General features: G+C 58.1%; 49 protein-coding genes and 2 tRNA genes (2 of these 51 only partly in view). 27 read left to right on the top strand and 24 right to left on the bottom strand.

Annotation, left to right across the window (positions count from 1 at the left end; genetic code table 11):
• From E8L03_RS13135 to E8L03_RS13095, 9 genes are all read right to left on the bottom strand, one after another.
• On the bottom strand, positions 1–1,351 hold the 5' portion of the coding sequence (locus tag E8L03_RS13135) for a glycosyltransferase (RefSeq protein ID WP_171267599.1). The gene continues 962 nt to the left of window position 1, outside the view; 1,351 of the gene's 2,313 nt are visible here — the first part of the coding sequence; the start codon lies at positions 1,349–1,351; its stop codon lies off the left edge, out of view.
• Positions 1,351–2,124 (bottom strand): ABC transporter permease, encoded by a 774-nt coding sequence (locus E8L03_RS13130; RefSeq protein ID WP_171267598.1) that lies wholly within the window; start codon positions 2,122–2,124, stop codon positions 1,351–1,353. The genes E8L03_RS13135 and E8L03_RS13130 overlap by 1 nt, the downstream gene beginning before the upstream one ends.
• Positions 2,114–3,436, bottom strand: coding sequence for a phenylacetate--CoA ligase family protein (locus tag E8L03_RS13125; protein ID WP_171267597.1), 1,323 nt, complete (start codon positions 3,434–3,436; stop codon positions 2,114–2,116). Before E8L03_RS13125 ends, E8L03_RS13130 begins: the two co-directional genes overlap by 11 nt.
• Positions 3,437–3,506: 70 nt before the next feature.
• Entirely contained in the window at positions 3,507–4,472 is a 966-nt protein-coding gene (locus E8L03_RS13120) for a glycosyltransferase family 4 protein (RefSeq protein WP_171267596.1), read from the bottom strand.
• Between the two features lie 45 nt (positions 4,473–4,517).
• A complete protein-coding gene (locus E8L03_RS13115) occupies positions 4,518–6,068 on the bottom strand; it encodes a polysaccharide deacetylase family protein (RefSeq protein ID WP_171267595.1) in 1,551 nt (516 codons plus the stop codon).
• 1 nt (position 6,069) lies between these two features.
• Positions 6,070–7,272: a glycosyltransferase gene (locus E8L03_RS13110; protein WP_171267594.1), complete on the bottom strand. Its 1,203-nt coding sequence runs from the start codon at positions 7,270–7,272 to the stop codon at positions 6,070–6,072.
• On the bottom strand, positions 7,265–8,446 hold the full coding sequence (gene wecB / locus E8L03_RS13105; protein ID WP_235896527.1) for a non-hydrolyzing UDP-N-acetylglucosamine 2-epimerase: 1,182 nt from the start codon (positions 8,444–8,446) through the stop codon (positions 7,265–7,267). The genes E8L03_RS13110 and wecB overlap by 8 nt, the downstream gene beginning before the upstream one ends.
• A 405-nt stretch (positions 8,447–8,851) precedes the next feature.
• Positions 8,852–9,817, bottom strand: coding sequence for a glycosyltransferase family 2 protein (locus E8L03_RS13100; RefSeq protein WP_171267593.1), 966 nt, complete (start codon positions 9,815–9,817; stop codon positions 8,852–8,854).
• Between the two features lie 90 nt (positions 9,818–9,907).
• Positions 9,908–11,473, bottom strand: coding sequence for a glucosyltransferase domain-containing protein (locus tag E8L03_RS13095; protein ID WP_171267592.1), 1,566 nt, complete (start codon positions 11,471–11,473; stop codon positions 9,908–9,910).
• Positions 11,474–11,915: 442 nt separating this feature from the next.
• On the opposite strand from E8L03_RS13095, the gene E8L03_RS13090 reads away from it, so the two are divergent.
• On the top strand, positions 11,916–13,073 hold the full coding sequence (locus tag E8L03_RS13090; RefSeq protein ID WP_171267591.1) for a glycosyltransferase family 4 protein: 1,158 nt from the start codon (positions 11,916–11,918) through the stop codon (positions 13,071–13,073).
• 6 nt (positions 13,074–13,079) lie between these two features.
• On the opposite strand, the gene E8L03_RS13085 is transcribed toward E8L03_RS13090, so the two are convergent.
• The 3 genes from E8L03_RS13085 to E8L03_RS13075 are packed head-to-tail and all read right to left on the bottom strand — an operon-like array spanning position 13,080 to position 17,256.
• Positions 13,080–14,243, bottom strand: a complete 1,164-nt coding sequence (locus E8L03_RS13085) for a glycosyltransferase family protein (RefSeq protein ID WP_144234414.1) — start codon at positions 14,241–14,243, stop codon at positions 13,080–13,082.
• 25 nt (positions 14,244–14,268) lie between these two features.
• Positions 14,269–16,041, bottom strand: coding sequence for a glycosyltransferase family 4 protein (locus E8L03_RS13080; RefSeq protein WP_171267590.1), 1,773 nt, complete (start codon positions 16,039–16,041; stop codon positions 14,269–14,271).
• A 15-nt stretch (positions 16,042–16,056) separates the two neighbouring features.
• The gene (locus tag E8L03_RS13075) at positions 16,057–17,256 is read right to left on the bottom strand and encodes a glycosyltransferase family A protein (protein ID WP_171267589.1); all 1,200 of its coding nucleotides are present in this window, start codon (positions 17,254–17,256) and stop codon (positions 16,057–16,059) included.
• Between the two features lie 486 nt (positions 17,257–17,742).
• Here E8L03_RS13075 and E8L03_RS13070 point away from each other — a divergent pair, with 486 nt between their 5' ends.
• The 12 genes from E8L03_RS13070 to E8L03_RS21105 all read left to right on the top strand — a co-directional run bounded on the left by E8L03_RS13070 (position 17,743) and on the right by E8L03_RS21105 (position 30,812).
• Positions 17,743–18,723, top strand: a complete 981-nt coding sequence (locus E8L03_RS13070) for a glycosyltransferase family protein (protein ID WP_171267588.1) — start codon at positions 17,743–17,745, stop codon at positions 18,721–18,723.
• Between the two features lie 113 nt (positions 18,724–18,836).
• Entirely contained in the window at positions 18,837–19,868 is a 1,032-nt protein-coding gene (locus tag E8L03_RS13065) for a glycosyltransferase (RefSeq protein WP_144234418.1), read from the top strand.
• Positions 19,869–19,971: 103 nt separating this feature from the next.
• Complete coding sequence (locus E8L03_RS13060) at positions 19,972–20,535, top strand: histidine phosphatase family protein (RefSeq protein WP_167512356.1); 564 nt, start codon at positions 19,972–19,974, stop codon at positions 20,533–20,535.
• A 285-nt stretch (positions 20,536–20,820) separates the two neighbouring features.
• The gene (locus E8L03_RS13055; RefSeq protein ID WP_144234420.1) at positions 20,821–21,927 is read left to right on the top strand and encodes a glycosyltransferase family 4 protein; all 1,107 of its coding nucleotides are present in this window, start codon (positions 20,821–20,823) and stop codon (positions 21,925–21,927) included.
• Positions 21,928–22,330: 403 nt separating this feature from the next.
• Positions 22,331–23,683 carry a phosphohexomutase domain-containing protein gene (locus tag E8L03_RS13050; RefSeq protein ID WP_171267587.1) on the top strand — a complete coding sequence of 451 codons (1,353 nt, stop codon included), beginning with the start codon at positions 22,331–22,333 and terminating at the stop codon, positions 23,681–23,683.
• Between the two features lie 8 nt (positions 23,684–23,691).
• Positions 23,692–25,101: a mannose-1-phosphate guanylyltransferase/mannose-6-phosphate isomerase gene (locus tag E8L03_RS13045; protein ID WP_171267586.1), complete on the top strand. Its 1,410-nt coding sequence runs from the start codon at positions 23,692–23,694 to the stop codon at positions 25,099–25,101.
• Complete coding sequence (gene gmd / locus E8L03_RS13040) at positions 25,098–26,186, top strand: GDP-mannose 4,6-dehydratase (protein ID WP_144234423.1); 1,089 nt, start codon at positions 25,098–25,100, stop codon at positions 26,184–26,186. The genes E8L03_RS13045 and gmd overlap by 4 nt, the downstream gene beginning before the upstream one ends.
• 17 nt (positions 26,187–26,203) lie before the next feature.
• Positions 26,204–27,136: a GDP-L-fucose synthase gene (gene fcl, locus E8L03_RS13035; protein ID WP_171267585.1), complete on the top strand. Its 933-nt coding sequence runs from the start codon at positions 26,204–26,206 to the stop codon at positions 27,134–27,136.
• Positions 27,137–28,171: 1,035 nt separating this feature from the next.
• Positions 28,172–28,831, top strand: a complete 660-nt coding sequence (locus E8L03_RS13030) for a class I SAM-dependent methyltransferase (protein ID WP_144234425.1) — start codon at positions 28,172–28,174, stop codon at positions 28,829–28,831.
• Positions 28,831–29,214, top strand: coding sequence for a GtrA family protein (locus E8L03_RS21200; RefSeq protein WP_171267584.1), 384 nt, complete (start codon positions 28,831–28,833; stop codon positions 29,212–29,214). Before E8L03_RS13030 ends, E8L03_RS21200 begins: the two co-directional genes overlap by 1 nt.
• 136 nt (positions 29,215–29,350) lie before the next feature.
• Positions 29,351–30,588 (top strand): IS3 family transposase gene (locus E8L03_RS13020; RefSeq protein ID WP_171266763.1). Its coding sequence is split into 2 segments (ribosomal slippage): positions 29,351–29,696 and positions 29,696–30,588, totalling 1,239 coding nucleotides; the frame shifts between segments, so codons are not numbered across the junction.
• Between the two features lie 101 nt (positions 30,589–30,689).
• Positions 30,690–30,812, top strand: a complete 123-nt coding sequence (locus tag E8L03_RS21105) for a hypothetical protein (protein WP_280530774.1) — start codon at positions 30,690–30,692, stop codon at positions 30,810–30,812.
• 75 nt (positions 30,813–30,887) lie between these two features.
• On the opposite strand, the gene E8L03_RS13015 is transcribed toward E8L03_RS21105, so the two are convergent.
• From E8L03_RS13015 to malQ, 7 genes are all read right to left on the bottom strand, one after another.
• Positions 30,888–30,964 (bottom strand) — tRNA-Pro (locus tag E8L03_RS13015).
• 269 nt (positions 30,965–31,233) lie between these two features.
• Complete coding sequence (locus E8L03_RS13010; RefSeq protein WP_171267583.1) at positions 31,234–32,634, bottom strand: FAD-binding protein; 1,401 nt, start codon at positions 32,632–32,634, stop codon at positions 31,234–31,236.
• 19 nt (positions 32,635–32,653) lie between these two features.
• The gene (locus E8L03_RS13005; protein ID WP_171267582.1) at positions 32,654–33,457 is read right to left on the bottom strand and encodes a tetratricopeptide repeat protein; all 804 of its coding nucleotides are present in this window, start codon (positions 33,455–33,457) and stop codon (positions 32,654–32,656) included.
• 53 nt (positions 33,458–33,510) lie between these two features.
• Positions 33,511–34,671: a glutamine-hydrolyzing carbamoyl-phosphate synthase small subunit gene (carA, locus tag E8L03_RS13000; RefSeq protein ID WP_171267581.1), complete on the bottom strand. Its 1,161-nt coding sequence runs from the start codon at positions 34,669–34,671 to the stop codon at positions 33,511–33,513.
• Between the two features lie 85 nt (positions 34,672–34,756).
• Positions 34,757–35,662 carry a D-alanine--D-alanine ligase family protein gene (locus tag E8L03_RS12995; protein ID WP_171267580.1) on the bottom strand — a complete coding sequence of 302 codons (906 nt, stop codon included), beginning with the start codon at positions 35,660–35,662 and terminating at the stop codon, positions 34,757–34,759.
• The gene (locus tag E8L03_RS12990) at positions 35,628–36,329 is read right to left on the bottom strand and encodes a YfbR-like 5'-deoxynucleotidase (protein ID WP_244963527.1); all 702 of its coding nucleotides are present in this window, start codon (positions 36,327–36,329) and stop codon (positions 35,628–35,630) included. Before E8L03_RS12990 ends, E8L03_RS12995 begins: the two co-directional genes overlap by 35 nt.
• 140 nt (positions 36,330–36,469) lie before the next feature.
• Positions 36,470–37,984, bottom strand: a complete 1,515-nt coding sequence (gene malQ / locus E8L03_RS12985) for a 4-alpha-glucanotransferase (protein WP_171267579.1) — start codon at positions 37,982–37,984, stop codon at positions 36,470–36,472.
• Positions 37,985–38,147: 163 nt separating this feature from the next.
• Between malQ and E8L03_RS12980 the strand changes: the two genes are divergently transcribed.
• From E8L03_RS12980 to E8L03_RS12970, 3 genes are all read left to right on the top strand, one after another.
• Positions 38,148–38,651 carry a chemotaxis protein CheD gene (locus E8L03_RS12980; protein WP_208738278.1) on the top strand — a complete coding sequence of 168 codons (504 nt, stop codon included), beginning with the start codon at positions 38,148–38,150 and terminating at the stop codon, positions 38,649–38,651.
• 51 nt (positions 38,652–38,702) lie between these two features.
• Complete coding sequence (locus E8L03_RS12975; protein ID WP_171267578.1) at positions 38,703–39,554, top strand: HDOD domain-containing protein; 852 nt, start codon at positions 38,703–38,705, stop codon at positions 39,552–39,554.
• A 90-nt stretch (positions 39,555–39,644) separates the two neighbouring features.
• Positions 39,645–39,956 carry a hypothetical protein gene (locus tag E8L03_RS12970; protein ID WP_144306826.1) on the top strand — a complete coding sequence of 104 codons (312 nt, stop codon included), beginning with the start codon at positions 39,645–39,647 and terminating at the stop codon, positions 39,954–39,956.
• 156 nt (positions 39,957–40,112) lie between these two features.
• Here the strand turns inward: E8L03_RS12970 and acs are convergent, their stop codons facing one another.
• From acs to E8L03_RS12950, 4 genes are all read right to left on the bottom strand, one after another.
• The gene (acs, locus tag E8L03_RS12965; protein ID WP_171267577.1) at positions 40,113–42,083 is read right to left on the bottom strand and encodes an acetate--CoA ligase; all 1,971 of its coding nucleotides are present in this window, start codon (positions 42,081–42,083) and stop codon (positions 40,113–40,115) included.
• A 184-nt stretch (positions 42,084–42,267) separates the two neighbouring features.
• Positions 42,268–43,146: a LytR/AlgR family response regulator transcription factor gene (locus E8L03_RS12960; RefSeq protein WP_144306824.1), complete on the bottom strand. Its 879-nt coding sequence runs from the start codon at positions 43,144–43,146 to the stop codon at positions 42,268–42,270.
• Between the two features lie 226 nt (positions 43,147–43,372).
• The gene (locus E8L03_RS12955; RefSeq protein ID WP_171267576.1) at positions 43,373–43,921 is read right to left on the bottom strand and encodes a hypothetical protein; all 549 of its coding nucleotides are present in this window, start codon (positions 43,919–43,921) and stop codon (positions 43,373–43,375) included.
• A 265-nt stretch (positions 43,922–44,186) separates the two neighbouring features.
• Positions 44,187–44,723: a hypothetical protein gene (locus tag E8L03_RS12950; protein WP_171267575.1), complete on the bottom strand. Its 537-nt coding sequence runs from the start codon at positions 44,721–44,723 to the stop codon at positions 44,187–44,189.
• A gap of 215 nt (positions 44,724–44,938) precedes the next feature.
• On the opposite strand from E8L03_RS12950, the gene lepA reads away from it, so the two are divergent.
• From lepA to E8L03_RS12925, 5 genes are all read left to right on the top strand, one after another.
• Complete coding sequence (lepA, locus tag E8L03_RS12945; RefSeq protein ID WP_144306821.1) at positions 44,939–46,744, top strand: translation elongation factor 4; 1,806 nt, start codon at positions 44,939–44,941, stop codon at positions 46,742–46,744.
• A gap of 45 nt (positions 46,745–46,789) precedes the next feature.
• Positions 46,790–47,392: a signal peptidase I gene (gene lepB / locus E8L03_RS12940; protein WP_144306820.1), complete on the top strand. Its 603-nt coding sequence runs from the start codon at positions 46,790–46,792 to the stop codon at positions 47,390–47,392.
• A 332-nt stretch (positions 47,393–47,724) separates the two neighbouring features.
• Positions 47,725–48,324, top strand: a complete 600-nt coding sequence (lepB, locus tag E8L03_RS12935) for a signal peptidase I (RefSeq protein WP_144306819.1) — start codon at positions 47,725–47,727, stop codon at positions 48,322–48,324.
• Positions 48,325–48,367: 43 nt separating this feature from the next.
• A complete protein-coding gene (locus E8L03_RS12930; RefSeq protein ID WP_171267574.1) occupies positions 48,368–49,912 on the top strand; it encodes a YifB family Mg chelatase-like AAA ATPase in 1,545 nt (514 codons plus the stop codon).
• A gap of 304 nt (positions 49,913–50,216) precedes the next feature.
• A tRNA-Phe gene (locus E8L03_RS12925) sits at positions 50,217–50,292 on the top strand.
• 362 nt (positions 50,293–50,654) lie between these two features.
• On the opposite strand, the gene E8L03_RS12920 is transcribed toward E8L03_RS12925, so the two are convergent.
• Positions 50,655–51,434 carry a DeoR/GlpR family DNA-binding transcription regulator gene (locus E8L03_RS12920; protein WP_167512615.1) on the bottom strand — a complete coding sequence of 260 codons (780 nt, stop codon included), beginning with the start codon at positions 51,432–51,434 and terminating at the stop codon, positions 50,655–50,657.
• 422 nt (positions 51,435–51,856) lie between these two features.
• Between E8L03_RS12920 and E8L03_RS12915 the strand changes: the two genes are divergently transcribed.
• The 6 genes from E8L03_RS12915 to E8L03_RS12890 form a co-directional block, all read left to right on the top strand.
• Positions 51,857–52,696, top strand: coding sequence for a class II fructose-bisphosphate aldolase (locus E8L03_RS12915; RefSeq protein WP_167512614.1), 840 nt, complete (start codon positions 51,857–51,859; stop codon positions 52,694–52,696).
• A gap of 13 nt (positions 52,697–52,709) precedes the next feature.
• Positions 52,710–53,603 carry a PfkB family carbohydrate kinase gene (locus E8L03_RS12910; protein ID WP_171267573.1) on the top strand — a complete coding sequence of 298 codons (894 nt, stop codon included), beginning with the start codon at positions 52,710–52,712 and terminating at the stop codon, positions 53,601–53,603.
• Between the two features lie 75 nt (positions 53,604–53,678).
• The gene (locus E8L03_RS12905) at positions 53,679–54,170 is read left to right on the top strand and encodes a TRAP transporter small permease (protein ID WP_144306814.1); all 492 of its coding nucleotides are present in this window, start codon (positions 53,679–53,681) and stop codon (positions 54,168–54,170) included.
• Between the two features lie 19 nt (positions 54,171–54,189).
• On the top strand, positions 54,190–55,473 hold the full coding sequence (locus E8L03_RS12900; protein WP_171267572.1) for a TRAP transporter large permease: 1,284 nt from the start codon (positions 54,190–54,192) through the stop codon (positions 55,471–55,473).
• Positions 55,470–56,531 (top strand): TRAP transporter substrate-binding protein DctP, encoded by a 1,062-nt coding sequence (gene dctP, locus E8L03_RS12895; RefSeq protein ID WP_171267571.1) that lies wholly within the window; start codon positions 55,470–55,472, stop codon positions 56,529–56,531. Before E8L03_RS12900 ends, dctP begins: the two co-directional genes overlap by 4 nt.
• A 90-nt stretch (positions 56,532–56,621) precedes the next feature.
• Positions 56,622–57,671: the 5' portion of a glycerol dehydrogenase gene (locus E8L03_RS12890; RefSeq protein WP_144306811.1), read on the top strand. It continues 57 nt past the right edge of the window; the window shows 1,050 of its 1,107 coding nt (coding positions 1–1,050); the start codon lies at positions 56,622–56,624; its stop codon lies off the right edge, out of view.

The following is a 57,671-nucleotide window of genomic DNA, read 5'->3' as shown; positions in this document are numbered from 1 at the left end:
CGAATACATAGGCATATAGCTGAACACGCAAGCCCGCCGAAGTCAAAAGCCCGGCCAGACCCAGGACAAACGCGCCAATACCATCCTTACAGAACAGATTGCGCGCTACTATCCGGATTGCCATACCGGCAGGCCAGGCCGGCACTCGTTCGCACCCGTTCGCCCCGTAATGGAACAATATGCGACCACGCTCTGTTTCCAGGGCAGTGCGCGAGGTCTGGTCAAGGACCACCGCTGTATGGATGGGCGGCGTAATCTTCCGTCCATCCTTTTCGGCCCAAACGCGCATGAGCGCATAATCATCTTCTTCATCCGCTCTGTTCCCTGCATTTGGAGCGATTGGAACCGGCTCGAACCTATCTGTAAAGCGCGGCGTCAGCAGCCAGCCGTCTTCTTCGTGCGATAGAGCCATTGGCTGCGGCGCCGTTGTCCAATCGCGGATAACGGCGCCGTCAGACCGCCGCAGCAAAGATATACGAATCGTCGGCTCCTCCACTTCGCTGACAATGCGGGGCTTGAACACAGCTCCGGAGCTTGCATCCAGAGAGCACACGCCCAGGCTGACATGGGCGGGCTGCGCGGTGATCGTCGCCGGCGTGTCGACTTTGGGCATCATGGCCGTCATATACTCTGAAACTACATCGGCGGAGGGGCCCAGCGCCCTCACTTTCTTGTGATGAATCCATGCGGCTCGGTCGCATGTCTCGGCCACCATGGGCAGGGAATGCGAAACCAGAACCATGGTTACGTTCTTGTCGCTGCGGAACGCATCGAATGATTTCTTGCACTTTTCAACAAAAGCAACATCGCCGACCGCCAGGACCTCATCAAGCAGCAGAATCTCCGGATCCAGTATGGTCACCACAGAGAAGCCGAGCTTGCTGTACATGCCAGAGGAGTACGTTCGCACAGGTTGGTCGATAAAAGCCTCCAGCTCTGAAAAAGCGATGATCTCATCAATACGACTAAGCACTTTCTCTCGGGAGAGCCCCAAAAGCACTCCGTTAAGCAGAATGTTCTCGCGGCCAGTCAGCTCCGGGTGGAAACCTGCGCCCAGGGACAGCAAGGGCGAGATCCTGCCGTGAACGGATATCTCACCCGAATCTGGCTTCAGTACCCCGGCCATGAGACCGAGCAGCGTGCTCTTCCCTGCGCCGTTGCGACCAATAAAGGCGAAGTTCTCTCCGCGTTTGATATCAAGGCTCAGCCCGTTGATGGCCAGGAAGCGCTTGCGCATCTCCTTGATGTTCGAATGGAGATGGAAAATAAAATTTTTTATACCGCCATTGAACTGGTGGTACGAGGGGTACGTCTTCACTACGTCACGGAATGAAATAACGATATCGCCCATTACAGTGCTTCCGCGAATTTCCAATGGAGCTTGTGGTACGTGAATAGCCCGATGGAGAAGAGAATAAATGCATACAGTATGGCGTATGGTAAATAATACAAATCTATTGAGTTCTCATATAGGGCACTGCGCCAGCAGATCATCATGGGAGCCAGCGGGTTAAGCAGAAAAACGAAATGAAATTTGTCAGGGACATGACTCAATGGGTAGATAATGGGACAACCAAAGAACAATGCGTGCATGGCGATGCTGACGATGTAGCCCAGGTCTCGGAAGAAGATATTGATACTCCCAGTGAACAGGCAAATGCCATACACCGTGCCCAGGGTTATCAGGACCATCAACGGAACGCTCCAGAGCCAGTTGATTCCTGGGTAGAGACCATAGGCGAACATGAACGCAATATATACAGGCAGCGAGATCAGAAAGTGCACCATGTCCTGCAGATTAGTCACAAATGGAATGGTGAGACGTGGGAACGCCACTTTTTTCACCAGTGGCTTGTTGTTGATGAAGCAGTTGGCCCCAAATCCTATAGAGCTGGAAACCCACTGCCAGGGAAAGAGGGCGGCCAGCAACATGATCAGGTAGTTCGGCTGATTGAAGCGAGAAATAAGTCCGAACACCACGTAATAAATCCCGGCCGTTGCCAACGGATTCATGACAGACCATAGATAGCCGAAAAAGCTGCCTTTATAGCGTACAAGCAGCTCCTTTTTCAGTAGCACTCTGATGAGATCGAGTCGCCAGCTCCATGTCGCGCTAAGAGACATACTCCTCCTTGTCCGGCTCGTGCGCATCGACGTTGCATATATAGCGGAATTTTCCGCGCCAGCCCTGGAACAGCAGTTCGTCTGCCCGTATTCGACGCAAGGCTACATCCGGAAAGTTCTGCCGCACTTTCGTCGCTATGGGCTCCCAATCCTTCTCCGCCACCACCAGGCGCAGTTCCTCCACCTCGCCCTGGCGTACAGCGATCTGAAAGTCCTGGATGTGACCGCAGCGATCCAGGATGTCCTGGACGTAATGTGTGGGATAAACATCGCCATTGATGCTGACCTTGTCGTGAACGCGGCCGGTGATATCCGTGATCCACCAACCGTCGTCGTGCTCCTCAAGCCGGCCCATGTCTCCCATGCGGTAGCGGATCAGGGGCATGGATGGATTGCGTAAATTCGTGAAGGCCAGCTCCCCATATCCGTCGTTGTCCGGATCCGCTACATCCGGCCATACCATGAAGTCGGCCACCAGCATTTCGTTTCCCGGCCGGTCCTTCAGCTCTTGCGCCATGACTCCGAACTCGGCCGCGCCGTACCTGTTGGCCACCCTGCATTTCAGCACGCGCTCGATGGCCTCCCGCTGGCGCTCTTCAAGCATCTCGCCGGTGGAGACGAACATATTGAATCGTTTGCCCGGGTGCTTGGGCAACTGCTCCACATACCGTGCGAGGGCGTACATGGTGGACGGATGTCCTTGCACCACATGTGGACGCACCTTGCTGATCTTGTCCCAGGCTGGCGCCAGACCCTCCGCGCTGTAGCTGTCCGTCAGCACATTGACGCGGTTCAGGGCGAAACACTTGAACGCCTCACGCCGGATATCTATCTTGTGCTGTGGTTCGATGAAGCGGGTGGAGAGATGAATTTCGGAGTTCCAGCGTCGCTTGCCGCCTAGCCACAGAGAAACGATGTTGTGCGCAGCGGTCCAGTCCCGGGAGACGGGATCATAATAGATCAATGCGGAAGGGCCGGTGGAGCTGCCGGTTTTGCACTGGCAGAGCGACTTGTATTCGTAATCCTCGCTGAGCATGCGTGCGCCTTGCTCTTGCAGGATGTCCTTGGTGAGCCATGGCAGATCCTCAAGGTAGCGGGGATCCTTGGCGACTTTTTCCGGATCGAACGAAAGAGAGGCGAACAGGTCGCGATAGTACGGTACGGTTGCCTGGGCATGCCTGAGGGTATCCAAAAGCATCTCACTGGCTTGAGCCTTTCTCTCGGCGAAGGGCTGCCGTGCTGCCCTGCGTAACGCGCGAGCCTTGGGAAGAATTGACCGTTTTTCCATGCGCTGGGCAATGGGGTAGGCCATATATGCTGTTATGAGTCCTTTTCCAATCATTGACCGACGTCCATTTAGGCTACATGTACGGCACCAACTACTAGACCAAGCGCGTGTACACCTCGTGCAGTTGGCGCCCTGCCTCATCCCATGTATAGCGCCTTTTTACAAGCCTAGCCAATTCTGGGGACCTCTCCATGCCACAGACTGCCTTGAGCCCGGCGCGTATGGATTCCACCGATTGGGGATCGACATAATGCGGATGTTCTCCAAAATACTCCTCCGCGCAGCCCTCGCTGGTAATGCATAGAGGAACGCCCTGAGCCGCGGCTTCTAATGCTGCCAGGCCGGGAGTCTCCAGGCGAGTGGCCAGGATAAAGCCCTTGCAGGCTGCATATGCAGAGCGATGAAGATCCGAAGCATACTCCAGAGGACCTATGTAACGCACTCCCGGGTGCATATATTCCTGGCATTCCTTCCAGTAAGCTTCATCCCGAATCCGTCCGGCGAGGATAACGAGCATTTCGAGGTCTCTGCTCGCCTGAATCAGCCGCTTTTGATTCTTACGAGGTTCGATATTGGCGATATTCAGCAGGAAAGGTGTCTCAATGCCAAATCGTTCGCAAAATATCAGAGGGTCCCCTTTGGCAAAAAAGCGATCGTCAACGCCGTTGACAACGGGCGCGAACTTGCTTTCCGGCAACTTGTACCAGTTTGCCAGCAGCTTTCCCTCGGCCCGAGAGTTCGGCAGCACCACATCACACAGCTCGAGCAATGCGCCAATTTCCTTCAGCGCATAATCATATTTGTTTTCGCCAAGCCAGAGAATGGGGGAGATGGCAAGGGGAAGGCCTCTGTTCTTGACGTGTCGGCAGAAGGGAATGGAACCTCCCTGGACCGAAAAAAAGTGCACCACATCGGCCTGGTCGAACTGAGGTTGCCAAGGATCGTAGAGCAGAACCTCGATCCCGCGGCGTTCCAGGGCGGCCTTGCACTCCATGAGCTGGACCTCGCCACCGCCTGGGCAATCGAAAGCGACCGGGTAGGTGTTGAATAAAACTTTCATCGGAATAATGCTCTCGTAGCTCTGGAGAGTATCTGGAGATAGGTGCTATGCCAGCTCGCCTATTGGGACGTCATGTCCACGGACTCGCACTCCCGGCTGTAGGCCGGTGTGGTTGGAATATCCGGCCAAGTCAATAGCACCGTCGGGATCCATCGTCAGTACAGCGCGGCTTCGCAAAACGCAGTAGGCCAAACAATCTCCGGCCGACAGCCAGAGGACCCCTTCATGCCCGGATATGTGCTCCACAAGCTCACGATGGGCAGTCAAGCGACGCTCTTCGCTCCCCCAGCCGTAATCGTAGCGGGGCGAAAAAGGATGATCCAGATAGCCGAAAATCGCTCCTGCTTTGGCGTAAGCATCGAAACTTTGGGAGGGCACGCTCGGCCCATCGAGAGCGTCATCGTGGCTGTCGCCATGGAGCATGCACTGCTGGCTGTGGCTGATGATGTCGCGTTTCACCTCGGGCATTATCCCGGGTCGGGCCACAAGCATGTCCGGGTCGTTGTGTACGATTCCGCTGATGACCCCTTCGAAGCCGGCGTCGGCCAGGGCGCGCAGGGACCAGGGGCGATTCGTGTGAAATGGCGACACCGCATAGCGCACGGGGCAGGCCCGGGGGAAATGCGCTTCGAACCAGGCCCGGCTCGCTCTGGCGTCAGCAAGAGCCCCGTCATAGTCCCGGCCCCAGTTCTCAAGATGATTATGGCTATGGGAGAGGATCGATCCCCCGGCGTTCAGCACATCGTCGAGCAGGTGCATGTCCATGGGCGTCACATCCAGCGAAGTCTTCACCGCCAGGCTCAGCGGCAGCCCTTGATCCGCGTACCACTCGAAAAGTCCCTGCGCAGAAGCGATGTCCTCGTCGCAATCCAAGCGCATGGTCGCCAGCGCCCGGACCCCGTAGGGAAGCTCTGTCAAAAGCGGCAGGCACGACAACTCCTCGCTGCGATAATCACAGAGGAAACGTTCCACGACCGCCCATTCCAGGCTGTCCAGAGGCCCTACAGGACGGTTGAACCACAGGGCCGCGCCTTTGGCGTTGTCTGCCACGGCGGCGTATAGTCCCCGGCAGTCGCCATCCACGACGATCTCCGCCAGCGCCACCGCCCCCGCAGGTTCAGAACGGCCGGAAATGGCCCAGATCTCTCCGTCAGCCCGGACACGACCATAGCCCATGTTGTTCCACTCATTGGTGAAATCGAAGCGGAGAAAAGGCCGCAAAGTATAGGGAGAGGCCTCGCCCAGAGTATGTCCCGGCAGATATTGGATACATGCCATGCTTTGCCCGCTGCACGGCCCCACCGCATTGGGAGCTTCGGCCTCACTGGCGGTGACGGGCAAAGCGTCTTCAAACCGCAATCCCAACACGGAAGCACAGGCAGGTCCAGGCGCACCAAAGACCAGCACCTTGCCACCGCCTTCAAACGCTTGCTCCAGGCGCGAGGCATGCTCATCGCCTGGGCTTATGGCCACCACGACAGACGCCGACGCTGCTTGCTCAGGTCCAGCCAGACAGCCCGGGGTAAAAGAACGTACCAGGGCCGAGCACACCATATTCAGGGCGGGACTGCTGCCGATCAATGCAATCCGATTCATATTATCTCTCACCCTGGGTCTGTGCGACTATCTCCATCATGGCCTGAGTGCGCGCTGGGTATGAGTGTTTTTGCGCCTCTTCGATGCCAGCCCGGGGCGGACAATTATTTCTCAGGATGTCCTCAATGGCCGCCACAAACCCTTTTGCATCGTCAGCAAGGCGTACCAGGTGACGATACTCGGTAATCGCCGGAAGCCGGGTGGAGACCAACGGCTTGCCCGCGGCGAGGTACTCAAAGAATTTCATGGGGAAAACCGACTTGGTATACTCGTTGATCAGCATGGGCAGGAGCACCACGTCAAATCTTTTTAGATACGACGGCAGTTCTGCATAGTCCACCGGACCATGAAGCACGATATTGTCGTGTTGCCTGAGCGCCGAGTCGTCTCTGCAAAGAATCGATTCACCGAGCTGTCCTAATAAATAGATGGTCCAGTCCGGTCGGGCGGCTGCTATGCCTGCGATGAGGTTGAAGTCCACCTTGTAGTCGCTGAGGGCCCCGACAAACCCGACAATGACTCCCTGCATATCCCGCAAGGGCTCGGCGACTGGAAGGTCGTCCCGTGTTGCTTGGTTGAAGTGTTCGAACTCCGCCACATTGTGAAAGTAATGTGTGTTCGAATTGAGCGCGGCGCATTTGTCCTGAAGGGCAGGGGCGGACGTGAAAATCGCATCGGCGTTGCGGATGAGCTCTGGTTCACGCTGCTCTATGGTCTCTTTGGGCAGACCAGGCATGGCGGCGATGTTGTCCACACAGTGATAGACCACAGTCTTGAAACGCTGAAGGTCAGTCGTCGCCGTGGTGATAGGGTTGTATGTCCAGAGCAGATCAGCGTCCATTCTCAGGACGCGCATGATTAATCGCAGCGAGAGATTGAACAGGCCGCGGTTGATTCTTCGGACCAAAGCGTAACGGTGGAGCGGAATGACAAAGGGCGTGTAGACATACAGATGCTCGTTCACCTTCACCATAGGCCTGAACATGTGCATGAGCCGGCGAAAAATTCGACGCATGTCCCTTCCTTCGCGCAAGGAGGGTTGCCTGAGCCCCAGGGACTCCACATACAGCACCCTGTGACCTGCAGCGGCCAGCTCGCGGCCCACGTACTGCTTGTTTGTCCAGCAGGGATGGCTCCAATCCGCCGTGGAGAGAAGAACAATGTCTCGGCGTGTCTTGCCGTCGTTGTTGGCAGTCTCAGGCATGGAAGGACTTTATCGCCTCGATGATGCGCTCGCTGGCCCGGCCATCGCCATAGGGATTTTTTGCCTCTGCCATGCGCCGGTAGAGGTTTTCGTCTGTAAGCAGTTCTCCAACCCCATTGACGATGCGGTCGCAGTCCACGCCCACCAGCTTGGCCCCTCCGGCCGCGATGCCCTCTGGGCGCTCGGTTACCTCTCGCATGACCAACACCGGTTTGTCCAACGACAGACCTTCCTCCTGAACTCCGCCCGAATCCGTCAGCAGCAGATGGCTGGACAGCATCATGGCAATCATCTCGCGATAGCCCACTGGATCTATGAGCGATATGCGATCCACGCCGCCGAGCATCTCCTGAACCGGCCCCAACACGTTGGGGTTGGGATGCGTAGGGTAGAGCACGTGGATATCGTCGTGTGTCTGCGCCAAGATTCGCAGGGCCTGGCAAATATTCTTCAGGCCCTGTCCAAAGGCCTCACGGCGATGGCTGGTGACCAATATGACTCTACGGCCAGCCTCAAGGGCTGTTCTGAATGGAATGGGCAACCCCGTGTCTCCAGATTTGAGCTGCTCCGACATCCAAGAGAGCGCATCCACCACGGTGTTGCCACTGACGATTACGTTATTATCCGGCACGCCTTCGGACAGCAGCGCCGAGCGCGCCTCTTCGGTAGGCGCACAGTGCAAATCCGCCATGGTCGAGATAATACGGCGATTGACCTCTTCGGGGTACGGGGCAAATCGATTGTAACTGCGCAAGCCCGCCTCGACATGGCCCACGCGTATCTGACGATGGAAAGCCGCCATGGCGCACGTCATGGCGGTCGTGGTGTCGCCCTGGACAAGAACCCAGTCAGGCGTTTCGTTTTCGAGAACCACGTCAACAGCACTCAGCAGCTTGGCAGTCAGGCTGTTGAGGGTCTGGTTCGTGGTCATCAGGTGCAGGTTCGCATCCGCTTCGAGCTCCATATCCCGCATAGCCTGCTCAAGTATGTCCGTGTGCTGTCCGGTCAGAATCAGGTGCGCGGAGAAGCTGTCGTCAGCTCGCAACATCCGGAACACCGGCGCCAACTTGATGACCTCTGGTCTTGTGCCGGCGAAAAGGCAGATGTTTGTCATAATAAAAACCAAACTATTTGCATCAGGAAAGGCATGGGCAGACAAAAGAGCCTGATGCATAAGTCATACAGACATTGATGCCCGCACAAATCGAGAATTAAATTTACTCGTTGAATTATCAAGCCTTGTCAAGGACCACAGATGGGCAGGAGTATAGGATTGCTCGCGGAGGCGCTTGTAGCGGGCTTTTTTAACCCCAGACATCGCGTTTTTGATCGAGGCAGCCTAGAAGCGGAGGGACTTTCTCCAGGTTTCAGTCAATATGTATAGATATTTGACTATGCTGTTCTTGATGCAGATGCTATGGGCTGCTAGCTGACTGAAATGACCTAGACCGTAGGGGCAGTATGAAATCAGGATGACGCCCAGGTAGAGTCTGGCTCTATCCCGGATGTGCGCGACCATTCGTTATGGGCATTGGAGCTCTCGAGCTGGGAGGGAGAAGTGCAGCAAGCACATGTCTCCTCAAGCATTTTTGGAGGGCTCGATAGCTTCGCGAACAATAAAGATTGGGCGTCGTTTGGATTCGATGTAGGTTCGGCCTAGATATTCACCTAGAATGCCGATGCCCATCAGTTGCAGGCCGCCAAAGAACATGATGGCGACTATGAGGGAGGCATATCCTGGGACATCGATGCCGCGTATCAAAACTTTTGTTATGATGAGGAGTGCGTATAAGAAAGATGTCAGTGAGATACCCAACCCAAAATAGGTCCAAAAACGTAGGGGGGCGGTACTGAAGCTGGTAAAACCTTCTAAAGCGAAATTCCAGAGTTTCCAGCCGTTGAACTTGGAGCAGCCAGCCACACGGGGGGTACGCGAGTAATCGACATACGTGCTGCGGAATCCGACCCAAGCAAACAGCCCTTTGGAGAAGCGCCTGGACTCGGGCAGGCTCCTGAAGGCCTCAACCACTTTCCTGTCCATAAGCCGGAAGTCCCCAACATTGGAGGAGATCTTAGGCTGGGATATCAAATTGTGCACGTAGTAAAAGGCGTTAGCAGTTACACGTTTGAGTCGAGTGTCAGTGGAACGGTCGATCCGCCGGCCCAGGACGACTTCGTATCCCTCTCGCCATTTTTCGATCATATCGAAGATCAGCTTCGGGTCGTCTTGCAAGTCGACATCAATGGGGATGACCACCTGCCCCGTGGCATGGTGTAGTCCGGCTGCAAGGGCAGCCTCCTTGCCGAAATTGCGGCTCAGATCGATAATCCGAATTTGGTGTCCCATGTCTTGGAGTTCTATAAGTCGGGCGAGAGTCGCGTCCGTGCTGCCGTCGTTTACGAAGAGGATTTCAAGTTGAATATCCGGTCGGGCTTTGAATAGCTCCTCGATAGTTTCGAGAAAAATGGAGATCACGTTCTCTTCGTTGAAGACGGGAACAACAACCGTTGCCTTCAGCGGTGCGTTGGTGCTTTTGGGTTCCATAGAGTGTTTATTGGATGAGATTCGAGGTTTATGCTCAGCAGCATGAGATAATGCTTGAATGTGACGGTGCCTATTTGGGTACAGTGTCTTTTACATGTAAATTATTATCCAGTCATTGTGAATAAATATCGATGAGTTGTGTGGCCAGGGTTTTCTGTGTTGCGCCTTGGCGATTCTCTTCGCTTCTTGCATTTTTTCGGAGAAATCGGGCATGTAATGACCGCCCTTGGCCCAGCGGATTTTGGAGCCCAGGTAGGTAAATACATAGGCCGGGTTCCAGACGTCGGTTATTTCACCATGGTCCATGTGGTGGTCTCCGCCCCGTCCAAAAAATTTATTGGAAGAATGCATCATGTTCATGCGTATAGGAGGATATGGGCCTGTTCGCACACAATAATATTCTTTAGATAAGTCAAGCTCAGGAAGCTGTTCGATGCGTTGCAGCATGCGGTTGGCCAAGGCTAAGTCGTGCTCTTGGCCACGCAGCAGCACGCCCTGGCGCAGAAGATCGGACTGCATGAAAAGGAAAATGGTGGCGCAGCACAATACTAGGATGCTGCTTCTGAACAGTGGCGGCTTGCGCCAGGAACTTAAGATAAAGAAAATAAAGGCGAAAAAATAGGACAAAGAGAAATTGTAGCGATATTGCCAGAAGTAGTTATTGTTGGATATCAAAAACAAAGCTTTGGTGGCGATGACGAGGCCCAGGCTTGCCAATGTCAGAAGAACAAGTCGCATGATCAGCTCGCGGCCTTTGTACCTGCGCAACAGGGTGCTGAATAGCTCAGCCATTGCGAGTCCGCTCGCCACAAGGAGAAGAGTGCGCAAAACAGTGCGGATATCCGGCTGCGTATACACCAAGGAGAGGAAGCTCTCGACAACCACCTGTTGAATTCTGACGGGAAGCTCAGATAAGGTGACGATCTTCAGACTATGGACAGAATTAACCTCCAGGCCGAGGATTCTGAGACTCAACAAATAGCCAAACCCGCCAGCCAGCAATGCCAGGAGGCGTGGAATTTGCCGGCGCCACAATGAGATGAAGAGCGTGCCAGGCGGGCTATAGATAATCTCCAGGACAATGCAGGCCATCAGAATGGTCGCTGCTACGCTCAGGCTGGGCTGATAGGTTGCCAAGCCCAGCGTGATGCACAGGCTGCCCAAGGCAAAGCGGAAAAAACGAAAAGAATCAGCCACCATAAGCCCCAGGACGACCAGCAAGATGGCGCCGAAGAAGACACCCACCTGCCATGTGTAATAGAATGCTGCCAAATTCGCAGGGTAGAGCGTAGCCACCAGGGTGACGACTAGGATCTGGGATCGGCGTTCTGTCTGACGCTGCCAGAGCAGAGCCAGACAGAACGCAGCTAGGCAGTGCAGCAGGATGCCCATAATCTGCTGCAGGGCTGGAGTGTTGGCAAAGCCCGTGAGGCTGTAAAAGAATATGGCGAACCAACGCCCGGCGAATAGTTGGTCATTGGGCGAGATCCAGGGAAACCGGCCAGCGTGGTTCGTGAGGAAGTAGTGGCAGATGAAAAGCAGGTAACTCAGAATATTGAGGCCGACGCAAAGGGCGAACCCTGTTGCTATTCCTGGTCCCAGGGCATCGGATTTGCCTTTGAGGTAACGAGTGAGATCAAATTGAAGGATGGACATTGAAGCACCGTTTCAAGTATGCCGCAGGGACATGATGAAAAACATACGCTTCTGACGATTTTTCTCAGTCAAAAGTGCAGCCGAGATCTTGTGTGAGCAGGGTGGACCTTCTTTCAACTACAAGAATAATATTTAACGAGTAGTCGTTTTTTTGTAAAGGCTAGGTTAAGTCACCCAAGGCAATCCCCACCCTGCGAAGAGAAGCTCAAAGCCTAGTTAGATTGTTGAGTCCGCCTTGGATAATAGCATATGGGCGGCAGAATCATATATTGATCGTTACTTAAATAATCTATACAAATAGATGTGTCAAAGAGAAGCTGCGAATTCTTCGAAAATTAATACCATGGTGTAGTTCATCTTATCCATGACAATATCTACCAAGCCAAGAACTTTACGCACTTCAATGTCTAGTGCAAAGCTTCAATCTTGACCAGGACCATTAGTGCAGATCATCTTCGTAAGCTATTACGATTTCAAGGTGCAAAGTGCCATCCATATCTTTAATATAGCCAATGAGCTATGTAAGATCGGCGTGGACTGCACTGTTTGCGTCACAGAAAATGTGGAACTCGTTCACAACATTGGCAAACCTCTGTTCTCTTGCATGACTCATGAGGAGATCCTGGCGCCGGACTTCACGGTCCAGGATCCGAAAAACACCTTGGTGCATGCCTGGACACCGCGAGAAAATGTTCGCCAGTGCACGCTCGCCCTGTGTGAAAAGCTTGGCTGCCGCTACATGATACACCTTGAGGACAACGAGCTCTCAGTCCTGGAGTTCGTTCTTGGCGTGAGCATGGAGCAGGCCCTTGCTATGCCCAGGGAAGAAGTGGATGCCTTGATGCCCGCCCCAGGGGAGTTGCCGTGCACGCATCCGCACTATTTCCAGTCCTTTCTGGAGGGCGCGGCCGGTCTTTCGGTCATTATCGAGACCCTGAATGATTTCAAGCCGGACCATGTGCCTTCTGTGGTGCTCTGGCCCTCGTGCGAAAGCTCCATGTTTCTGAACGCGCGTTGTGACCGGAACCTGCGGCGGGACCTGGGAATAGGGGAGGGCGAGCGCGTCATCTTTTATCCGGGCGCCGTCAGCGAACCGAACAAAGAGGACGTGCTCTCCTTGTACAAGGCTGTGGCCTTGCTCAATCAAAAGGGGCACTCGTTCAGATTACTAAGGACTGGCGTGGATTTTTGCGATCTGGGAATCGGACCCGAGCTCAACGAGCACGTGATCTCTCTTGGGTTTCGTCCACGCGAAGAGATTCCACAGTATCTTGGCATGGCGGATGTCCTGGTGCAACCCGGCGCGCCAGGTCACTTCAATGATTATCGTTTTCCTTCCAAGCTCCCCGAGTTCTTTTACGCAGGCAAGCCTGTCGTCATGGGCCGCACAAACCTGGGAGGGATGATCCGCGATGGCGTGGACGCTCTGCTCATGGAGCGCGGAGACCCGGACGAGATCGTCGAAAAGGTCGTGCTGCTCACGGAGAACGAGGAGTTGGCCGCCACACTGGGGAAGAACGCCCTCGCCTTTGCCGAAAAGCATTTCAACTGGCGAAAGACCGCGGCAGAGCTCCACGCCTTCTACAAAAGCATTCTGTAATTTCGATTACGACCTGGACTTTCCGGCCGGGAGCAATCGTTCGAAATAGTCCACAGGCAGGTCGCTCTTGAGGGCTACGTACTGGTGGTCCATGCAGCGCCGCCAGACGTTGAAGTAGTAGCTCAGGCTATCCTTGTTGGGCCAGACAAGGTGTTCTGAACACTCGTTGGTCCGCACGAGACGGAAGGTGTCTCCTTCGCTATCGAAGGCTATGTTGAGCTCATGGGGCTTGAGCGAGCGGCCAAAGGTGCGCACAGGAGCTACGCCCGGCTTGGCGGTGAGCAGGAACTTGCTGTTGACGCGGTTCAGAAACTTTTTTCCGTACAGATCCACCTCAAAATCATAGTCCTCCAGCCAGGGGGCAAGGCGCGTCATGCGTTCTGGCAGGAGTTCTCCGAAGACATCGTAGACTGCTGGGCTCTCGTCGAGCGTTGGCAGGGAGAATCCCCCATGCATCCGCAGAGGTGTCTGGAGGTGTGTCGAGGCGATGAAGTGGTGCGAGCCCGGGGTTGAAAAGTTTGTGGACAATCCCAGGTAGGGGTAGGCGTAGTACGTGTCGGCAGCGAGCATATACATCAGCAGTAGCTTCTTCCACGAATGTTGCGACCAACCCTCCACGTTCCAGGGCACGGGAATGTCGGGCTCTCCTTCCTGGGCGGCCAGCCAGGTCTTGAACGCCTTCCATTGAGCGGCCGTGAACGCCTGCCCCCAGGACGAGGGCAGTTGCATGAAGTACCCGTCATATGGGGCGTTCAGCGGCGTGAACCCCAGCTCAGCCGTTTCGTTGAAAAGCGGGGCGTAGAGCGATACGCCGCTGATGCGTGCATCAGCCCCGTAAAGACCCAATGCCTGCGAAGCATACTCGTAGAACCAGGGCGAGACGAAAAGATCGTCCTCTATGACGATGACAGCGCCGTATTCCTGAGACAGATCGCCGCACGAGAGCAGGTGGCGACGTAAGCCCAGATGGTCGGAGTGGGCGATGATCCGCTTGGGGCCGAACTCCCAGGAGAATGCCTCGGCCGTTGCCAAGACGACGTCCGCGCCATCGGGATCAATGCTGATGATCAGCGTGACGTCGTCCAAGCCGATACCGCGTTTGAGCGAGGAGAGCACTCGCATGAGCGAGCGGGGACGGTTGTGCGTCGCTACAACGATGGCCGGATGCATGCTGCCTCCAGAGAGCAATGCCGCTTCAGATGAGCCCGAGCTCTGCGAGTCGCCGTTGATAGTTGCGACCCACGGTCAGCGGATTGTACATATCCTGTATCGTACGCTTGCCGGCCTCTGCCAGTCGCGCGGCCAGGGCCGGTTGATCCACACAGGCCCGCATCTGCTCGGCGGCATGACCCATGTCCGGGTCGAACCAGACCTGGTCCTGCCAGAAGTGATATTCCCACGGCTCCACAGGGACGGTGCGTCCCTCAACCATGAAGGCGGTCTCCGGCGTGGTGAAGTCCACGTTGCCGGAATAGTTGCTGGCGACCACAGGTTTGCCCAGCAGCATGGCTTCGGCCAAGGTGCGGCCAAACCCTTCGGAGCGGTGCAGCGAGACCACAGCGTCGCAGCAGTTGAACAGTCCCAGGATCTCGGCGCGGCTGTAGACGGCATTGATGACCTTGATGCGCTGGTCGAGCTCGGCCTGGGCCATAAAGGCCTTCCAGACGGGATCATCGCCGTTGGCGTTCATGGCTTTGACCACCAGCGCCACATCGTCGCGTGTGCGCTCGAAGGCCAGCTTGAAGGCATCGAGCAGCCCGAAGGGGTTCTTGCGCGCGTATTTGGACAAGCTGTCGAACACGAAAGCGAAGCAGAAACGGTTCTGCGGCAGGCCGTAGTAATCGCGGCCATAGTCTGGCGTTTCGTCCACGGTCACAGCCATGGGCATGACGCGCACGGGAACCGGAGAGACCTCGGCAGCAGCATGAGCTGTGAAGTTGGATGAAGACCAGACCTCCTGCACCAGCTTGAAGGCCGGCTCCAGAGGGCGAGGCCAACGAGGCAGCTCCCACTGCCAGCCGGCGATGTTGTATCGTCCCAGAAAGCATTCCGGTCCGTGGACCATGAAGAGTCGGGTCGTCTCCACGCAAGGTAGGTAGAAGAGATTGGCCAAGTACCTGGGAGCCTGAGCCAGGTGCTCTGCGGCGCGGTCGTCCTCGCTGCGGGAGGCGCTGTGGATGGGCGCATCCACCAGGGCGAAGTCCATCCCGGCAGCCCTGAGCGAGGCTGCGGCCATGCGTACGTCCTCACCCACGCCCAGTTCGCCCCGAACGAAGCCGACAACATTCAGTCCGCCGCGTTCGAACTCGCCTGCCGGGATGGTGCGAGGTTTAGGCGAGATTGCGGGGCGTTGTTCGGGCAAGGCGTCCACAACGGCGTCGCCATTCTCGGCGAACCATGCGAGATAGGAATCGTGTCCTTCAGGCGTATTAATGTCAAAACGCTGTCGCAGGTCATCATACTTCTCCCAGAGAAGAAGCTGGAGCCTGGTCAGACCGGGCGCTGAAGACGGCTCCTCCCAGTAGTTGGGCGCCAGAGCCATCCGTAGGGGAAGGCGTGCGGTCTTGACGCCCCAGTCCATGTACCAGTCGACAAAACGTTCACAGCATTCCGGGGTGCTCAGCGGGTACGATCGCTGGACATCCTTGCGTCCCCACCAGAGCAGGTAGGCGAGGCGCGTCACAGGCAGATCCTGCAGGGATTCAACCTCGTTCACCTGGCCGCGCCAGTACTCGTAGGCGTCGGGGGCCAGAAAGGGATCGCAGTGGAACTCCCGACGACCGGATTTTAGCCACCAGAGCAGATAGCCGTTGCGCTGGGCGGGTTCTTCGAGGTCGAAGGAGCGTTGTAGCCAGGAGTTCAGAGTCCAGAACAGGTACAGCCGCTCACTGACGACAAGGTCGCCAGAACGCGCGAAGGAGTGGGGCGCTTCCAGCCAGGAAAGATCGTTGAAGACGGAAAAATTCATAGCCTGATGTTTTAGCTAATCAATACGGCACCAACGTAGAACCCGGCGGGACACGTTGTAGTAATAGCAGACAGATTCGGCGTTTATGTTCAATGGAGTCTTGTCGCAGTCACAGAGCAATCCGTAGTTCAGGCCGTTCCCCTTGATGTCGCAGACGACATTGAGTTCGTGGGGCTTCAGGTCTTTGCTCCAGCTGGCCAGGGCAGGCATGGGCCGCGAGGTGAGGATGTGCGTGGCTTGGAACTGGTTCAAGTCCTTCACTCCGTAAAGATCCACCACGAGGTCGCTGTCCCCCAGATGTGGAGCCAGTCGCACAAACCTGTCAGGCAGTAGCTCGCAGTATTCGTCATAGACGCAAAGAGACTCGTCCATCGGCTTGAAGACATATTCTTTGGGGAACATGTGGATGGGGACCTGAAAGCGCGTGGAGTTGGTCTTGTGGTTGACGCCGATGTCGGAAAAGTTGGTGCTGAAAGAGAGATACGGGTAAACGAAGAAAAGATTGGAATCGCACATGTAGGCGATAAAGTACTTTTTCCACGAGCTCTCAGGCCAAAGCCGCACGTTGGGCGGTACGATGGGGGCTATGTCCTTGTCGGCGTTCGCGTCGTACCATGCTTTGAAGCGTCGCCATTGTTCCCATGTCCAAGCTTGCCCCCAAGAAGAAGGTAGTGCGAGAAAATATGCATCGACGTCGTCCTGCATGGGCCGGAAGCCCATAAAAGAGGTTTCGTTGTATTGCGGTGAATAAAGCGAGATGCCGGCTATGCGATCGTCGTCCTGATAATAGTCGAGGGCGCTGGCAGCGTAGTTATAGAAATGGGGCGACGGATAGATGTCGTCCTCCAAAAGGATTATAGAGCCGTACTCTTCGGTCAAGTCGCCGGAACGCAACACATGGCGCCTGAGGCCCAGACTTTCCTCGGCCGTGAGAATCCGTTTGGGACCTCCCTTCCATTGGAATTCTTCCGCTACCTTCAAAACGTTCAGGGAGTCGCTTTTATCAATGCTGATGACCAGGGTCACGTCATGCGGGTAGTGGGACGCGTTCAGGCCGCCCAGTATGCGTCGCAGGGATTCTGGGCGGTTGTATCCAAGGACAACGATAGCAGGTGATTGAGTCGTGTTCATGGTTGAGTCGTCGCGGTGCGTCAAAACCGTCCAGATCGTGTTCGGACGGGTATTCGCACATTCAAATTCGGTGAGGATGAACACATTTGCTTGCGGATGTCTACAGAGGCAGGCGCAGCCGTTCGGTTGTGAGATGGGTTTGGAGCCGCACTGTGGGCAGGCATCCGGGAAGGTATAACTCGTATCGTCACCGTGACAAGAGATATTCGAGTACCCGGATATGCTTTTTCATGGGCCGCCATCTTGCTACTGAGATGATTGACCGGCATGCAAGTATCATCAATACTGGACGCGATCGGTTCACATGATGTTTTTATGTGGATTGATTTTCGAGAAGAGGTCAGTGGGATTAGCTCGCCTTAGCTCTTCATTTTTGCAGTGTTTCGCTTTATACGAGTCCGTTGTGAGGAGAAGCCTCGTAATCGACATCACAAGAGGCTCCCTGCACGGGGAAAGGCAGGTCTTTACCCACGCTCCGAAGGCGCTCCAGACGTGGGGACATGGACCTTGCTGAGAAAGACATCAGCATGATCAAGCGGGCGCAGTGGCGTCCTAGCTTTGGAGTATATTTTGCCAGCAGACAAAAAAATATTAATAACTACATATCATAATGCATTTCTTAATAAAGGCGGTGGCGAGTATGAACTCCTTGAAGTGGCTCTGAATTTAAGGAAAATGGGGCACATAGCCGATGTGTACAGCCCATACTCAAGGTCTGTGCAATATTATGATATTATTATACATTTTTCAGTCGAAGAGGGTGGGCTCGGCTTGCTTCGCCACGTGAAGAGCGAGGGCAAGAAAGTCATCTTGTGGCCCAATTTGTGGGTGGAGTCTCATGACCGGGATCGAGTGAAAAAAGTGGCTGCCGCCCATCTCGATCTAGCTGACGCGGTGGTGTTCAAATCCAGGACCGAAGAGAAAAAGTTCAAGTCGGTGGCCTGGCAGGACAATACTCGCTCGATCATCGTTCCGGCCGGCGTGGACCCTTCTTTTGCTCAAGCCGCGCCGTCCAGGCTGTTCCGTAGCTCATACGACCTGGATACGTATCTGCTCTGGGTAGGCATTATCGAGCCGACCAAAAACCAGCTTTCGACCATTGAAGCCCTCGCGGATTTTGATCTGCCTCTCGTGATCGTGGGCGACTATCGCGACAAAGAGTATTATGCTCAGTGCAGAGCTGCGGCGCCTGAGCATTTTTTGTTCCTCGATCCAATCGCTCACAATTCCGACCTTATTCGGTCAGCCATGCAGGAATGCCGGTTATATATCGAAACGTCACTCGATCCTCCTGGCAAGTCGGTGATCGAAGCGGCCATTGCCGGTGCGCCGTTGTTGGTACGGGAGTCGGCCTGGGCGCGGGAGCATTTTGGCGATGCCGCCTTCTACCTGAACGCTGATGATGCTGGCAGCATTCGCGAGGGTATCGAGCGCACCCTTGATGTGCCCAAGAAACAGGTCCTGCGGAACGATCTGATGAAGAAACACCTGTTCCCCGATGTACTTTCACCATTGACGCAGCTGATTGCAGAGCTTACCCAAGAGCGCTGAATCAACCTGACCGGCACGGCCCAAAGGATGGTTGTACGGTTGGGTTTTGATTCCTCTGAAGCTGCTCGCGTGCAAAGAGTTTTTGTGCATCCCCACACCCCAAAAAGGTTATAATGAGAGTACTGGTCGCTCAACGTCAATCCCACGTCTCCGGCGTGTCCTTCTCGCTGTCCGTATTCGCCCGGGTTGTGGAAGCCATGGAGTGGTTGCGAGACCAGGGGCGTCTGCACTTCGTTACGCACTTGGAAAATGATCCGGAAGTCTATCGTCTTTTCGCGTGGGCAGATGCGGTCGTGTTCTGCAAGAACGCTTCACCCAACTCCATAGAGTTGGCGGCTCGCGCTCGGGATATGGGCAAGAAGGTGCTGCTTGATTTCGACGATTGGACCCTCGATTTTCCTTCCTACAGCGGCGGCCCCAGGAACGATCCGGCCAACACACAGCGCGTCAGGAGGATGCTGGAACTCGCCGATGTGGTTACCGTGGCCAATGTCCGACTGCTTCAGGCGTTGCGTTGTATGCGCGAAGACTTGGTTTTGGTGCCAAACGGCATATATGTGGAAAAGTATCCCGAGGCGAAGCCTGAAGAGCCGTCCAGGCAAAAGCTCGTGTTCACCAATGCGGATTTATTGAAGCTCGAGTGCTTTCGGAAGGATTTTCTGCGCGTACTGCAAGATTTCTGGGCTGCGCACCCGAAGTATACAGTCGATTTTTACGGTGATCCATTTCCCGAGCTGATATCACTCCCATTCATCCACTATACGAATCGCATTTCATACGGCGATTACTTGCAGTGTCTCGCCAATGGCGCATACCATTTTTCCATCATTCCTCTTGGCGGATGTGAGGACGAGGCGAGTAGATTTTTCAATTCGTGCAAGAATCCATTTAAGTATATTAATTATGGCCTGCTGGGCATTCCTGGCGTGTACTCGAATACGGACTTGTACAAAGATGTGGTTGTTGATGGCGAGACAGGCTTGTTGGTTGAAAACACGTATGAAGCCTGGGTTGACGCCATGAATCGCCTTGCCAGTTCTTACGAGCTCAGACAACGCATACGGGAGCAGGCCCGTGAAGATGTGAAACGCAATTTTCACATCAAAGATGGCGCTGAAGTATTTTGGCAATTGCTTAGCTCATAGTGGAAGATAAAATGGGTAACTGTGCACAGCAACTGCCTTACGGATTTGAATCCCTGAACGAGATACGGCGATGCATTTTTTTATGATCCGACATGGTGAATCCATGGCAAACCTTCAGGGTCTTGTGACAGGGGGCGAGGAGTCGCCGCTTACTGACAAGGGAAAGGAGCAGTGCCGTTCGTTGCGGACGCTTATTCAAATCCGCGGACTGGAGTTCGATCGCTACGTGGTCAGCCCCATGCTCCGGGCAGTTCAATCCGCCGAGATAATCTTTCCTGATCAGAAGTTCGTTGTGCTTCCCGAGATCGCGGAGACCGACGCCGGCCACTGTGCCGAGTGGCCATTAGTGCGGTTTCTTGCGGACCATTCGAATTTCTACAGTGAGTTCGATCCTGACCGTCCGTATCCAGGCGGTGAGTCGCACATGGACCTTTACCACCGCACAACGCATTGGTTTATGAACGCGATCGAAACGTATGGGGAGCACGAGCGAGTGGTAATGGTCGCACACAATGGCCCGATCGCATGCGTACTCCATCATTGTTATAACACGCCCATGACCTGTTTTCCTCGTTTCACGGCGCCGAATGCATCGTTGTCGCATCTCCATATAGATAAGACGGGCGTTGCAAGGCTATATGCATTCGGCATTGCTGGCGGCATCTGAGCGCAGCTCAGTAACTTGACTTCCGGGCGCGCCAAACCATGTGATGGCTTGTTTTGGACGCCGTTATTTCGGGGAAGCCTGAAAAGGATTTATCTCCTGAGATGTCGGGATGTTTTGATCGGTATGGTTAAGGGATCCTAAAGCATTTAGCAATGGATTGATCTGGAGCATTGCAGTTCTATTTGAAAGGTTATAGTGAAATAAGATGTCAAGTTATTCTGCTCCCCATATGAAAACGTCTTGTGAACGTTCTTCTCATTAGTTGCAGCTGCATCAGTGTGCCCCATGCGTATCCTGCATTTCTACAAATCGGCCTATCCAGACTCAACCGGCGGCATTGAGACGGCAATACACCAGATAGCCAAAGGTGTGGCAGCGTATGGTGTACGATCCGATGTACTTGCACTTTCTAGAGATCAGAACCGCATAATAAATTTTGATGAATATGACCTGCATTTGCTCAAAGCAGATTTGGAAATAGCGTCAACACGTTTTTCGTTGCGCTCATTGCAGCAATTTATGGAATTGTCCAAGAGTGCAGATGTCATTCATTATCATTTTCCCTGGCCATTCATGGACTTGGTTCATTTTATAAGCCGGACTCGAAAACCTTCCATAGTAACGTATCATTCAGATATTGTACGTCAAAAGAAGTTGCTGCTGCTGTATTCTCCTCTCATGATGAAGTTCTTGGGCCGTGTAGACAGAATCGTCTCCACGTCGCCCAATTATTCCGCCACGAGCAATATTTTGCAGCGGTTCCAGGAAAAGGTTGTAAATATTCCGATTGGAATTGATAGGGATTCCTATCCTGTCCCGTCTGAGGAAGGAGTCCAACGCTGGAAAGATAAGTTCGGCTCTCGATTTTTCCTCTTTGTCGGCGTGCTTCGATATTACAAGGGGCTTCACATCCTTCTTGAGGCGGCGAAAAACACCGACTTCCCCATTGTGATTGTTGGGTCAGGCCCGATTGAACAAGAGCTCAAAGGTCTGGCGGATCGACTCGGCCTTCGGAATATTCATTTCCTGGGGTGGGTGAACGATGAAGACAAAGTCGCTCTCATGAATGCATGTTATGCTGTGGTCTTTCCGTCGCACTTGCGTTCCGAAGCGTTCGGCATTTCGCTTCTGGAGGGGGCCATGTTCGGAAAGCCCTTGCTTTCCAGCGAAATCGGTTCGGGCATGAGCTATATCAATATCCATGGTGAGACCGGCATCGTTGTTCCTCCGAGCGACCCCGGCGCGTTGCGCGAGGCAATGCTGCAGCTCTGGGACAATCCCGATCTCGCCGCGGAGATGGGCTCACATGCGCAACAGCGCTATTCCACGTTGTTCACGGCGGACATAATGGCTTCCAACTATGTCGACCTCTACAACGAAGTGGCCTCGTGACACCGCGCCGTACTCCAAAGGCCTATGTCTTCTTGTATCGCCAGGAGTGCCGATGGAACGCCAGAGCACGTTGCAGCTAGAAGCCTTCTCAAAAATGCTCTTTCGTTCAGTGTGGGCGTCAGGCGCCCACCCCGCGCGGAGGGCGAACGTAATGAGCGATATGCCTTGTGCGCGGCAATCACCATCCTTGCCACAAGCCCGAATGCCTATGTATTAGGCAGCTTGTTCAGTTGATACTTTCAATAGGGGGACGAGACAGGGAGCAGGGGGGCCTGCCAGATGACATCTTCTTTCACGAGATCCCAGTCGGGAGAATCCATCGTCGTCTCACCAGCAGTCAAACGTGCGCAGTAGAGTCCGGGCCTCTGTTGCATTCGCCAAACCTTATTGTTAACGAGTACATATGGACTGCTTTAAAGCGTATGACATCCGCGGCATCGTGCCGGACCAGTTGAATGAAGATGTCGCCTATGGTATCGGGCAAGCGTTTTTGTCTGAAGTCGATGCGTCCACGGTTTGCGTGGGGCGGGATATCCGGCTGTCCAGCGACGGAATTGCCCAGGCTTTGATGCAAGGGCTGTGCGATGGGGGCGCGGATGTTTTCGATATAGGGCTGTGTGGAACCGAAGAAGTCTACTTCCATACATTCCATAAAGGCCTTGGCGGCGGAATCATGGTTACCGCCAGTCACAACCCTGCCAACTACAACGGGATGAAAATTGTCCGGGAGCAGGCCAGACCCGTGAGCCGGGATAACGGCCTCTTCAGCGTTCGGGACAGGGTTGCCGAAAAGCGTTTCAAAAACTCCGAGCGGATTGGCCGCCGGCATGAGCTGGCAGAGCGCAAGGAGTATGTCGATTTTCTCTTGAACTGCATCGACCGTGAAGCGCTTGCTCCTTTGAAGATACTGGCCAATCCAGGCAATGGCTGCGCCGGACCCGTGGTGCGGGAGCTTGCAGCACACCTGCCTTTTTCGTTTCAGTTCATTCACGAAGAACCGGACGGGACTTTTCCCAATGGTATCCCCAATCCGCTGCTTCCCGACCGGCGAGCCGATACCTCCAGAGCGGTGGTCGAGTCCGACTCGGATATCGGCCTTGCCTGGGATGGCGACTTCGATCGATGCTTTTTCTTTGATGAGCGCGGCGAGTTCATCGAGGGCTACTATCTCGTAGGGCTTCTGGCGCAAAGCATGCTGTCTCGCAATGCGGGAGCGAAAATAATTCACGATCCGAGGCTGACCTGGAACACCGTGGACATCGTAACCGCAGCTGGCGGGATTCCTGTTGTGAGCAAGACTGGCCACGCTTTCATCAAGGACCGGATGCGCGAGGAAGACGCCATATATGGCGGTGAAATGAGTGCCCATCACTACTTCAGGGACTTCGGTTACTGCGATAGCGGCATGATTCCCTGGCTGCTCGTTTGTGAGATATTGAGCCGTACCAGGAAACCACTATCTGCCCTTGTGGATGAGCTGAAACGTTCGTATCCGGTAAGCGGAGAGATAAATCTGAAGGTAGCCGACCCGCTGAAGGCCCTTGCGCATGTCGAGGAAGTGTACCGAACCCAGGCGCAAGGCATCGACAAAATCGATGGTCTGAGTATGGACCTTGGCCAATGGCGATTCAATCTGCGCTGCTCCAATACGGAGCCGATAGTCCGGTTGAATGTCGAGGCCAAGGCGAATGAAACACTCATGAACGAGAAGACTGCCGAGCTTCTGCGTCTCCTCGAACTGTTTGCTGAAAAATAGGTAATTGTATGATTCAGCCAGTAATTCTTGCCGGCGGGAAAGGAAGCCGCTTATGGCCCCTTTCCAGAGAGCTGTATCCCAAACAGTACATCACGTTTCCCGGTGAAGGGACTTTGTTTGAGCAGACGTTGTTGCGTAGCAAGCTTTTTGACCAGGTCGCCGAGCCCGTGGTGGTCTGCAATGTCGAGCACCGCTTCCTTGTCGCCGAGCAGTTGCAGCGTTTGAACATAACGGGGCGGATCATTTTGGAGCCGGTCGGGAGGAACACGGCGCCCGCAGCAGCGATCAGTGCTCTGATGTGCCAGGACGAAGACCCTGTTTTGCTGGTCATGCCGGCCGACCACAAGCTCGATGGCGGGGTGCTCAATGAGGCGGTGGAAGCAGCGCTGCCGCTTGCCGAGGAAGGATACCTCGTCGCCTTTGGAATAGATCCGGAAAAGCCCGAGACCGGATACGGCTATCTGCAGAAAGGGCAGCCATTGCAAGACGGCTTCAAGGTCGATGCCTTTGCTGAAAAGCCCACATACGAGCTCGCGCGGCAGTATGTGGATTCGGGCGACTACTTCTGGAACAGCGGGATCTTTCTCTTCAAGGCGTCCGCCTATCTGGACGAGCTGAAGAAGTTCGCTCCCGAAATGTATTCCGTTTGCGCCGATGCTGTGGCGGGAGTGGTTTCCGACCTCGATTTCATGCGGCTCCCGCACGATGTTTTCGCCTCCTGTCCCTCTGATTCCATTGATTATGCAGTGATGGAAAAGACAGACAAGTGCGCGATGGTTGTTCTCGAAAACTCCGGCTGGAGCGACCTGGGCTCCTGGAGCGCCATCTACGAAACAGGTACAAAGGATGCCAATGGCAATGTCTGCCAGGGCGAGGTGCTCGTGGACGGCGTGAAAAACTGTTACCTGCATTCGGAGTCCCGGTTGGTCAGCGCAGTAGGGGTTGAAGACCTGGTCATTGTCGAAACCCCGGACGCAATTCTTGTCGCAAAGAAGAGTCAGGCTCAGAATGTGAAAAGCATCGTGAACACATTGTGCGAAAACAAAGACGAGAAAGCGCTTCTGCACAGAAAGGTATACCGGCCATGGGGGTCCTACGAAGGAACGGACAAGGATGAGCGCTTCCAGGTCAAACGTATTGTAGTCAAGCCCGGACACGTCCTTTCTTTGCAGAAACACCACCATCGAGCGGAGCATTGGATCGTTGTTAGCGGAACAGCAAAGATAACAAACGGCGACAAGGAAGTTTTACTCACAGAAGACCAATCCATGTACATACCGGTCGGAACAGTTCATCGCTTGGAGAATCCGGGCTGTATTCCTCTGCAGTTGATTGAGATCCAGACAGGATCTTACCTCGGGGAAGATGATATCGTACGGCTTGACGATGTATATGGACGCAATGGGATTGATACATGAAGAAAGTAGCTCTGATAACGGGTGTCACCGGGCAGGATGGATCATATCTTGTCAGGCTTCTGCTTGATAAGGGATATGAGGTGCACGGCATCAAGCGTCGTGCTTCGTTGTTCAATACGGACCGTATCGATGATGTCTATGAAGGCCCTCACGCGGAGAACAAACGTTTTTACCTGCACTATGGCGATCTTACTGACTCCTCGAATCTCATCCGCATAATACAGCAGGTGAAACCGGACGAAGTGTATAACCTCGCAGCCCAAAGCCATGTGGCGGTGTCCTTCGAGTGCCCGGAGTATACGGCGGATGTCACGGCCCTGGGAACCTTGCGCTTGCTTGAGGCTATCCGAATCGCCGGCCTGGAAAAATCGACTCGATTCTACCAGGCGTCCACCTCCGAGCTGTACGGTCTGGTCCAGGAGACTCCGCAGACCGAGAGCACACCCTTCTATCCTCGCTCGCCGTACGCGGTTGCCAAGCTGTATTCGTACTGGATTTGTGTAAACTACCGCGAAGCTTATAATATGTTCGTATGTAATGGCATCTTGTTCAACCATGAATCTCCGGTGCGCGGGGAGACCTTTGTGACGCGTAAAATCACCCGCGCGTTGACCAGGATCAAGCTCGGCCTGATGGACAAGATGTACCTGGGCAACCTGGACGCCTTGCGCGACTGGGGACATGCCAAGGACTATGTGAAGATGCAGTGGTTGATGCTGCAGCAGGATGCGCCCCGGGATTACGTCATCGCGACCGGGGAGCAACACTCGGTGCGCGAGTTTGTCGAGGTTGCCGCCGCCGAGTTGGACATGAAGATCGAGTGGGAAGGCAAGAACGAGAAAGAGGTCGGCCGCGATGCGTCCAGTGGCAAGGTCATCGTGGCGGTGGATCCGAAATATTACAGACCCACCGAAGTGGAGACGCTTCTCGGCGATCCATCCCAAGCAAAGAATGAGCTGGGGTGGACTCCCGAAGTGACGTTCCGCGAACTCGTGCAGGAGATGGTGCAGGAGGATTATCTCGTGGCCAAGCGCGAAGATCTGTGCAGGCGCAACGGCTATGAGGTATGTCTGCCTCAGGAATAATAGGGTGGGATGCTCAGATGCAGAAAAACGATGTCATATATATCGCCGGTCACCGCGGTCTCGTAGGCTCTGCGCTGGTGCGGCGGTTGGCAAAGGACGGTTGCACGAACCTGCTGCTGCGCCGTAGCAGCGAGCTGGATCTGCGCAACCAGGCCGCTGTGAATGCCTTTTTTGCCGAGCATAAGCCGGCCTATGTGTTTCTGGCTGCGGCAAAGGTGGGCGGCATTGTTGCCAATGATACGTATCCGGCAGACTTCATACGCGATAACCTGCAGATTCAAACGAACATCATTGATGCCGCGTATCGCAACGGCGTCAAGAAGCTCCTCTTCCTCGGCTCTTCGTGTATCTATCCCAAGCTTGCACCGCAGCCCATGCCTGAGAACTGTTTGCTGACTGGGCCGCTGGAACCCACCAACGAGTGCTACGCCATCGCCAAGATCGCGGGTTTGAAAATGTGCGCCGCGTACAGACGGCAATATGGCTTCAATGCCATCAGCGTGATGCCCACTAATTTATACGGACCCGAGGACAACTTCGATCTGCAGACTTCACATGTGGTCCCGGCGTTGATTCGTAAGTTTCATGAGGCGAAGGTTGCCGGTGCCGCCACGGTCTCGGTTTGGGGAACCGGTCAGCCCCGCCGCGAGTTTCTGCACGTCGACGACCTTGCCGACGCCTGCGTCTATCTGATGCGAAACTATGACGGGGAAGAGCTGGTCAATATCGGCGTGGGCCAGGATATCACCATAGGCGAACTGGCCCGTCTTGTTGCCGAGGTTGTCGGATTCGAAGGCGACATCCAGTTTGACGTTGAAAAACCGGACGGAACACCACGCAAGCTGCTGGATGTGAGCAAGCTTACATCCATCGGCTGGAAGGCCGGTATTGATCTGCGGGAGGGACTGGCCCAAGCGTATGCGTGGTATACGGAAAGCGAGGCCCGGTAACCGGTCCGGAGGTGTGAACGCGAATCAGCGCATTCGCCTCCCCCTGCAGGAAGACCACCGCTACACCGCGGTGATCGTCGCGCCGCGTGTTAAACTGCTGCCTTGGATCGACCGCGGCCCCGGCCGAGAGAAAAGCATCAGGCCGTTCTTTCAACGACAGGGAAAGATGACTGAAGCGCCCCAAGACAGTGGGCATGGACATGAACGCGTTTACGAGGCGGAGATCGAAGCCCACTGCCTAAGCCGAGATCGTTTACGACCGTTTTCGCGTAGTGGCCAAGTTAGGCGCGAAGCCATTGATTGACAGAGTTCGTTGCGGCGAGGCCAAGCGCGTTGGCTGTTGGGAACAAGGGGGACATCGCCCGGGGGAGAACTCGTCCAGCTGTGCGATCTGCTGGATGCCGACCGAACTCCGATGAAGGTCTATGTGCTGGAGGAGAACTTGAAGCAGCTGTAGCAGTACAGATATCCCAAGGCTGCGTATTGCGCCGGAGAAGAGTGGCATCGACGGGCTATGCAAAGTTCCATTGAACCACCTTTGTACATATGGGTCGGCTTTGATGTAAAAGCAATCGGCGTACTTGTATTATGTTGTTAACCCTGATTTTCTCGTAGTATTATATGCCCGTTGCCAATGCCAGACAGCGCTTCGAATGCGAATAAGGGAAATCGGAGACGGCTCTACAGGGAAGATGGGCTGACGCTCCCGAATGAGCGCTATACACAGGGAACGTCCTGCCGAGGCATCCCGGGCCATCGGCTGATGGTCAAAACGAGCGCAAACTAACATAAGCCCGGTACAGAAATTGGTGTGCTCCGGGGGATCCAAAAAGCTTGACTCATTCTGGAATGATTCTTGGCGTTAGTCCCCAACCAAGTTTGTGTTTGTACTGCAAGTGCTTTGATTGTCACACATCATTATATGATTGCCGGGAAACTGCTCTGGAGAGAGTGTGCTTTCGTCTTAAGGTGATTTATAAAGCTGCTTGAGCGGTTTACAGTACAACATTCCGGCATTGCCGGGATATCTTGACCATGGAGACAGTTGAAATGGTGAATAAGAAACCTGTCGTTTTGGGAGAAGGGGGCGTTAAGATCCCCTTTCTTGATCGCTTTAAAGTGCAGATCGTCTCTAAATCATTGAGCAAAAAATTTGCAAAATTCATGAATCCTGGTAAGACGCGAGTTTTAGAAGTTGGCTGCGGCTATGATGCTCGCCTGCTACGCTCTTTGTCGAAGAAGATACATTCTGGGGTAGGGATAGACTTCTCAGTGAATGACCAAATCAAAGGGGACTCTAATTTTGAATACATGGAGGGTGACCTTTTCGAGTGTATGCCGCAACTGAAGTCTGAATCGTTTGATCTTATTCTTTTTTTGAGCATTCTCGAGCACCTGGATAACCCACTAGCAGCGCTCAAAGAGGCCAGAAGGCTATTGTTACCAGGTGGATATATCTTTTTTAACAGCCCGAATTGGTTTGGGAAATGGGTCTTAGAAAATGTAATGACAACAAAGTTGCTTGATCCCAAAAGAATAATTTCCAATCAAGTGGACACCCATAAGATGTACTTTTCCCCTCGTGATATGTGGCCGATTCTTATCGAGGCGGGGTTTATTTCATCAGATATTAAATTGTGGAGAAGTAACTTTCATTGTAGCCTTTCTGGAATAATCCATAAAAGCACGAAATAATGCCTCAAGTTATAAGATTTTTGGTAGCTGGCGTATTATGCGTCACAATAGACTATGTTGTATATAATATTCTAATGGCATTCGGTGTAGGTGTCAGCACTTCTAAAGCCATCAGCGTGACAACAAGTGTCTGTGTAAGCTATTTTATTAATGTTTCTTGGACATTTAATTCCGAAAATAGGCTTGAGCGCATTATCAAGTACATAACAGTGTATGCTGTTAGTATAATAATGAATGTATTTGTTAACATGGGTGCGTTGAGTCTCTCAGGATCATTGAGATACTCTACCCAATTCGCATTCCTTTGCGCTACAGCAGCTTCTACAATTTTCAATTACCTTTGCCTTAAGCTATGGGTCTTTCGTTCCGCAAAGGCTTCCTGAGCATTACTATCAATAGCAATCATCTGCCATATTAATGAGGCGAAGGGTTGTACAGAGATAATATTTACCTGACACTCTGGAGTAGCCCCCGTTTCGACCGGACACCTCGGCATACCGAAGAGGTAGGTCTGGAGGCATGTCTAGACATAGTGCTAACGAGTATCCGACGGTAGAGGTGGTGCACAGTGTCCAGCGCCGGCGCTGGGCACTGACCGAGAAGTTGCGGATCGTCGAGGAGTCGTCGCAGCCAGGCATGAGCGTCTCCTACGTGGCCCGCAAGCACGGCATCGCCCCCAATCTCCTTTTCCGCTGGAGGAAGCTCATGAGCGAGGGCGGCAGGAAAGCCATCGAGGCCAACGACACGGTTGTTTCGGCAGCCGAAGCGCGGGCCATGAAGAAGCGCATCCGCGATCTCGAGCGCCTTCTGGGCAAGAAGACGATGGAAGTGGAGATCCTCAAGGAGGCCATCGAGATTGCGCGCGAAAAAAAACTGATCTCGCGCACGCCATTGCCCTTCGAGGACGATACCCCATGACGCGCGTTGCAGACGCCATGGGCGTTTCCCGGTCCAGGCTTGTGGAGCGCGTCGGCGCCCAGCCAAAGGTGAGGCCGCCTCGCTATTCCAAGGCAGAAGATGAAGCGCTGCTGCCGCTCATTCGCGACATCATCGACGATCGTCTCACGTACGGCTACAGGCGGGTTTGCGCCGTGCTCAATCGACGCCTGGTTGAGTTGGGCCAGCCTCGCGTGAATCACAAACGCGTTTACCGCATCATGCGCCTTCATGGACTTCTGCTGACGCGGCATTCCGGCAAGCGGCCGACGCGCGCCCATGACGGCAAGGTAATTACGCTGCGCAGCAACCTGCGCTGGAGTTCCGACGTCTTCGAAGTGTCCTGCGCCAATGGCGAGGCGGTCAGGGTGGCGTTCGCCATTGATTGCTGCGACAGGGAAGTCATCGGCCATATGGCGTCGAGCCGGGGCATTTCCAGCTCGATGATCCAGGACCTGATGCTGGAGTGCGTCGAGAAGCGGTTCGGGACAAATCGAACTCCCCGCCCGGTGCAATGGCTTTCGGACAACGGCTCATGCTACACGGCGAAAGACACGGTGGAGTTCGCCTCGTGGCTGGGCCTGGAGAGCCGGTTCACGCCCGTCAGGAGCCCGGAGAGCAACGGCATTGCCGAAGCGTTCGTGAACACGTTCAAGCGTGATTACGTGCGCATAAGCGACAGGCCGGATGCCGTGACGGTGTTCGGACAGCTGGCGGACTGGATCGAAGATTACAACGAGAGGCATCCCCACAAGGGGTTGCGGATGAAATCTCCTCGCGAGTTCATCCGCTCTATGGCAACAGCCGAGTGTCCGATTTAGCGGGGGCAACACCACACTCCGCCTCTTGTTGGTTGGCGGTTCTGCTGTTTCTCCTGCCATTCTGCCCCGGCCTCGTCGGTTACGATACCGCCCAGGAATGCTTGGGAAGGCGCTCGGCCATCCATGTCGCAGCCCGCGCCCTCGAGCTCATGCTCCGGCTGCCGGAGGCCGAACCCGAGCCCAAGCAGGACCGGAAAGTGGTCAACATCAAGGAGCGCCGCTAGGCCGTTTGTGGTGCAATCGTGTGGTGCAGCAAAGAAAAAGGGCCTACCGAATTAACGGTAAGCCCTCGAAATATCTGGTCGGGATGAGAGGATTTGAACCTCCGGCCCCCTGAACCCCATTCAGGTGCGCTCCCAGACTGCGCTACATCCCGACGCAAGGAGGGAATACTTATCCAAGCTGCGGGTGGCTGTCAACACCTCGCGGTGATTTCTGTCCGATAATTTTGCGCCGCTCCAGGGCGGCGTCTGCCCAGACTTGCCGTTATCACAGCTCCAGGCACTGGTCTCCACCATTCCCGGCCGTTCGGAACTTTGCAGGCCTGCCGGCGGTTCGTGGACAACGTCCAGAGCGGGCGCGTTGCGGCCAGGGTGTGGGCGCGGTTCTACAGAGATGTCGCCGGGCAGGGCGGGCGGTCACGCGTCAGGTCCGGCGGACGATGGCTTCCTGAACCCGCGTCTTGGCGAGGCAGGTGAGCAACTGCCCCTGGGGATCGTCCTCAGGCTCGGATTTGTGCAGGGACAATGCGCCCAGTTCCTGCAGCATGGCGCGGGCGTCGCCTCCATCGCGCAAAAACAGCGCCCTGGCCGCGCGGTGCGGGTCCAGCCGCGGGCCGTGTTGTTCTGCGGAGCGCTTTGCGTCCGCCATCCAGGCCGTGGCCGCTTCCACAAGCATACCTCGATTCGGAGTCGGCGTTTCCGCGGCGCAGGTTGCCGCATCCATGCCGGCGCGGCGGCCAAAGACCAGGCAGGCTGCGATCATGGCTCCACCCAGGCGGTTGGCGCCGTGCATACCGCCGGCGCACTCGCCGCAAACCCAGAGCCCGTTCACCGAGGTGCGGCCGTGCTCGTCGATGCGCGCGCCGCCGTTGGCGGCATGGGCATGCGGCCGAATGCGAAGAACTGCGCCGTCCTCGTTGCGTACGGACACAGCCCCGTCCGGATCGGCAACGGCCAGCCGGCCCAGCGCCAGGTCCAGCGCTTCGTCCGGGAGGTCATAGCTGCGAGGAAAGTGGTCGCCCCGCGCCTGGAGCAGCCTCAGGTCTCCGGGTGGTAGCGCCGCGGCCCCGTCCTGCGCTGTTCCCCAGGGCAAACGGTCAATGCGAACAAACTGCCCGCCCTCCACGTCGTGCCACATCCATTGCAAATACGCCGTATTCACCAGCGACACGCCAACCTGGGCGAGCAGGGCCGGGGATGTACCGGGATTGCCGCCGCCGGCCACGTGGTGTGGTAGGAGCGGGGCCGGTCCGCCCAAAGCGCAGACCACGGCGCGCGTCGCGCAGAGCACGGGTTCGCCCGCATTGTCCACGAGCAAAGCGCCGCGCACGGCGTTGTCCAAGGTAATGAGGCGGACAGCCTCGACACCCTCCAACAGCTCGCCGCCGCAGGAAGCGACGTGGCCGGCCAGGGCGCGGAAAACGGCCCGTGCATCGCGATAAACGTATGCGCGCAGCTCCGGGGCGAAGCAGACGCGGCTCGTGCGTTTCAGTGGAAGGATGCCCAGGGGCTCCAGCTCACGGCGGCGGTCCGCCGCTTCCTCGGCAAGGATGGTGACAAGGCGCGGGTCGATGAAGCCGGGGGAGGCGATCCGCACGGCGCGGGCGACGACCTCTTCTCGGGAGGCGTCATCGTCCGGGGCGAGCAGGCCCCAACCGTTGTTGTGGTTGGCGAATGAGGAGCCGGCAGGGCCGGGGCTGGACCAGGCCACGGTCACGCGGAGCGGCGTATGGGAGAGAGAGGTGGCGGCGAGGACAGACCGGGCGGCGCTCAGGCCGGCCAGACCGGCGCCAAGCACGAGGACGTCGGTCTCTGCCAGGCGCATGAGCCCGTTCCTGCCGGGCCTACTTGGCCTTCTGCTTGTTGGCGAAGGCGAGCATCTTGCCCGCTTCCTTGAAGTCCGGATTGTGCTTGAGCGCCTTCTGCGCCATCAGCGCCACGTCGTCCCACTTCTTCCAGTCCACGTAGAGCCGGCCCACGTTGAAGTAGAGATTGGGGTCGTCCTTGGAGTACTCCAGCGCCTTGAGGTAGTAGCGCTCCGCTGTTTCGTAGCGGCCCAGCTTGCGCAGGGCTATGCCGATGCGGTTGTAGAAGTGGATGGACTCCGGGGACTGCTCCAGGGCCTGGGAGAGGTAGTGGAACGCCTCTTCGTAGCGGCCGGCGCGCAGAAAACGGTCGCCGATGTCGCCCTTCAGGTCCGGATCGTCCGGAATCATGCCCAGAAGTTCGTCAAAAACGCCGCGGGCCTGATCGTACTCCGCGGCGTCGATGAGCTGCTGGCCGCGCTCCAGCTCATCGTCCCGGCGTCTTTCCAGCGCGGCGAGCTGGTCCTTGGCCTCGCTCAGGGCCGAACTGCGCAGCTCGGACAGGCAGGCGCCGAGCACGCCGAGCAGCTCCCGTTCCTGGCCGGGGGTGTACTCCACCTTGAGGGGGATGACCTGCCGGAAGCCTTTGTGGGAGTCGAGGGTGTAGGCCGCCTTCTGCAGCAGCTCGGCGAACTCCTCCTTCTCCTGCCGCATGAGTGGCTGGGATATGACGATGCGCACCGCCTGGTGCAGCGATTCCACCGCAGGTATGTACTTCGCCTGCTTGAGGAACGTGCTTACCTGAGAGATTTTCTGTCGTGCTTGTGTCAGCTCGGTAGACATGCTGGCGTCCTCGTGGGGGAGAAAGGTGTCACCAGGCGCGCGTCATGCGCAAATCATTCGGCCGGTGCGGCAATGCCGGAGGTTGTCACGGCCAGGTTGCGGAACCGGCGGAAGAAGTTGCGGCTATCGTGCGGGCCGGGACTGGCCTCCGGGTGGTACTGGATGGCGATGACAGGCAGCTTGTTGTGCGCAAAGCCTTCCAGGGTGTTGTCGTTCAGGTTCATGTGCGTCAGGGTCACGTCGGCCAGGGTGTCTATGTCCACGCAGAAGCCGTGGTTCTGGGACGAGACCTCGATGTGCCCGCTGGCCAGGTCCTTCACAGGGTGGTTCATGCCGTGGTGGCCGAACTTGAGCTTGAAGGTGGAGCCGCCCAGGGCGTGGCCCAGGAGCTGGTGGCCCAGGCAGATGCCGGCCATGGGATACTCCTGCGTCAGGGCCGTGAGCTGCTCAATGCAGCCGGTGAGCGCGGCCGGGTCGCCGGGGCCGTTGGAGAGGAACACGGCGTCGGGCCGGACGCTGCGCACCTGGGATGCGGTGAAGCCGGCCGGGACGACGAGCAGGTCCATGCCCTGCTCCTGGAGCAGGCGCAGGATGTTCCACTTGATGCCGAAGTCGTAGACCAGCACGCGGATGCCGCGTTCACCGTGGGCCAGGCCGGGCCAGGCGTAGGAGCCGTCCGCGGCCAGGGTGGCGGGCTGGGGCCGGGTGCCGTCCCAGGTGTACGGGCCGGAGGGCGAGACAACCTCGGCCAGGTTTTGGCCTTCCATGGAGGGCAGGGACTTGGCGCGCTCCACCAGGGCCTGCGGATCGCCGACCTCCGTGGAAATGATGCCGCGCTTGGCCCCCTGCAGGCGAAGGTGGCGGGTCAGGGCGCGGGTGTCGATACCCTCGATACCCATCACGCCCTGCTCGGCCAGATAGTCCGGCAGAGAGGCGATGGCGCGCCAGTTGGAGGGTGTCTTGCAGCACTCCTTGACGATGAAGCCTTCCACAAAGATGCGGTGGGACTCCACGTCCTCCTGGTTCACGCCGTAGTTACCCATCAGCGGGTAGGTCATGGCGACCATCTGGCCGGCGTAGGAGGGGTCGGTGAGCACCTCCTGGTAGCCGGTCATGCCGGTGTTGAAAATGACCTCGCCGGAGGTTTCGCCGGGGCCGGTAAAGGAGCGGCCTTCGAGAATGAGGCCGTCTTCCAGAGCGAGCAATGCGCGCATACGTCTATCCTTAGGTATGAATAACAATGTTGTGAAGTGGGATATATAACCCACAGGCAGTCGGTCAAGGGCGTTGCGCGATCGATCAGCCGCGGTCCTGCATGCCGAGCTCGATGAGCCGGGCCACCAGCGCCGGGAAATCCATGCCGGCGGCGGCCGCCGACTGGGGGAGCAGGCTCGTGGGCGTCATGCCGGGCAGGGTGTTGACCTCCAGGAGGTACGGCACGCCGTCCACCACCAGGAAGTCGGACCGGCTGTAACCTTCCAGCCCCAGGACGCGGTGCGCCTCCAGGGCCATGCGCCCGGTCTCTGCGGTGAGCTCGTCCGGAATGGGCGCCGGGCAGAGCTCCTCGGCGCCGCCCTGCTCGTACTTGGAGGCGTAGTCGAAGAAGTCGCAGCGTTTGGGCCGGATCAGGATGGGCGGCAGGGCCTCGCCGCCGAGCACGGAGACGGTGACCTCCTCGCCGCTCAGAGCCTCTTCCACCAGAACCTCGTGGCCGTGGCGGAAAGCGACGGTCATGGTCGCTTCGAGCCGGGCGCGGTCTTCCGCCCGACCCATGCCCACGCTGGAGCCGCCCAGGTTGGGCTTCACATACAGGGGGTAACCCACAGCCGGCTCCCATTCCAGGGGGGGCGGCGCCGTGAGGAACTCCCACGCCGGCGTGCGCAGGCCGGCATTCTCGAAGAGCGCTTTGGCCGCGGCCTTGTGCAGGGCCAGGAACGAGCCGGCAGGGCCGCTGCCCTGGTAGGGGCAGCCCACACGGTCGAGCATGGCCTGGATCAGGCCGTCCTCGCCCGGAGCGCCGTGCAGGTTGAGAAAGGCGAAGTCCGCGTCTCGCGCAGCGTCCGCCAGCTCCGTCAGCCGGCCGGCAGGATCGAACCAGACGGTTTCGTGGCCGAGAGCGCCGAGGGCGTCCGCAATGCCGCGGGCCCCGGACAAAGAAACGGCGCGTTCGTCAGACCAGCCGCCCGCTATCAAAAGTACACGCATTGATATCCACACCAAGCAGGTCGTTGAGGCGCACGGCAATGGCCTCGGCCTGTCGTTGAGAGATTCTGATCCGTATCCGGACCGACTCGTTGATGCCGTAGCGCGTCATGAGGTCGTCGAAGCGTTCCTCAAGGGTCACGATGGCGTCGTGCCGCACGCGCTTGTCCGCGTAAATAAGGGCCAGGGGCAGGAAGGCGGCGTCCAGATCCACGGCCCACGGCCAGAAGACGTGGTGCATCACTCCCTGGGCGATGAGCGGGCTTCCCGTGGCTTCCAGGGTCCAGGCCGCGCCGAGCAGGGCGTGGTTGCCGCCGTGGCGGATGGTGAAGTCCTTGGCGATGTCGTGGAGCATGGCGCTGGCAAGTACGCTGTCCGGGTCCACGGGCGCGCCCGCTTCCTTGCCGGCCAGGGCCAGGGCGTGGGCGATCAGCGAGACGAGGCGCGAATGCTCGCGGATATGCTCCGGCATGCCGAACCGCTCCCACATCTCCCGGCAGAACGCCTCGTTGGGCGCGGTGACGTCGGCAGGGACCGCAGGAATGATGGGCTGCCCCGGCGCCTTGGATGGGTCCAGAGCGCGTTCGTTCTCCAATGAACCTGGCGCCATGGAGTACAACGAAAAGCCGAGGTAGGGAACAATGGGGCTGTGCTGATCGAACGAGGGCATAGGGAAGGTCCGCCATCCGCGTGGACGCCGGCAGGACGCGGCGTGTCGCCCCTCGAAGGTGGTAACGGCATCGGCCGCAGGAGCCGGGCTTCCCGCGTGGAGGCAACGATACCAACTCGCCGGGCGAAAGGCAAAAATAATCAGTCGCGGTTGGTCAGCCGGGTCATCTCCTCCAGAAAGCCCATGCCGCGGTCAAAGGCGTGGGCTTCGTCCAGGTCCTCGGGCCGCATCCGCCACGTCCAGTTGCCGCCGGCCACGGCGGGCACGTTCATGCGCGAGTCGCTGCCAAGGCCGAAAACGTCCTGCATGGGGAAAAGCGCCGTGCGCGACACGCTGGTCATGGCCAGGCGGATGGCGTGCCGGTGCGGATGGTGTGGGTCCGTGGACAGGCCGCAGTACTGCTTGAAGCGCTCCTTGTCGTCCTGAGACGCCTCGCCGAAGAACCAGCCGTTGAAGGTGTTGTTGTCGTGCGTGCCGGTGTAGATGATGGAGTTCTCCTCCACGGCGTGGGGGATGTACGGCGACTGGGCGATGTTGTCGCCAAAGGCGAAGAGCAGCACCTTCATGCCCGGAAAGCCGAAGCGGTCCTTGAGCTCGCGCACGTCCGCCGTGATCACGCCCAAATCCTCCGCAATGATGGGCACACAGTTGAAGGTCTTGTAGAGCGTGGCGAAGAGCGCCTCGCCCGGAGCCTCCACCCACGACCCGTGTTGGGCCGTCTCGTGGTCGGCCGGCACCTCCCAGTAGGCGGCAAAGCCCCGGAAGTGGTCGAGCCGGACCGAGTCTGTGTGCTGGAAGGTGCGCGCCAGGCGCCGTATCCACCAGTCGAAACCCTCGTCCTGGTGCCGCTGCCAGTCGTAGATGGGGTTGCCCCAGAGCTGGCCCGTGGCGCTGAAGAAGTCCGGCGGCACGCCGGCCACCACATAGGGCTGCCTGTTGTTGTCCAGCTTGAACAGACCGGGGTTGGCCCAGACGTCGGCGGAGTCGAAGGTCACGTAGATAGGCATGTCGCCGATGAGGCGCACGCCCCTGGAGTTGGCGTACTCCTTGAGCGCCAGCCATTGCGTCTGGAAAAGGTACTGCACGAAACGCTCGTACTGCAGCAGGCGGGCGCTCTGGCCGCGCCAGTCCTGCAACGCGCCGGGGTTGCGGTCGCGGTACTCCACGGGCCACTGGGTCCACATGGCGCCGTCGAAGTGCTCCTTCAGGCTGACGAAGAGGGCGTAGTCTTCGAGCCAATGCGCCTCGCGCGTGCAAAAATGTTGGAAGCCAGGATCATTATCGATGCTGTTCTCCACGGCGTCAAAGGCGCGGTGCAGCAGCGTCTCCTTGTGGACCTGTACGTTGTCGTAGTTGACGCGGGTGGGGTCCTCCTCCACGATACGGCCAAGCTCCGTGGTCTGCAGGATGCCTGCCGCGGCGATCTCCTCCGGGCTGATGAGCAGGGGGTTGCCGGCAAAGGCGGAGAACGAGGAGTAGGGCGAGTTGCCAATGGCCGTGGATGTTGGTCCCAGGGGCAATATCTGCCAGTAGCGCTGCTTCGCCTTGGCCAGAAGATCGACAAAGGCGCGCGCCTTTGGCCCGGCGTCGCCTATGCCGTACCCGGACGGCAGCGAGCTCACGTGCATCAGGATTCCGCTTCCCCGTAACTGCATTGTCCGCCTCCTCGATGCTTCCGGTGCGCATCATTCGCGTTCTCAAAGGAGGCCATAATAGCCCGAGAGGCGGGGCTGCGGTCAAGAAGCAACAAGATGCGGTTCTCCCTTTTCTTACAACAGGGAATCGTATAAGCGGTAGAGCATGAGCAGGAAATCCGTTATGCCTACATCCAAACAACCGATGATGGTTATCGGCGTCGGCGGCATCGGCGTGATCAACGGCGAGCATGTCGGCATCAAGACGTTCGCTCTGGGCTCGTGCGTGGCGGTCATGCTGTACGATCCTGTGAGCGGCTTTGTGGGCATGGTGCACGTGGCGCTGCCGTGCTCGCAGACCAATCTGCAGCGGGCCTGCGCCATGCCGGGCTACTTTGCCGATACGGGCGTGGACGAACTCTTGAAGCAGGCGTCCAAGGCGCGCAGCGGCAAGCGATCCAAAGGCTACGTGGTCAAGGTGTGCGGCGGAGCGAGCATCATCAAGTCGAACGCGAGCTTCAACATCGGAGAGCGCAACTGCGATGCCGTCATGGAGCATCTGGCCAGAAACGGTCTGCGCGTCTCGGCATCGGATCTGGGGGGCACGATCAGCAGGACAGTGAGCATAGAAAAGGACACCGGGCATGTCCTGGTGTCATCTCCGGGCCGGCCTTCGTGGGGGCTGTGATGTGTATGCGCCAGCCGGTTTCAGGAGGCTGTTCTGAAATAAAGGGAATCAATGGAACTACGGGAAATTGTTGACAAGATAAAGCGGCTGTCCCCGCTGTCCGCCTCTGCCACCCAGCTCATTGAGCTCATGCAGTCATCGGGTTCCAGCTTCGAGCAGATCACCCACATCGTCGAACTTGACGCCGCGTTGACCGCCAACGTGCTCAAGGTGGTCAACTCCCCGGCCTTTGGCCTGGGGCACAAGGTTACCTCGGTGAGCCGGGCCGTCTCGTTTCTGGGTGAGAAGATGATCGCCGGCATCGCCATCGCCTCCTGCGCGCCGGAGGTGTACGGCGAGGAGCTGGCAGGATATGCGGCCGAACGCGGCGAGCTGTGGGAACACAGCCTGCTCACGGCCATCGCCAGCCGGGAGATCGCCGCCTACTGCACCGAGCCCCTGCGGGCCGAAGACGCCTTCACCGCTGGCATACTTCACGATATAGGCAAATCAGTGCTCTCGCAGTTTGTCGCCGGCAAGACACACGAGCTGATGGAGGCCGTGGAGTCCAAAGCGGCGCAGGATTTCATGGAGGCGGAACGCCTGGCCCTGGAGACGGACCACAGCGAGGCGGGCATGGTGCTCGGCAAGCACTGGCGCCTGCCGGCCAACCTGCTGGCCGCCATTCGCTACCACCATACGCCGCACAAGGCCCCGGAGGAGTACCGACCCCTGGTCTACTGCGTGCACCTGGGCGACGCCCTGGCCCAGATGCACGGCGTGGGCACCGGCGCGGCTACCTTGCAGTGCGGGCTTGAACCCACAGTCTGCGACTACTTCCCCATCAGTGAAGACGAGTTCCAGGCCATCTTTCTGGACGCGAGCATCGAGTTCGAAAAATCCCGCACCGCCTTCCTCGGCTGATCAACCGCAGCCGCCGCGTCCCCCTTCGCCAGCGCGGCCTTGCCATGCCCCCTCCATGGACGGTACCACAACAACCATGGAGACTTCCCGATGATCGACAAGGCCTCGGCCGTTGAGGCCGTGCTGGAGCGCCTCGCCAAGCTCCCGGTGGGCGACGCCCTGGATATGCGCACCTACAAGCGCAACCGCTCCGTGCTGCTGCACAAGACCGGCGCCGATACCTACACCGTGACCCAGGATGGCTTTGACCACGCCGTGTACTCGGACGTCACGGCCAAAAAGCTGAAAAAACTCCTCAAGACGCTGCTCAAGAAGGAGTTCCCCCGCTCCACCAAGATCCGCCTCTACACCCTCGACGCCTTCGACCCCACCGCCGACCGGCCCCGCATGAAAGAGCTTTGATTTGAGCAGGTGTGTTTATGGCAGCCGGTGGACTCTGTCCCCCGGTCCCCCTGCCGGGGACCACTGGTCCTCGGACCCCAATATTGGGTCCAGGGAGCGTTGCTCCCTGGTGGGAGCCCGAGGGCAAGGCCCTCGGAACAATGTAAGTCCAAGCTCTCAGTGCTCCAGGGTGCTGGTGTCGCCCACGTCCTGGCCGAGCTCCTGGGCTTTGAGGATGCGGCGCACGATCTTGCCGGAGCGTGTTTTGGGCAGGCTGTCCGGGTAGGCGATGGTTTTGACCACGGCGACCGGGCCGAGCTCGCGGCGGATGTGCTCCTTGAGCTCCTTGGTGAGCTGGTGGGAGGGTTCCCAGTCCTGGTTGAGCAGCACGAAGGCCTTGGCCACCTCGCCCTTGATGGCGTCCGGGATGCCGATGACGGCGGCTTCGGCCACGGCCTTGTGCGAGGCCAGGGCGCTTTCCAGCTCGGCCGTGCCGATGCGGTGGCCGGCGATGACGAGAACGTCGTCGGCGCGGCCCTGGATCCAGATGTAGCCATCCTCGTCCTTGCGGGCCACGTCTCCGGCCAGGTACACGCCCGGGAACTTGGACCAGTATGTTTCCTTGTAGCGTTCCGGGTCGTTGTACACGTCGATCATCATGGACGGCCACGGCTTGGTGACCACGAGCAGGCCGCCCTTGCCGGGGGGCACGGGATGGCCGTTCTCGTCGTACACGTCCACCTCCACGCCGGGCAGGGGCTTGGTCACGGAGCCGGGCTTGAGCAGGGAGACGGGCAGGGGGCTGATCATGAACATGCCGGTCTCGGTCTGCCACCAGGTGTCAAGCAGGGGGCAGTCACCCTTGCCGATGACCTTGTGGAACCAGACCCAGGCCTCGGGATTGATGGGCTCGCCCACGGAGCCGAGCAGCCGCAGGGTGGAGAGGTCGCGCATGCGCGGGTACTCGTCGCCGAAGCGCATGAGCATCCGGATGAGCGTGGGCACGGTGTAGAGAATGGTCACGCCGTAACGCTCCACCGTGGACCAGACGCGGTCGGCCTGAGGGTAGAGGGGGTGGCCCTCGTAGAGCACGGTGGTGGCGCCGTTGAGCAGCGGGCCGTACACGCCGTAGCTGTGGCCGGTAATCCAGCCCGGATCGGCCGTGCACCAGAAGAGGTCGGTGGGCTTGATGTCGAAGACCCAGGAGAAGGTGCGGTGCACGCCCACCATATAGCCGCCGTGGCCGTGGACAATGCCCTTGGGCTTGCCGGTGGCGCCGGAGGTGTGCAGCAGGAAGAGCGGGTCCGAGGCATCCATGACCTCGGTTTCGGCGTAGGGCCGGGCCTGGCGCACGAGATCTTCGTACCAGTAGTCGCGGCCCTCCTGCATGTCGGTTTCCACGTTGGCGCGGTGGACCACGACCATGGACTCGGCGCAGGTCTCGCACACGCCGGCCAGGGCTTCGTCCACGGTGCTCTTGAGATGTACCACGCGGCCGTTGCGGTAGAAGCCGTCGGCCGTGATGACGCACTTGGCCTGGGAGTCGTTAATGCGGTCGCGCAGAGCCTTGGCCGAGAAGCCGGCAAAGACCAGGGAGTGGGCCGCGCCAATCTTGGCCACGGCCAGCATGGCGATGATGGTCTCGGGCAGGGGCGGCATGTAGACGATGACGCGGTCGCCGCGGGAGATGCCCAGGGAGCGCAGGGCGTTGGCGAACTTGTTCACATGCCGGTAGAGCTCGTAGTAGGTGAAGGTGCGCGAGTCGCCGGGCTCGCCTTCCCAGATGAGCGCGAGCTTGTTCTTGTTCGCGGTCTCGATGTGGCGGTCCAGGGCGTTGTGCACGATATTGCACTGCGCGCCCGGGAACCAGCGGTAGAAGGGCGCATTGGAGTCGTCCAGCACGCTGTCCCACTTGGCGAACCACTCCAGCTCCTCGGCAGCCTCTTCCCAGTAGGCCAGGGAGTCCCTGTCGGCCTGCTCCCGCGCCTCGGCCAGCTGGTGGGGCGAGATGTTGGCGCGCGAGAGGGTTTCCGGCAGGGGGCGGAAGACGCGTTCCTCGTGGAGTAACGCATCGATGGCGCCCTGCGCCTCCTCGTTGGACGTTGCGGAGCGTAGGGGTACGCCGGGTTTGTCATCGGAGTTTTGCATGATTTGTCTCCTCGTCGGACCGCCTTGCGCCGGAGTCGCCTGCCGGCTGTACTGACCGGCGGACCTGCGCCGGCTCTTCTCCTGTATCGTGGCGGCGGTCCATACCCAAGCATCTGTCGGCCAAAGGCGCTATCGCGGGGGTGAGCGGCGAATGGCGCAAACGGACGCACGGGCACGGGGTATGTCAAAGTCCAAGCATCTGCTTGAGTTCGTTTATACGGCGGCGGCTGATGGGCAGCTCGATGCGTGTCTTGCCAGCCGTGCGCAACATGAAATTGGACCCGGGCAGGGAGGCGATCTCCGTGACCATGTCCAAGTTGACCAAGTACTTGCGATGAACGCGGAAGAAGCGGTGCGGCTTGAGCCGTTCCTCCAGGTTCTTCAAACGGTACGACGTGAGATATTTTTCCTGGGAGGTGTGGACGTACGCGTAGTCCTCCACCGCCTCCACGAAGATAACCTTGGTATAGGGGATGAGGATGGTGCGGCCTTCCAGGCTCACGGCGAGCTTCTCCAGCTCCACCGGGGCCACGCGGCGGGTGTAGTCCCAGGCCTGGCGCAGCGCGGAAAGGAAGTTGTCCTGCTCCTCCTCGCCCAGATCGAGCTGCAGGGTCTGCTCGCCTTCGTCAAAGCGCTCCATGATGTAGCCGCTGTCCGGCGAGCCTTCCGGCACCGGGACGAGCTTGAAGTGCGCCTTGAACTGCCTGAGCTTGTCCATGGTGCGGGCCAGGCGCTCCTTGGTGCACGGCCAGAGGATGTAGTCCATGGCGCCGAGCTCGAAGGCCTCGAAGGCGCGGCTTTCCTCCTCGGCCAGGTAGACGATGGCCGGCTTGTTCTTGCGGCCGGCCAGCTTGCGCGCCAGCTCGAAGCCGTCGCCGGGCTCCTCGATGTCCAGGCCGCTGATCACGGCGCCGTACGGCACGTGCTCCAGCAAAGAGATGGCCTCGTCCACCGAGGCGGCCTCGCCTAGCACCTGCAGGAAATCGGCGGGCGCAAGGGAGCGGCGCACGTCATCGCGCGTGGCCGGGTCGGTATGGACTATGAGCGTGAGCAGCCGGGGCATGGGTTATCCGCTGCGATCCATAACAAGCTGTTTGAAAAGACGTTTCCAGACAGGCTGTTCAAAAACCACACTGGCAGGCGTCAGAAAAGCTCAAGGCCGATGCGTATTAAAAATATGCGAGGGTTGAGCTTTTCCAGGCAACGCAGTCAGCGTGGGAGCTTCAATAGCCTGAAATGGCCTACATGATCCGTATACATGCGGAGGGCGTGGAACGCAAAGATTGGAATTACTGGTCGAATCCGGGTTCCTTACCAATGCGCCGGATGGGGTCCGGGCTTTCCGAGCGCAGGAGATAGATCGTTTGCAGCTCGCCCAGCCGCCGCTGGGTGCGGGAAAATTCATCCTGGGCGGCGTTGATCTCCTGGACGAGATTGTTGAACCATTCGGTCGCATTTCGCAGGGAAGCGCCGTCGGCGCGGCCTTCGCACAGACGCCGCATGCCGGTCTCGAAGCTCCGGACGGCGCCGCGGAAGTCCCGGGCGTCGCGGCGAACCTGCGCAAGGGGATTGCCGATCTCGCGGGCCATGATCTCGGTCGGGACGGATCGGCTGGCCTCGCCGGCCAGGGTGTCGATGGAGACAAGAACCTCGGCTGCATGCAGGGCCAGGGCGCGCGCTTCGTCGGCGTACTCGCAGGCTACGGCCGAGAGCCTGTCCCACTGGCGATGCTGCCGTGAGGCGGAGCTGCCTGTCCCTGCCAGGGAAAGCGTCGCAAAGAGCGCAATGCCCGCGATCAGCAGGGTCTTGGCAGGATATCTGTTCGAGAGCGCCACCATACATGCTCCTCTGCGCTGGCTTGGACAGATTTGTTCAAGAGAATAGCAGAAGGGGGCGGCGCGTAGGAAGAAGTATTTGGTGGAAAAACCAAATACGTTGGACGCAGCACGTGGAAAACGGCCGATAGCAAAGGTACACGAAAGGAGAGGCGGCGCAGCACCTGGCGACTGCAAACCCGTGCGGGACAGGTTTCTTGTCCGATGCGGCAGTGCTGCCGGGCGTCAGGCTACGGCCCAGCATCCGGAGAAGGGGCGCGTGTGGGGATTATTGGGTAGTATCGATCTGGGGCAGGGCGGAGCCGTACATGGCGAGGTCGGTCAGGGCCTCATTGAACAATTTGATGGCGCCGGTAAAGTCGTCGCGCAGGCCGTTGAACCGCCGAGCCGCGGAGTTGATCTCCTGACGCAGATCATCGTATTTCTTAGCAGCGCTGCGTCGATTGCGCAGCACGATCTTTTCGCCGCAGATACGCTCCATGGAACGGGAGACGTCGCGGGCACTGCGGGAGACGTCGCCCATCTCGCGGATGGCCTGGCGTATCTTGCGCTTGACGTCGCGGCGCGCCTCCGCGGGCACGTTTTCGACCTCGTCCACCTTGCGCAGGGATTTTTCCATGAAGTCTTTCTGGGATTGCGCGGACTGTGCTGTTCTGTCGGTGGCCTGGGCGTTGTAACAAGCCGTTTTGAGCAACGAGTCCCAGCCGCACTCTGACTGGCCGCTCTTGGACTGGGCATGAGCGACGCCGACTCCCGAGGCCAGAAGCAGGCAGGTCAGGGTGAGGAGCGGGACGACCATTCGCATTGACAAGATGCCATGTAAGTGCAATAGGCGCATAACTATTTTCTCCATTTTCCCTGTATAAAATTACCCCCTGGAATGCAAGGGGAAACCGCCGGCTGTTGGGATTAGACAAGGGTGGACGAATGGCTTAAGAAGTGCTGTTTTGCATATCATCCCGCGTTGTGTCTCCGTACCCCTGTCGGATTACACCGGCGCAAAGCGAGTACGTCTCAACTATGACCAAGGTCTCCAACATTCGTAACTTCAGCATCATCGCGCACATCGACCATGGCAAGTCGACCCTGGCCGACCGGATTCTCGAGGTCACCGGGCTGGTGGACGAACGCCAGAAGCGCGAGCAGTTCCTCGACCGTCTCGACCTGGAGCGGGAGCGCGGCATCACCATCAAGGCGCAAGCCGTGCGCATCCCCTACAAGGCCAATGACGGGCAGGAGTATACACTCAACCTCATCGACACGCCCGGCCACGTGGACTTCAGCTATGAGGTCTCCCGCTCCCTGGCGTCGTGCGAGGGCGCCTTGCTGGTGGTGGACGCCACCCAGGGCGTGGAGGCGCAGACCCTGGCCAACGTCTACCTGGCTCTGGACCATGACCTGGAGGTCATCCCGGTCCTGAATAAGATCGATCTGCCCTCGGCCGAGCCGGACCGCATCCGCCAGGAGATCGAGGAGACCATCGGCCTGGACGCCTCCACGGCGCTGGAGGTCTCGGCCAAGACGGGTGTGGGCGTTCCCGCCGTGCTCGAAGCCATCGTCAAGGACCTGCCGCCGCCCAAGGGCGACCCGGACGCGCCGCTGCGTGCGCGCGTCTTCGACTCCTGGTACGATTCCTACCAGGGCGTGGTGGTGCTCTTCCGCGTGGTGGACGGCACCGTGGCTCCGGGCGACCCCATCCGCATGATGTCCACGAAGAAGGAGTTCGAGGTCACGCAGCTCGGCATCTTCTCGCCGGACGCCGTGCAGGTAAAGCGGCTCAGCGTGGGCGAGGTGGGCTTTCTCACCGCGTCCATCAAGGAGCTGCAGGACGCCCGCGTGGGCGACACCATCACCCATGCGAAAAAGCCTGCGGACAAGCCGCTCTCCGGCTTCAAGCCGGTCAAAGCCATGGTCTTCTGCGGGCTCTACCCCACGGAGCCCTCGGAGTACGAGGCGCTCAAGTCCGCGCTGGAAAAGCTCCAGCTCAACGACGCGGCCTTCAACTTCGAGCCCGAGACATCCCAGGCCCTGGGCTTCGGCTTCCGCGCCGGCTTCCTGGGCATGCTGCACATGGAGATTATCCAGGAGCGGCTGGAGCGCGAGTTCGAGGCCAACCTCATCACCACAGCCCCCACCGTAGTCTACAAGGTGGAGACCGTGCAGGGCGGCACACTGTTCATCGACAACCCGGCCAAGCTGCCGGACCCGAGCGAGATCGCCGTTTTCAGCGAACCCTATGTGCGCATGGAGATCCACGCTCCCGGCGAGTACGTGGGCAACATCTTCAAGCTCTGCGAAGAAAAGCGCGGCCTGCAGAAGGACGTGCGCTACCTGTCTTCCAACCGCGTCATCATCACCTATGAGCTGCCGTTCGCCGAGATCGTGTTCGACTTCTTCGATCGCCTCAAGTCGGCCACGCGCGGCTACGCCTCGTTGGATTACGAAATCATCGATTACCGGCCGGCCGACCTCGTGAAGCTGGACATGCTCATCAACGGCGAGCCCGTGGACGCTTTGTCCACGATCATTCACCGCGATAAGGCCCAGCAGCAGGGACGGGCCATCGCCCTGAAGCTGAAGAAGTCCATCCCGCGGCAGCTGTTCGAGGTGGTTGTCCAGGCGTCCATCGGCCAGAAGATCATTGCGCGTGAACGCAACCCCCCGATGCGCAAAAACGTCACCGCCAAGTGTTACGGCGGCGACATCACCCGCAAACGCAAGCTCCTGGAAAAACAAAAAGCCGGAAAAAAGCGTATGAAACGCATGGGCAACGTGGAAATACCGCAGGAGGCCTTTCTGGCAGCCCTGCGCACCAACGACGACTAGCCGCGCCGTTTTTTCCGCACCCACGGCTTACGCAAGGAACCTACCATGACCCCACGCTGGCAAAAGATGCTCAAGGAATATACCGAAGCCATCGTCATCGCCTTTATTCTCGCGATGATCATCCGCGCCTTCTTTGTCCAGGCCTTCAAAATCCCCTCGGGCTCCATGCTCGAAACCCTGCAGATCGGCGACCACCTGCTCGTCTCCAAGCTCATTTACGGCGTCAAGGTCCCGTTCACGGACATCGAGGTGGTGGAGTTCTCCCAGCCCGAGCGCGGGGACGTCATCGTCTTCGAGTACCCCGTGAACCCCAGCCAGGACTTCATCAAGCGCGTCATCGGTCTGCCCGGCGACACGGTGGAGATTCGCAACAAGGACGTGTACGTGAACGGCAAGAAGCTCGACGAGCCGTACGTACAGCACACGGACTCGCGAATACTGGAAAGCTTGCGCGACAACATGGCGCCGCGCACCGTGCCGGAGAACGAGTACTTCGTCATGGGCGACAACCGCGACGAATCGCACGACTCGCGCTTCTGGGGATTCGTGGACCGGCACAAGATTGAGGGCAAGGCCTGGGTCATCTACTGGTCATGGCGGGGCGTGAGCAACATCCGCTGGAACCGGATCGGCGACATCGTACGATAATAATGTGAGCCTGTTGCTATACGCGACACGCTCACGAGATTCCTTGCTCGCCGCCTTCCGCGGCGAAACAGCCTGCCGCCTTCCCTGTGCGGCGCGTACATCATACCATCCGACATGTGTAGCCTGCCCGCGATCCTGAGCATGACCCGGGATCGCGGGTGGCTTGCTGGGGGCTGCCGGAGCGCATGGCTTGCCCGGACCGTCTTGCATCATTTGCAGGAAAGCCGAAAGCCGGTACAAAGCACCCATAACGTTCACGCGATTTTCCCGGTTCCTGACGATGGGGAGAGGGGGACTGCGCAACCGATCTCGCTATTGCCCAGGAGCCGAAGATGACCCCCCGCTGGCGGAAGATACTCAAAGACTATACGGAATCCATTGTCCTCGCGTTCATTCTCGCGATCATAATCCGGGCCTTCATTGTCCAGTCGTTTGTCATTCCGTCCGGATCGATGCTCGAAACACTCCAGATCGGGGACCACATTCTTGTTCCCCGCTTCAGCTACAGCCTCAAGATTCCTTACACGCATATCGCGCTTATAGAGTTCTCCGAGCCGGAGCGCGGGGATATTATCGTCTTCGAGTATCCAAAGGACCCGAGCGAGGATTTCATTAAGCGCGTTATCGGCGCGCCAGGCGACACCGTGGAGGTTCGCAACAAGGATGTGTACGTGAATGGCGAGAAGCTCGACGAGCCGTATGTTCAGCACACCGATCCGCACTTCCAGACCATGCGCGACAACATGGCGCCGCGTACCGTGCCCGAAGGCAAGTACTTCGTGATGGGCGACAACCGCGATGAATCCCTGGATTCACGCTTTTGGGGCTTTGTGGACAAAAGCGCCGTTGTCGGAAAGGCCTGGATGATCTATTGGTCAAGCAACGGCCTGGACAACTTCCGCTGGAACCGTATCGGCAAGATTGTGGAATAGACGTACTCGTGGAACTCTCCGCCTCGCTCTCTGGATAGAAACGATGATCGTCGCCATCCACAGCGCAGCCCTCCTGGGCATCGACGCCTACACGATTCGGCTGGAGGTGGACTTCGCCCGCCAGGGCATGCCGGCCTTTTCCATGGTCGGCCTGGCCGAAGGCGCCGTGCGCGAGTCCAAGGAGCGGGTCTTCTCCGCACTGCGCAACACCGGCCTCCGACTCTCACCGGGCCGCATCACCGTGAACTTCGCCCCTGCCGACAGGCGCAAGGAGGGCAGCGGCTACGACCTGCCGCTGGCTCTGGCCCTGCTTGCCGCCGCCGAGATCATCCCTCCGGACGCTCTGGATGGCTGGTACGCCGCCGGCGAGCTCTCGCTTTCGGGCGAGGTCCGGCCCATACCGGGTGCGTTGCCGCTGGCGCTGTGTGCGCGTGAGGCGGGCGCCCGCGGCATTCTGGTGCCGGCAGGCAACGGCGCTGAAGCCTCCGTGGTGGAGGGGCTGCCCGTGCATCCCGTTTCCCATCTGGCCGAAGCCGTGGACCACGTCACCGGGGAAAAGCCCATCCCGGCTCTGGAGCCGGATCTAGCGGGCCTGTTTGACGGGGACCGGCTGGCGCCGGGCTTCAGCGCGGATTTCTCCGAGGTCAAAGGGCAGGAGCACGCCAAACGCGCCGTGGAGATCGCCGCGGCCGGCGGGCACAATCTGCTGTTCCTGGGGCCGCCCGGATCGGGCAAGACCATGCTCGCCCAGCGCATCCCCACGGTGCTGCCACCGCTCTCCTTCGAGGAGGCGCTGGAGGTCACCAAAATTTACAGCGTGGCCGGCAGGCTGCCACCGGGCGAAGCCCTGGTGACGCAGCGGCCGTTTCGCAGCCCGCACCACACCATTTCCGACGCTGGCCTGGTGGGTGGGGGCGTGTACCCGCGGCCCGGCGAGGTCTCGCTCTCCCACCGGGGCGTGCTTTTCCTGGACGAGCTGCCCGAGTTCAAGAAACAGGTGCTGGAGGTGCTGCGGCAACCGCTGGAAGACGGCTACGTGACCATCTCCCGCGCGGCCATCTCGCTTACCTATCCTGCCGGGCTCATGCTGGTGGCGGCCATGAACCCCTGCCCTTGTGGCTACCTGACTCATCCCAAGCACCCGTGCACTTGCGGCGGCGCGCAGATACAGCGCTACCGCTCGCGGCTCTCGGGGCCGCTGCTGGACCGCATCGACCTCCATGTAGAGGTGCCGGCCGTGGACTACGAGGACCTGCGGCCAGGGAACCGTGGCGCAGACTCCGCCACCATGCGCCAACGCATCGACGCGGCGCGGGCCATCCAGCGGGAGCGCTACGCCGAGGACGGCATCTACACCAACGCCGGGCTCTCGGGCCGGCTACTGGAGAAGCACTGCGTGCTGGACGAGTCCGAGCATGAGTTCCTGGGCCAGGCCGTGCGGCGCCTGGGGCTATCTGCCCGGGCGTACACGCGGGTACTGCGCATCGCGCGCTCCATAGCCGACCTGGAAGGGGCGGAGCGCATCGCCACGGCCCATCTGGCCGAGGCCATCAACTATAGAGGGCTGGACCGCCAGGGCGCTATCTAGCAGGACAAAGCCCGGTAGAAGGCGGCAGGCGCCGCATGTCCGGGCTCCACTCGTGGTGGCGCGGGCTTCATCGCCATACATGCAGCACATCGGCGAAGGGCAAACAGACCTCGAACCAGAAGCTCCGGCACATGGACAAGGTCTATGTGCAGGCGTACACTTCTTGTCGGCTTTTGGGTGCGATGGCGATGCCGGGACACGAGCAACGGACTTGTAATCCGTTGGTGCAGGGCTCGATCTCATTTTTTTCTGGGAAAATCCTTGACCGACCCGGCCGCCATTCTGTAAAAGACCTTCTCTTTGGGCCGAGGTAGCTCAGTTGGTAGAGCAGGGGACTGAAAATCCCCGTGTCGGCAGTTCGATTCTGTCCCTCGGCACCATGATATTTCAAGGGCTTGGCGAAATTTTCGCCAAGCCCTTTTTTCATGCCGGTGTGGATGTACGCCTTGCTCGATGCCCACGGTCCTGCAGGTTGCCAATCGTCAGTCCTGGCAACCTATCATTCTCATACCAAGTCGCGTTGTGCGAGCCTGCCCGCTCTCCTTGGAAGGGTTCGTGACGCTTTGCAACGCCTCGATACCCAGTCTGGACGGCGCGGCCGCCATGTGGCGTGGTGTCAGGGCGTATTCACCCCTGTTCAAGGGTGCGGTGGCTTGTTGTGCGGGATAGCGACGGTTTCATAAACCCGAGCACGTTCAGGCTGGCGCATCGGAGTCGTCTGGCGTTCCAGAAGTGCGTGCGTCTATTTGTCCTCGTGCATGCCATGCGGGATGACGACGCGGACATTGTTCGAGCTACAGATATCGGCAATGGCGACAGGAGGTTCCTGGTCCGTGACCAGGATGTCCACGTCACTGAGATGGGCGACCTTGACCGTTGCATTGCGCTCGTATTTTGTCGAGTCCGTAACGAGGATTACTTTGTTGGCGTTCTGCATCATACGTCGCATGAGCAAGCCTTCATTGTAGTCGTACTCAAGCAATAAACCGTCCGGTGAGATTGCTCCGATACCCATGATCATATAGTCGACGCGGAAGTTGGACACAAAATCGATGGAATTGGTGCCGACAATGCCGCCATTGCTCTTGCGGACCTGTCCGCAGGACATGAACAAGTCGATGTTCTCTTCCCGGTACAGGTGCATGGCGGCATGCAAGTTGTTGGTCAGGACGCAGATGGAAGAGAGCTTCTTGAGCTCTTGGGCAACCACCTCCATTGTCGAACCCGCGGAGAGAAAGAGCATGCGGTTTGGCGCAATTTGGCGGACGGCTTCTGCTGCGAGCTCCCGCTTCTCCGGCAGCAGAGAGATACGTCGCACGTCATAGCTGGTGTTGAGCAGAGAAGAGTTTGGACTTGCGCCGCCATGGTGGCGTGTAATCATATTGTCATCGCACAACGCTTGCAGATCCCGCCGGATAGTCTGGGTTGACACCCCACACTTTTCGGCCAGAAACTCCAAGGATGCAAAACCCTGTTCATTGACCAGCTTGGATATGAGCTCGCGCCTGCTCTGTACCTTCATGCTACCGCATTCCTTCATAAAATGATTAAGTATTCATGTGCGAAATGTGTTTGCTGTTCATCAATTCCGTTCGCGTGTCCAGATATTCAATGAATCGATAACATAGTAGGGCGTGTTACACTTTGCAAGATTGTGTTTAAGGTGTTTACGCTGCCGATGAACGGAACTGCATCCTGAAAGTCTTTATCGACAGCATTTGCGTCCATATGGCCGACTTTTTCGGCTGACGGCAACCCTGTCAGGTGCTGTAATTTTTTTTCCATAATTACCTAGAAATTGTATCAAAGTGACAAAATGGTGGCCGCAATTTGAAAAAAACTTGACGTTTTGATAGATATTTTACACTATTTTCATAAAGTCAAGAATGACCAAGCGGGTCCTGATGTGCTTATGCTAACACATTAATTATTTGGAGAATTGTGTTGAACCTTGTTAATGTGAATGAGTTGGGTTTGAGGTATGACGACAATTGGGCTGTCGGCCATTTCAACGTCCACAACCTTGAGTTTGCCAGAGGGGTGGTGACAGCCGCTTGCGAAAATCGTTCGCCCGCCATTCTTGCCGTGGGCATGCTTTCTATCAAATACATAGGGCTCAAGCCCCTCGTGGCCGCGTGCCGGGCCGTTGCTGAAGAATCGGATGTGCCGGTCGCAATCCATATCGACCACTCCAGGGACGTGGAGCTGGTGCGCCGGGCGTTGGAGCTGGGCGTCACCTCCGTCATGTTCGATGGTTCCGCGCTTCCTTTCGAGGAAAATGTCGCCAAGACAAAAGAAGTGGTCGCTATGGCTCACGACCACGGCGCCACAGCGGAGGGCGAGGTGGGCATCGTTCCCCACGGCACGGATCCGGTTTCCGAAAAAGACATGACTGATCCGGACATGGCCGTTGAGTTCGTAGAGCGCACCGGGGTGGATCTCGTCGCGGTTTCCCTGGGGTCTATCCACGGCATGAAAACAGCCGGCGCCTCCCTGGATCAGGATCTGCTGCGAGCACTGCACCAAAAGATCAAAGCTCCGCTCGTCTTGCACGGCGCCTCCGGAGTCCTTGATGAGCACGTCAAAGATGCTGTCGCCAATGGGATTCGAAAGATCAACGTGAACACGGGTCTCCAGGTCGCTTGCAAAAACGCCCTCACCGCTCAGCTCAACGCATCCCCTGACAGCGGGCTGCTGCAAGATTTCGAATGCGGTATCGCCGCCATAGCTTCCGCGGTGTCAAAGAAGATGGTGTTGTTCAATTCGGTAAACAAGGCAGCATAGGGCGGATTGTTTCATGGCCAGGATTGTCTGCGTCGGCCTCGGCTGTATGGACTACATGTTTCGGGTCAACGAGCTCCCGTCCGGTGGGGGCAAGTTCTTCGCCACGCACTATGCCGCGGCCGCCGGAGGCCCTGCCGCTGTCGCCGCCCTTGCCGTTGCGGCGATGGGGCACGAGGCATGGTTCATCGGCCGCCTTGGAAATGACGCCGGTGGCCGGTTCATGGTGGACTCGTTGACTGAACGCGGGGTGAACGCCTCATGCGTTCGGCTTGTGGACGGCTTTTCCACGCAGGTTTCTTCCGTTGTTGTGGACAGCCACGGTGAACGGCAGGTGGTCAACTTCAGTGACGCGGATATCGCTCCGGATGCATCCTGGCTGCCCTGGGACGTCATTGGACAAGCCGACGTGGTTCTTGCCGACGTGCGTTGGCCCGAAGGCGGACGTGCGGCGCTGGAGTACGCCAGGAAAAAGGGCATCACCACAGTCATAGATGGGGATATGGCCCCGTATGACACAACAGCCCTGGTTTCCCTGGCCGACTACATCGTCTTTTCCGAAGGCGGCGCGGAACTGGTAGGTGGACAGAAAGACCTGGAAGCAAACCTTCGCGCAACAGCCAAGGCAACGGGCAGATGGGTGGCCATCACAGCAGGCGAGAAAGGGTGCTGCTGGATGGACGGCGACATCTTCAAGCACATGCCCAAGTTCGAAATTGATTGCGTAGACACGCTTGGCGCAGGCGACACCTTTCATGGCGCCTTTGCCGTGGGGCTGGCGGAAGGCATGGGGATAGAGCAGGCGCTCCGTTTTTCCAGCGCCGCCGCCGCGTTGAAATGCACTGTCCCCGGGGGTTCAACGGGTATCCCGACCCGGGAGCAGGTCGATGTATTTCTCGGCCACGTATAGTTCGTTGGCCGTTTCGTTGTCAGGAGCGAGAACCATGTGTCGACCAACTGAAGTAGTGAAGTGAGGGAAGGGAACATGCTCAAGCGTGCGTTCAGCGGCCTTGTGCTGTGCAATACCCTGATAATCAAGATGTGCGAAGCCATCCTCACCGTTCTGCTGGGGGTGCTGGCGGGGTTGCTGTTCTGTTCCGTCGTCTGGCGTTACTGCCTGAACAACCCCATTCCGTGGAGCGAGGACTTCACGCTTGTCTGTCTTGTCTGGATGTCGTTCCTGGGGGCGCCGGTGGGCATGCGGGGCGGTCACATCGCTACCAACCTCGCCTCTGACAGGCTTCCCAAGGCATGCTCGAAATTGCTGTGCGCGGTTGCCAATGCTGCGGTTCTCTTCGTGGCGATTACGGTAATCGTATACGGCGTTCCGTTCGTCAAACAGGGGATGGCCAGAATCATCCCGTCCATGGACTGGCTTTCCCACGGCTACTCCTATCTTGCGCTGCCTGTCGGGTTCGCCTTGATCGTGCCGCTGTGCATCGAGAACATCTTAAGCCCGTTCGTACAGTCCGAATGATTGAATAGGATATCCGCCCATGCCCCTCTTCATTATTTTCACCATCGTCACCGCACTGATAGGCGTGCCGATCGTCTTTGCACTGGCGTTCGGTCCCTTGCTGGGGTTCTCCCTGCAAGGCAATGCTGCTTTGCTTCAGATCAGCTTGCAGCGCATGTTTGCAGGAATCAACCAGTTCCCTCTTGTGGCGGTCCCGCTTTTCATCCTGGCGGGTGAGATCATGAACGCCGGGAGTATTACCCATCGCCTTGTCAGGCTGGCGCAGGTATTGATCGGCCACTGCCGCGGGGGACTCGCGCACGTCAATATCCTCAGCTCGATCCTGTTCGCGGGCCTGAGCGGCTCTGCCGTCGCGGATGTCTCGGCGCTGGGATCGATGCTTATCCCGGCCATGGAGCAAGACGGCTACAAGCGTTCCTTTGCCACGGCGGTGACTGCGGCTTCATCGATCATTGGTCCGGTCATACCGCCAAGCATCATCATGATCGTCTACGCCTACATCATGAACGTGTCGGTCGGAGCGCTGTTCGCCGCCGGTTTCATACCAGGCCTGTTGATGGGTGTGGGGCTAATGATCATGACGGCCTTCATCGCCCGGAAGCATAATCTGCCGAAGCAGGAGAGCAGGGCCACGGCAAGGGAAGTCGCCCATGCGTCGTTCGAGGGCTTTTTTCCGCTCCTTACCCCGGTCATCATTCTGGGCGGCATCCTGCTGGGCATTGTTTCCCCCACCGAGGCTGCTGCGGTCGCGGTGGTCTACGCGCTCATCCTGAGCCTTGCGATTCGATCGCTGAAGGTTGGCGATTTGGCAAAGATATTGCGCCGGTCTGCAGGTTCCTCAGCGATCATCCTGCTGATGATCGGCTCGGCTTCGCTGTTCGGCTGGGTGCTGAATATTGCAGGCGTGCCACAATCGCTTGCGCGGCTTGTGATCGGCCTGACCGACAATGCGGCCGTGTTCCTGATTGTCGCCAATGTGCTGTTGCTGATTACAGGCATGTTTCTCGATGCGGGACCAGCGATTTTGATCCTGGGGCCGATCCTGGGACCGACCATGCTGGGTCTGGGCATCAACCCGGTCCATTTCGCCGTGATCATGTGCCTCAACCTGACCATGGGGTTGGCGACACCGCCGTTTGGTTTGGCGCTGTTCGCCTCTTCCGCCGTGTCGGGCGTCAAGGTCGAGACAATCGTTCGCGAGATGCTGCCTTTCTACCTAATCCAGGGCCTCGTTCTGATTCTGATAACGTTCTGCCCGGTGATATCGCTTACTCTGCCAAGATTGTTGGGATTTCCTGTATGACAAACAACCTTTCAAAGAAGGAGTGCATGATGAAGCTCACCATGTGTATCGTCGCGTTTGTGGTTATGGTCGGGCTGATGGCCAACCCGGCGGCTGCGGCGGACTTCACCCTGAAGATTGCCCATGCGGGTCCGGCCACAATGAACAACGACGATTACGTCGGGTCGACCTCCCTCAAAAAGTACATCGAGGAAAAGTCGGATGGCGCGATCGAGGTTCAGATCTTTCCCGGCAACCAGCTCGGCAATTATCAAGAGGTAATGGAGCAGGTGAACGCCGGTGTTCTGGAATCGGCTCACGTTTCCATCGGCGGCGTGACTCCGTTCATCCCGGAGCTGAGTGTTGTGGATCTGCAGTATGTCCTGCCCAATGACGAGGTGGCCTACGCATTCATGGCAGGGTCCTTCACCGACAAGATGCGCGATGCGATCCTTGAACAGCTGCCCAATGTCAGGCTGACCGCAGTCAGCGACGGCGGCCGCTGGCGTTCATTCTTCACCACGGACAAGGCAATCCATACGGCTGACGATCTGAAAGGACTGAAGATCAGGACCATCAGCTCTTCGTTGCAGCAGGAGTTCGTCAAGAGCCTCGGCGCCTCGGCAACGCCTGTCGCCTGGGGCGAGCTGTATACGGCGCTGGCCACCGGCGTTGTCGACGGCACCAAGAACGGCACGCCGGACGTCATGTCCAACAAGTTTTACGAGAGCATCAAGCACCTGATCCTGGATCGCCACACCTTCCTCTTTGGCTACTACTTTGTCAGCGACAGCTGGCTGAAGAGCCTGCCCGAGAACCTGCAGAAGGTCGTGCTGGACGGGTTCACCGCAGCCGCCGCAGAGCAGACCAAGTTCAATGCAGAGACGGAAGCCAGCGCCAACGAGGACTTTATCGCCGCGGGCGGCGAGATCTACGAGCCCACGGCCGCGGACCGGGAGACGTTCCTCGGCGCCAGGCAGCATATGGAGGACTGGTACGTCGAAAAGTATGGCGACAAATGGTTGAAGATCATGCTCAGCGCCGTGGAAGAAGCACAAGCGAAAGTAAACAATCAGTGACACTGGTTGTGTAACGTCTATAATGTGTCTCTATGAGTGGCGGGGCGTCAGCGTGGCGCCCCGTTACTTTTGGGACGGAGGTTTTTTGAGATGAAAGCGATGGGTTTTCCGCTGGTGTACAAGCTGGGGGACGGACTACTTGATAACATTGGAGAGTATGTCCGGCCGTTCGGTAAAAAGCCCCTGGTTGTCGCCGATGCGTTTGTCAGGAGTCTTTATGAAGAGGCGCTTGTTCAGGCCTTGAAGCGAGAGGACATTACGCCGCTGTTTGTGGACTTTGGCGGCGAATGCTCTCCTGCTGCTATCGAAAGCGCGTCACAAAAAGCCCGGGACGAAGGCTGCGACTGCGTTCTCGGCTTTGGCGGCGGCAAGGCCATCGATACCGCCAAGGCCGTGAAGATCGAAACCGGCATCCACGTGATCATCGTGCCGACAATCGCGTCCAACGACTCCGCCACCGGCAGGCTTGCCATCACCTACAACGACGACGGCACCTTCATCGGACCGCGGTTTCTGGAAAACAATCCGGATGCGGTGCTGGTCGATACAGGGATTGTAGCCCGCGCGCCTGTCCGGTTTTTCATAGCAGGCATTGCGGATGCGCTGGTCACGAAGTTCGAGGCAGATCAGTGTGTCGCTTCCGGTTGCGATAACTTCTTCGGCGCCAGACCGACCGAGGCCGCCATCTGTCTTGCCGACGCCTGCTATACGATCGTACGCAAATATGCTCCGGAGGCGGTTCGCCACGTGCGGGAGCAGCGCGTCAGCGAGGCTGTCGAGAAGGTCGTCGAGGCCAACACGCTTTTGAGCGGGCTTGGCTTTGAAGGCTGCGGTGTGGCCGCCGCGCACGCCATCGGCATGGCCCTGGCGGATTTGCCGGGAGCCAAGGGCGTGTTGCACGGCGAGGAGGTCGCGTTGGGGCTGATCGCCCAGTTCATGCTGGAAAAACGAGACGACGCGTTCATGAAGGATATGCTGGACTTCTACACCGCGGTGGGTCTGCCGGCATCACTGAAAGACCTGGGCATACCCGAACCGGATGCAGAACAGCTTCGCAAGACGGCAACGTTTGTGCTCCGCCCGAAAAGCCGCATCCACAATATGTCCATCCCGGTGACGATCGAGAGTGTTGAAGAGGCC

The sequence above is a fragment of the Oceanidesulfovibrio marinus genome (assembly GCF_013085545.1).
Classification (GTDB): Bacteria; Desulfobacterota; Desulfovibrionia; order Desulfovibrionales; family Desulfovibrionaceae; genus Oceanidesulfovibrio; species Oceanidesulfovibrio marinus.
The sequence above is the reverse complement of the archived record's forward strand: the minus strand, read 5'-3'. Positions and strand labels throughout refer to the sequence as shown.

Excerpts from the sequence above, each read along its gene's own strand:
- gmd (WP_144234423.1), top strand. The coding sequence starts at position 25,098 with ATGAAGAAAGTAGCTCTGATAACGGGTGTCACCGGGCAGGATGGATCA.
- E8L03_RS13060 (WP_167512356.1), top strand. The coding sequence starts at position 19,972 with ATGGCAAACCTTCAGGGTCTTGTGACAGGGGGCGAGGAGTCGCCGCTT.
- E8L03_RS13010 (WP_171267583.1), bottom strand. The coding sequence starts at position 32,634 with ATGCGCCTGGCAGAGACCGACGTCCTCGTGCTTGGCGCCGGTCTGGCC.
- E8L03_RS12975 (WP_171267578.1), top strand. The coding sequence starts at position 38,703 with ATGGAACTACGGGAAATTGTTGACAAGATAAAGCGGCTGTCCCCGCTG.
- E8L03_RS13050 (WP_171267587.1), top strand. The coding sequence starts at position 22,331 with ATGGACTGCTTTAAAGCGTATGACATCCGCGGCATCGTGCCGGACCAG.
- E8L03_RS13095 (WP_171267592.1), bottom strand. The coding sequence starts at position 11,473 with ATGTCCATCCTTCAATTTGATCTCACTCGTTACCTCAAAGGCAAATCC.
- wecB (WP_235896527.1), bottom strand. The coding sequence starts at position 8,446 with ATGCATCAGGCTCTTTTGTCTGCCCATGCCTTTCCTGATGCAAATAGT.
- E8L03_RS13100 (WP_171267593.1), bottom strand. The coding sequence starts at position 9,817 with ATGGAACCCAAAAGCACCAACGCACCGCTGAAGGCAACGGTTGTTGTT.
- E8L03_RS13130 (WP_171267598.1), bottom strand. The coding sequence starts at position 2,124 with ATGTCTCTTAGCGCGACATGGAGCTGGCGACTCGATCTCATCAGAGTG.
- acs (WP_171267577.1), bottom strand. The coding sequence starts at position 42,083 with ATGCAAAACTCCGATGACAAACCCGGCGTACCCCTACGCTCCGCAACG.
- lepB (WP_144306820.1), top strand. The coding sequence starts at position 46,790 with ATGACCCCACGCTGGCAAAAGATGCTCAAGGAATATACCGAAGCCATC.
- E8L03_RS13065 (WP_144234418.1), top strand. The coding sequence starts at position 18,837 with ATGAGAGTACTGGTCGCTCAACGTCAATCCCACGTCTCCGGCGTGTCC.
- dctP (WP_171267571.1), top strand. The coding sequence starts at position 55,470 with ATGACAAACAACCTTTCAAAGAAGGAGTGCATGATGAAGCTCACCATG.
- E8L03_RS12960 (WP_144306824.1), bottom strand. The coding sequence starts at position 43,146 with ATGCCCCGGCTGCTCACGCTCATAGTCCATACCGACCCGGCCACGCGC.
- E8L03_RS12905 (WP_144306814.1), top strand. The coding sequence starts at position 53,679 with ATGCTCAAGCGTGCGTTCAGCGGCCTTGTGCTGTGCAATACCCTGATA.
- E8L03_RS12900 (WP_171267572.1), top strand. The coding sequence starts at position 54,190 with ATGCCCCTCTTCATTATTTTCACCATCGTCACCGCACTGATAGGCGTG.
- E8L03_RS12990 (WP_244963527.1), bottom strand. The coding sequence starts at position 36,329 with ATGCCCTCGTTCGATCAGCACAGCCCCATTGTTCCCTACCTCGGCTTT.
- carA (WP_171267581.1), bottom strand. The coding sequence starts at position 34,671 with ATGCGCGCATTGCTCGCTCTGGAAGACGGCCTCATTCTCGAAGGCCGC.
- lepB (WP_144306819.1), top strand. The coding sequence starts at position 47,725 with ATGACCCCCCGCTGGCGGAAGATACTCAAAGACTATACGGAATCCATT.
- E8L03_RS12910 (WP_171267573.1), top strand. The coding sequence starts at position 52,710 with ATGGCCAGGATTGTCTGCGTCGGCCTCGGCTGTATGGACTACATGTTT.
- lepA (WP_144306821.1), top strand. The coding sequence starts at position 44,939 with ATGACCAAGGTCTCCAACATTCGTAACTTCAGCATCATCGCGCACATC.
- E8L03_RS12930 (WP_171267574.1), top strand. The coding sequence starts at position 48,368 with ATGATCGTCGCCATCCACAGCGCAGCCCTCCTGGGCATCGACGCCTAC.
- E8L03_RS12920 (WP_167512615.1), bottom strand. The coding sequence starts at position 51,434 with ATGAAGGTACAGAGCAGGCGCGAGCTCATATCCAAGCTGGTCAATGAA.
- E8L03_RS21200 (WP_171267584.1), top strand. The coding sequence starts at position 28,831 with ATGCCTCAAGTTATAAGATTTTTGGTAGCTGGCGTATTATGCGTCACA.
- malQ (WP_171267579.1), bottom strand. The coding sequence starts at position 37,984 with ATGCAGTTACGGGGAAGCGGAATCCTGATGCACGTGAGCTCGCTGCCG.
- E8L03_RS13080 (WP_171267590.1), bottom strand. The coding sequence starts at position 16,041 with ATGAATTTTTCCGTCTTCAACGATCTTTCCTGGCTGGAAGCGCCCCAC.
- fcl (WP_171267585.1), top strand. The coding sequence starts at position 26,204 with ATGCAGAAAAACGATGTCATATATATCGCCGGTCACCGCGGTCTCGTA.
- E8L03_RS13045 (WP_171267586.1), top strand. The coding sequence starts at position 23,692 with ATGATTCAGCCAGTAATTCTTGCCGGCGGGAAAGGAAGCCGCTTATGG.
- E8L03_RS12995 (WP_171267580.1), bottom strand. The coding sequence starts at position 35,662 with ATGCGTGTACTTTTGATAGCGGGCGGCTGGTCTGACGAACGCGCCGTT.
- E8L03_RS13120 (WP_171267596.1), bottom strand. The coding sequence starts at position 4,472 with ATGAAAGTTTTATTCAACACCTACCCGGTCGCTTTCGATTGCCCAGGC.
- E8L03_RS13110 (WP_171267594.1), bottom strand. The coding sequence starts at position 7,272 with ATGCCTGAGACTGCCAACAACGACGGCAAGACACGCCGAGACATTGTT.
- E8L03_RS12950 (WP_171267575.1), bottom strand. The coding sequence starts at position 44,723 with ATGCGAATGGTCGTCCCGCTCCTCACCCTGACCTGCCTGCTTCTGGCC.
- E8L03_RS12980 (WP_208738278.1), top strand. The coding sequence starts at position 38,148 with ATGCCTACATCCAAACAACCGATGATGGTTATCGGCGTCGGCGGCATC.
- E8L03_RS13030 (WP_144234425.1), top strand. The coding sequence starts at position 28,172 with ATGGAGACAGTTGAAATGGTGAATAAGAAACCTGTCGTTTTGGGAGAA.
- E8L03_RS13085 (WP_144234414.1), bottom strand. The coding sequence starts at position 14,243 with ATGCATCCGGCCATCGTTGTAGCGACGCACAACCGTCCCCGCTCGCTC.
- E8L03_RS12970 (WP_144306826.1), top strand. The coding sequence starts at position 39,645 with ATGATCGACAAGGCCTCGGCCGTTGAGGCCGTGCTGGAGCGCCTCGCC.
- E8L03_RS13055 (WP_144234420.1), top strand. The coding sequence starts at position 20,821 with ATGCGTATCCTGCATTTCTACAAATCGGCCTATCCAGACTCAACCGGC.
- E8L03_RS12955 (WP_171267576.1), bottom strand. The coding sequence starts at position 43,921 with ATGGTGGCGCTCTCGAACAGATATCCTGCCAAGACCCTGCTGATCGCG.
- E8L03_RS13125 (WP_171267597.1), bottom strand. The coding sequence starts at position 3,436 with ATGGCCTACCCCATTGCCCAGCGCATGGAAAAACGGTCAATTCTTCCC.
- E8L03_RS13005 (WP_171267582.1), bottom strand. The coding sequence starts at position 33,457 with ATGTCTACCGAGCTGACACAAGCACGACAGAAAATCTCTCAGGTAAGC.
- E8L03_RS13115 (WP_171267595.1), bottom strand. The coding sequence starts at position 6,068 with ATGAATCGGATTGCATTGATCGGCAGCAGTCCCGCCCTGAATATGGTG.